This is a genomic window from Bacillus sp. FSL R5-0512 (genome assembly GCF_038593295.1).
GTDB classification, from domain to species: Bacteria; Bacillota; Bacilli; order Bacillales; family Bacillaceae; genus Bacillus; species Bacillus safensis.
Genome location: NZ_CP151982.1, coordinates 3,384,269 through 3,441,939, shown reverse-complemented (window position 1 = coordinate 3,441,939; position 57,671 = coordinate 3,384,269). Strand labels below are relative to the sequence as shown.

Below are 57,671 nucleotides of genomic sequence, written 5' to 3'. Positions count from 1 at the left end.
CAACACCGCTTGGTTTGAAGATGGTCCAAAGCCGGGAGATAAAGGAAATGCCGTCATGAATGGCCATGTAGATAATAAATGGGGGCCATCGGTTTTTTATCGATTAAAGGAGCTAAAAAAGGGAGACAAGGTGGTCGTCACGTCCTCATCAGGAAAAAAGCGAAGCTTTGAAGTCATAAAAGTAAGAAGCTATCCGCGTGAAGAGAAGCCCAATGCGTTTTTTGGATACGCCTTTACACGGAATCTCAATTTAATCACTTGTACAGGGACCTTTGATCATGCAGCAGGTACGCATGAAAAAAGATTGGTTGTCTTTACCGAGCTGATCTCTTCATAAAGAAGGCGGATACACGAAGGTGTACGCCTTTTTTTCGTGGTTTTCGCAAGTATCTTTCAAAAAGATTCATAGGACATTAGATATGGTTAGTTGTATAAATAGGGGCATTTGTCATATAAATGAGTTGGCAATTTTTATTTCTTTTCAGTAGAATATGAGTAATGAAGAGAACTGCAAGCGGATACAACCTGTCCAGACAAGGCAGATTCTCCACCCCTACATAAGGAGGCCGATCTGATGCTGAGTAAAAGACTGGCGCACATCTTAAGTCAGCTCATGGCAGCTGAGACCCCGCTCACCAGCGCTGCACTTTCTGCCAGTTTACAAGTGACAAGCCGCACCATTCGTACAGACATAAAGGAACTGAACGACCGCCTTGCCCCTTACCTAGCGGCTGTAACAGCTGTTAGAGGAGCTGGTTATGAGCTGCTGATCAACGATGAGAATGCCTTTCGCCGTTTTATGAAGGAGGAGGTCGAGCAGGAAGAGCCGCTTGCTGTGCTGCCAGAGGAGCGTGTTCGGTTTATTTTAAAAAGGCTTCTTTTGGCAGAATCCTATGTGAAGCTGGAGGATTTACAGGAGCAGCTGTTTATTAGTAAATCAACGATGAGCAACGATGTGAAATCGGTCAAACGTAAGCTGGAGCCCTTTGATCTGAAGCTGGAAGCGAAGCCTAGCAAAGGCTGCCGAATCAAGGGATCAGAGATGAAAATCCGTTATTGTATGTCAGAATATTTATTCAATGAACGTCGTTCTTATCAAACGATGCTGAACACAGCTGTTACTATTTTGCCAAAGCATGAACTCGAATTGATTCAGAAAACAATGATCAATTATATCAATGAGGAAGGTATGAATCTATCAGACATTTGCATGAATAATTTAATCGTTCATGTTGCCATTGCCTGCAAACGAATTAGACACGGAAACTATGTATCTGTTCTTCCAGAGGAAATCAGCGAAATTCCGCGGGCAAAGGAATATAAGGTCGCTAAAAAAATGGTGGAGCGTCTTGAAGGGCTGCTGGATGTCTCATTTCCACAAGAGGAAATTGTCTATATCACCATTCATTTGCTAGGAACAGCCAAAATGGTACAGTCCTTTTCCTCGAGCGGTCAAAAACAAATTGTAGATGATGACACGAGCCGGCTTGTACAGCTCATGCTGAAGGCCATTGATCAAAAACTGCAGCTTGATTTAGCCGGTGATACGGAACTAATGATTGGACTCAGTCTGCACTTAAAGCCTGCCATCAACCGATGTAAATATGGAATGAACTTAAGAAATCCGATGCTTGATGAAATAAAAGCGGGGTATCCCCTTGCTTTTGAAGCGGGGATTATCGCCAGCAGGGTCCTTGAAGAAGAGGAAGGGCTGAGTATTCATGAGAACGAAATCGGATATATGGCGCTTCACTTTGGTGCGGCTTTAGAGCGGAGGAAAATGGAGATCCCGCCGAAGCGGTGTCTTATTGTCTGTGCGTCTGGTGCAGGGAGTGCAAGGCTGCTGCAGGATCGTTTGCGGTCACAATTTGGGTCAAAGCTGACCATTTTAGGAACAGCAGAGCTATATTCGCTGCCGCATGTCTCTTTGCATGCCCTGGATTTGATTATTACAACGATCCCAATTCATATGGATTTACCGGTTCCAGTCATTCAAGTGAACACCATATTGGGAGGCGGTGATTTTTTAAAAATTGAAGAAGCTCTGACGAGTGAAACAAGGGTGACATTGGCCTCTCAATATATGAAAAAGGAATTGGTTTTTACAAAACGAGCTTTTCACACAAAGGAAGAGGTCATCACCTTTTTAACGCAAAAAGTCATCGATATGGGCTTAGCGCCAGCTGAACTCACACCATCTGTCATGGAAAGAGAAGAGGCTGCTCCAACCTCTTTCGGACATTATACAGCGATTCCGCACCCGATGACGCCGCTGACAGATGAGACGTTTTGGGCGATATGTACATTAGAAAAACCAATCATTTGGGGAGAGAAAAAAGTTCAATTTGTCTGCCTGCTTTGTGTCGAAAAAGAGAATGCCAAAGATTTAAAAGGCATGTACCGCCTGCTGGGAGAGCTTGTGCATAATGTGAAATTCATTCAGCATCTGATCGCCTGTGATACATTTGAAGACATGCTTGATATCATGTATAAAAAGGTTCCTTCGTACAAGAACTAACTGTGTGATATTAACTTTTTCCGCTTCCTAAAGGAAAAAGTATGGGTGTTTATGAAAGCGGTTTCATAATATGATGAAAGTGTAAAGAATAGCTTCACACTTTGAAAAGGGGGCGTTTACACATGAACATCTTATTGGTTTGCGCAGCAGGTATGTCCACAAGCTTACTTGTCACAAAAATGGAGAAAAGCGCACAAGAACAAGGAAAAGAATATCGTATTTGGGCAGTATCAGGAGATTCTGCGAAAAATCATATTGATCAAGCCGATGTGCTTTTATTAGGACCTCAGGTTCGATATTTATTACCACAAATGAAAAAGCTCGGAGAAGAAAAAGGAATCCCAGTAGACGTGATTAATACTGTGCATTATGGCGTTTGTAATGGCGCTGAGGTTTTAAAATCTGCTGAACAGTTAGTGAACGGATAAAGGGGGCGGAGGGGATGAATGGATTCAACCGATTTCTAGAAGAGAAGGTCATGCCGTTTGCAGGGAAGATTGCCGCTCAAAGACATTTACAAGCATTGCGTGACGGAATTGTTTTAACGATGCCTCTCATTATTGTCGGTTCACTGTTTCTCATTTTAGCCAACCTTCCGATTCCAGGATACAGCGATTTTATGGCAAGTATCTTCGGAGCAGAATGGGCCACGAAACTATCCTATCCTGTTAATGCAACCTTTGACATTATGGCACTTGTTGCGACCTTCGGGATTGCTTACAGGCTTGCTGAAAAGTATGCCGTTGATGCGCTATCATCTGGTGCGATCGCTGTTGCGGCTTTCCTTTTGGCTACACCATATCAAGTACCTTTCACACCTGAAGGCTCAACAGAAGCTATTCTAGTAGGCGGGGGAATTCCTGTCACACTGATGGGCAGTAAAGGTTTATTCGTTGCCATGATTATTGCCATGCTTTCAACCGAAATTTACCGCTTCATTGTACAGCGGAACATTGTTATCAAAATGCCTGATGGTGTACCGCCAGCAGTCAGTAAATCGTTTATTGCACTTATTCCAGGTTTTGTGGTCATCACCCTGATCTGGGTCGCTAGACTTGTGATTGAGATGACACCTTTTGAGAGTATTCATAATATCATCACGGTCTTAATTGGCACACCGCTATCGATTCTTGGTGGCAGCTTAGGCGGCAGTATTGTTGCGATGGGTGTGCAAATGCTCCTCTGGGCATGTGGTATTCACGGAGCAACCATTGTCGGCGGCGTCATGGGGCCAATTTGGCTCGGTGCAATGGATGAGAACCGTCTTGCATTCCAAGCAGGAGAAGTACTGCCGAATATTTTCACAGCGCAGTTCTTTGAAATCTTCATCAACGTCGGCGGAAGCGGCGCAACGCTTGCATTGGTGCTGACCATGATCTTACGTGCCAGAAGTAAACAAATGAAACAGCTTGGCCGCCTTGCCATTGGGCCAGCCATCTTTAACATCAACGAACCAATCATTTTTGGAATGCCGATTGTCATGAACCCAATGCTCCTCATTCCGTTTATCCTTACGCCAATCATGATGATCATCACCACATATATCGGAATGAGTACAGGGCTTGTGGCAAAACCAGCCGGGATTGCTGTCCCATGGACCATGCCGCCAATCATTTCAGGCTATCTCGCCACAGGAGGCAAAATCTCTGGTGCTGTCATGCAGCTGATTAACCTTGCGCTGTCATTTGCTCTATACTACCCATTCTTTAGAATGTGGGATAAGCAGAAATTGAAAGAAGAAAGTGAGCTAGAAACAAAAGCATCAACTGATGAAAATGTCGTCAGCATGTAATAGAGGGAACAAGGGGGATGCGGCCGATGGAAATGGAACAAATTGTGTTTCAACTCATCCTGCACGGCGGAAATGGCAGAAGCTCCGCGATGGAGGCCATTACATGTGCAAAACAAGGAAACTTTGATGAGGCGAAGCAAAAATTGCAGGACGCACAAGACGCGTTAAATGAGGCGCATCACGCACAGACAGAGCTGATCCAAGGAGAAATCAGGGGCGAAAAGACGGATATTAGTCTCTTAATGATTCATGCGCAGGATCATCTCATGAACGCAATGACCGTCAAGGAGCTCGCAGCAGAAATCATCGAGCTCCATGAAAAAATGAAGCAACTCGGAGGTGTCAATTCATGAAAGATGGAATCAAAATTGTCACAATAGGCGGTGGATCGAGCTATACACCTGAGCTCGTCGAAGGGTTTATTAAACGATATCAGGAATTGCCTGTAAAGGAATTATGGCTTGTGGATATTGAAGCGGGTCAGGAAAAGTTAAACATCGTAGGCGCTCTGGCGAAACGTATGGTTGAAAAAGCAGGTCTGCCGATTGAGGTACACCTGACTCTTGATCGCCGGGAGGCCTTGAAGGACGCAGATTTTGTGACGACACAATTTCGTGTAGGACTGCTGGAAGCACGGGCAAAGGATGAGAGAATACCGCTTAAATACGGCGTCATCGGTCAGGAAACGAACGGACCAGGCGGTTTATTTAAAGGCCTTCGGACCATCCCAGTCATTCTAGACATTGTGAAGGATATGGAAGAGCTTTGCCCAGACGCATGGCTTGTGAACTTTACAAATCCAGCCGGCATGGTCACAGAAGCTGTTTTACGCTACACGAATCTAAAAAAAGTGGTCGGTCTATGCAATGTGCCGATTGGGATCAAAATGGGGATTGCCAAAGCGCTTGATGTGGACGTTGAACGCATCGAGGTACAGTTTGCCGGTCTCAATCACATGGTCTATGGATTAGACGTATATTTAGACGGGGTCAGCATTATGGATCAAGTGCTTGATGAACTAGGAAATCCAAACAGCCAGTGGTCCATGAAAAACATTGAAGCGAAAAACTGGGAGCCTTCTTTTGTGAAAGGATTAGGGGTCATCCCATGTCCGTATCACCGCTATTACTATAAAACGAAAGATATGCTGGAAGAAGAGCAAAAGGCGGCTCAAGAGAAAGGAACACGAGCAGAGGTTGTGCAGCAGGTCGAGCAGGAATTATTTGAGCTTTATAAAGATCCTGATTTGTCGATTAAACCACCGCAGCTCGAAAAAAGAGGCGGGGCCTATTACAGCGATGCGGCCTGTAACTTAATCAGCTCTATCTATAATGATAAGCACGACATTCAACCAGTCAATACAGTGAACAGAGGGGCGATTGCCAGCATTCCGGCTGAATCAGCGGTTGAAGTAAACTGTATCATTACAAAGGACGGACCAAAACCAATCGCGATAGGTGATCTGCCTGTAGCTGTAAGAGGACTCGTTCAACAAATCAAATCATTCGAGCGTGTGGCAGCAGAAGCGGCTGTGACTGGAGATTACGAGACGGCTCTTGTGGCGATGACCATCAACCCGCTCGTCCCATCTGACGACATTGCAAAGCAAATTTTAGACGAAATGCTCGAAGCGCATCGTGAGCATTTACCGCAATTCTTCAAATCAGTCAATGCTTAACACTAACACATAATGGCCCCTTTAATGGGGTCATTTTTTTGATTGCCCCATATGGAAACTGGAGAAAGAAGTGTATGATTAGAAAAAACAGCATGTATGGCTTCAAAGAAAGGACTGTTGGAATATGGTTGCAATTGGTTTAATGTTTTACGGGTTTGTCGTACAGCCTGTCATGAGTTATGGTACAGTGATCTTGTTTTTGTATGGCCTTATTGCTTCATTTGTTGGCCTCATTCGGCATAAGGAATATGTGTGGATCTATGTTCTCCGCCTGCTCGTTTGTTTTACCATTCCTGTGACCAATCTGTTGATGTATTTTGCAACGATTGGAGGAGATGCAAGAAAATTTGATTTCCAGCCAATGCCGCTTGTTTATTATCTTGTCTTTATCCTAGAAATCATGATCATCTTTTTGCCAGAGATCTTTTTACTGATCGAAAAAAAGCGGAGCATCAAAAGGAAACAGTGGATATACGCAGGGGCGATTGTTGGGGTATCGGTCTTGTTTTGGTGCACGATTTGATGGGAAGAGACGGGTCAACTAAGTCTATTTCGCTTTTGTTTCTGTAACTTCTTTCGTCGGACCTTTACAAAAGAGATGGAAAGAGCAAGGATAGAGATTCCAAGAGCCTTAAATAAAAACCGGGTGAGGAAAGGTGAATCGTCGAAACCAGTGGCGACGATCATCGATCCGATGCAGATTCCAAAGAACGCTAGTAGATAAGTAAAAAACATACCATCACTCCCCTTTATTCATGTGTATTTACCATTATAAGGGATAAAAGAGAGGTAAATAAACAAAAAAGAACCCTTCATGATTGAAAGGTTCTTTTTATATGCTTATGCTTGCTTGACGACTGAGTCAACTTCAACTGTCCAGCCGAAGATGTCTGGCTGTGTCCCTTTTTGGATGCCAGTAATGGCTTCGTACAATTTCTTCGATACTTCGCCTGTTTGACCATTTTGGATCACATATGGCTGATCATGATAAATTAATTCCCCGACAGGAGAGATCACGGCTGCCGTTCCAGTTCCGAAAATTTCTTCAAGCTCGCCAGATTGATGTGCTTCAATTAACTCATCAATTGAAATTTTGCGCTCTGTTACTGGAATTCCCCAATGCTTTAACAGTTCAAGCACAGAGTTGCGTGTGATGCCTTCTAAAATGCTGCCGTTCAATTCAGGCGTCACGATTTCGCCATTGATTTTAAAGAAGATATTCATGCTGCCGACTTCTTCAATGTATTTTTTCTCGACCCCATCAAGCCAAAGAACCTGTGAAAATCCTTTCGTTTCAGCAACTTGCTGTGCTTTAAGGCTTGAGGCATAGTTTCCAGCTGTTTTGGCATTTCCTGTTCCACCCTTAACGGCACGGACAAACTCATTTTCAACTGCAATTTTGACCGGATGAATGCCTTCTTTATAGTATGATCCCACAGGAGATAAGATAATGAGCAGCTTATACGTGCTAGACGGTGCAACGCCTAAATACGGCTCAGTGGAAATAATGAATGGACGAATATACAAGGAAGTTCCCTCTGCATCAGGTACCCAATCCTTATCAATACGAATGAGTTCATTTAAGCCCTCTAATACTGTTTCTGTATCAATTTGCGGAATACACAGGCGGTCATTGGATCTGTTTAAGCGTTCCATGTTTTTTTCCGGACGGAATAAGAGAATTTTTTGATCCTCAGAAACATAAGCTTTCAAGCCTTCAAAAACAGATTGACCATAATGGTAGACCATCGACGCTGGGTCCATTGGAATGGCCTGATAAGGAATAATTCTTGGATCGTACCAGCCTTTATCAACTGAATAATCCATCACAAACATGTGATCTGTGAAGATTTTTCCGAATTCAAGTTGATCAGATTGAGGTTTTGGTTTTTTTGTTGAACTAAGTTCAACTCGGATGGGTTGTTTTGGCATTGTAAATCTCCTTGCTGTTTGATTATTTGAAAATTCTAATAATATGAAATAATTATGATTCTATTCTATACCTTCACAAAATATTAGCAATAGGTTTTCTGTAATTCAGACAAGAAAAATCTGTTAAAGCGCTTTCCTTCTCTCTGCTGTCAGTTTGGCTCATGTCACCCCTTTTAAAAAAGAAATAAAATCCAAATACAATATTAACTGATTAATCTGACAATTTAAAAACGAATGGTTTTCCTGTAAGATATTCTTTCAACCATACACCTTTTGACTAGTACATTGCAAGGGACATCGTCATATTTTAATCCTCTTTTTTTTAACCGATAAAGGAAGGAGAGAAGGGAAAGGAGCAAACAACAAGATGAAACGAGCGATACCAGGCATTTTACTCATTTTATTCATGACCGTCATCAGCTTTGGCTGTCAAGCGATGACAGATGAGGCTGGCGCTAAGCAAAGCACAGCCTATTACGTAGCGGTAAACGGAAGCGACAAAAACCCGGGAACAAAGCAAAAACCTTTCCGCACGCTGAAAAAAGCAGCAAGTATGGCGAAGGCTGGGGCAACCATTTACATGAGAGGCGGTACATACAAAGAAAAATTGATTGTCCGCCATTCAGGAACAAAGAAAGCACCCGTTGTCTTTCAAGCTTACGGAAAAGAAAAACCTGTGATTAGCGGGGCTTCCCTTAAAGGAAATCAAGCCGATGGAGGTCTTGTCACGATCGATCAAAAGAGCTACATCACCCTCAAAGGCCTGACTGTAGGACACCTTAAGACGAATAAAGAAGATTTGACACCAGTTGGTATTTTCATCAAAGGAAGCGGCAAAGGCGTCAAGCTGCTTAATAACCGAGTGTATGATATTCAGACGAAACATAAAAATGGAAATGCACATGGAATTGCTGTCTATGGGACAAAAGCTCCAGCAGCGATTGAAGACATTGAAATCAAAGGAAATACCGTTGAAAAATTAAAGCTAGGCTTCAGTGAAGCGCTTGTGCTAAATGGGAACGTGAAAAAGTTCCGTGTGACACATAATACGGTCCGGCACACTGATAATATTGGCATTGATTTAATTGGATTTGAGAACGTGGCCCCCTCTAAAAAGTATGATCAAGTTAGAAACGGTGTCGTCTCAAGAAACAAAGTATATGAGATTACGAGTGCAGGGAACCCAGCCTATGGCAGCGACATTTCTGCTGGCGGAATTTATGTTGATGGCGGAAAAGACATTGTGATCGATCATAACATCTCACATCACAATGACTTAGGGATTGAAGTCACAAGCGAACATAAAGGAAAAATGGCAGACCGCATCCGCATCGAACACAATCAAGTGTATTTGAACCGTTATACAGGCATTTCTATTGGCGGCTATGATAAGAAGCGTGGCGGTACAACCAATACGACGATCTCACATAATACTTTGTACAAAAATGACACAGCCGGTTTAGAAGGCGGTCAATTGCTGATGCAGTATCAAGCAGTGAACAATCGAATCACGAATAATATCATGACCGCTAGTGCCTCGCATTACTTAGTCGTGAATCTTTATCAAGTGAACCAAAAGAATACCTTCCAGAAGAACGTTTATGATGACCGCAAAGGTGCAAAAGCATCACAGTGGGTATGGCACGGGAAATGGCTGGAAGGCTACAAAACGTATCTCTCTAAAAGCGGTCAAGATAAAGGATCAGCACATCTGAACCCGCAATTTGTGAATGAGAAAAAATATGATTTCCGTCTGAAGAAATCATCACCTGCGAAGAAAATCATCGGAAGCTGATGATATTTTAGAAATTTTCAAAAAAGTCATTGACATTGATGTGACATCACATTAAAGTAAAGAAGACATTTCAACGAAAACAAATTTCATAACGGATCTCTTATCAAGAGAGGCAGAGGGACTGGCCCTATGACGCCCGGCAACCGTTTCTATTTTAGAAATTGGTGCTAATTCCTGCAAAGCTGTTACAGCTTTGACAGATAAGAGAGGAAGACTTCCCGATACATGTTTCATGCAACGGTGATCAAGCCTCTCTTTCCAAGAGAGGCTTTTTTTCGTCTCTTTTTTCAAATCAAATGCCTGTTTTACAGGCGTATTTCCACTTTTTTACCTAGTTTTCCGATGTGAAAAATCAAAACAACTTGAGGAGGAACAGCAATGAAGCGTAAGCATTTTACATCATGTCTTGTCTTATTAACGGCATTAACCATCCTATTAACAGGCTGCGGCACTGGATCAAGTGCAGGCTCAAAGGCAAATACGAAAGAAAAAGTCTCTTTTGACAATGTACCGAAGCGATTTGCAAAGGGACAGGGAGCAAAAATTAAAGTCATCCGCAAAATTGGAGGAGACGATCATACAGCTCAATTTTTAGCTGGAACCAAGGCAGAAGGTGAAGCACTCGGCTTTACGGTAGATGTCTACACCGCAAATGGAGATACAGCGAAGTTCCATGATGCCATCTCTCAGGCGCTTGAAGAAAATTATGATGGCTTTATCATCTCTCACGGGGACGACGAGGCGACAGTCGCTGATGTGAAAAAGATCACAGCGAAAGGCATTCCAGTTGTAGCATTTGATTCGAATCCTAAGCTGAAGGACATCAAAGGGGTCACAGTGACGTCTCAAGATGATGAGCAATTAGCGAAAAAATCATTAGATGCGCTCGTGTCTGATTTTAAAGGAAAAGCAAATATTGCGTACCTCTGGGTAGATGGATTCCCGCCAATGGTGAGACGAAATAAGGTCTATCAAGAAACGCTTAAACAACATTCAGGAATCAAGGAGCTTGACCGCTTTGGTATTGCCTCCTCTGATACGTCTGTTCAAACGCAAAATGCAGTAGCAGCCATGCTGAATAAGTATCCAAAGGGCAAGCTGGACGCTATTTTTGCCACATGGGATGCCTTTGCCATTGGGGCAGCAAGAGCGTTAAAGGAAGCAGGAAGAACAGAAGTGAAGATTTATGGGATTGATGTATCAAATGCGGATCTTCAAGAAATGACGGCGAAGGACAGTCCGTGGAAGTATACAGCAGCGGTTGATCCGAAGCTCATCGGCGCAGTCGACGTGAGGATTCTTGCGAAGAAAATAGCTGGTGAGAAAACACCGTCTTCCTATGACCTTGAGGCCTCTCTCATCTCGCAAAAGCAGCTTCAACAAGCAGGAAAAGCTATTAACATGGTCAATCTTGCAGACGAGGTGAAGGGATTCGGTTCATCGACTGCTTTTGAGGAAGATTGGATGAAGACCTTGAAGAAGCATTATACAAAATAAGCGACGTGCACTCTCTTTCCATAGAGGGTGTTTCGTTTTTCAGATGATATCAAGAGAAGGAGGACACCTATGACAGCGCCGCTTGTTCGTATGAAGAATATTTCAATTGAATTCCCAGGGGTCAAAGCGTTAGATCAAGTGAATTTCACATTAAAAAAAGGGACGGTCCATGCACTGATTGGAGCGAATGGAGCTGGGAAGTCAACGTTAATGAAGGTTCTTTCTGGCGCTCATTCACACTTCGACGGGACCATCTACATCAATGGCCAGGCGGCATCCATTCAAACCCCAAAGAATGCATCCTCATATGGTGTGCAGACGGTCCACCAAGAAGTGGATACGGCGCTTGTTCCCTACTTAAGTGTTGGTGAGAATATGATGATGCATGAGATTGAGAAAAAAACATTTGTCAGCTGGAAAGAGCTGCATCGCAAGGCGGCTCAGCTATTAAAAGAAATGGACATCGACATTTCCACAAAACGACTTGTCAGCGATCTGACCCTTGCCGAAAAACAGATGGTGCTCATTGCCAAGGCTGTTTCCATTAAATGCAGCATTTTAATCTTAGATGAACCAACGGCTCCGCTTAGTCATGCAGAAACAAGCAAATTATTCTCAATGATTGATCGGTTGAAACAGAATGGGACGGGGATCGTGTTTATTTCTCACCGCATGCCTGAAATTTTCACCATCTGTGATGAATTGACTGTGATGCGAAATGGAACGGATGTCGCAGCTCACCTTGTCAAAGACACAAATCCGCAGCAGGTCATTGAAGAAATGCTAGGCGCACCATTAGAGGAGCAATTCCCGTCTCGCAGGCCACTGAAAGATGCACCTATTGTGCTTGAAGTGAAAGAGCTAAACGATCAACATAAATTAAACAACATTCACTTTTATGTCAAAAAAGGAGAAATTCTTGGGATCGCAGGACTTGTCGGTGCTGGTAAAACAGAATTGTGCAAAGCCCTTTTCGGTGCCTCAGAAAAAAAGACGGGGACCGTCCAGCTCCATGGTCAAACCATTCGCATCACTTCGCCTCATCAAGCTGTGAGAGCTGGAATGGCCCTTGTGCCTGAAGAGCGGAGAAAAGAAGGGATCCTGACCGAAGAGAGCGTGGGGTGGAACTTAACGGCTGCAAGTCTTCACTCATTTTCACGGATATTCAGCTTCTTACATCGTTCGAAGGAAAAGCAGGGAGCAGACGAAATCGTCAAACGACTTGGTGTCAAAACGCCGTCGCTTGAAGCAAAGGTGAAGCACCTATCGGGTGGAAATCAGCAGAAGGTTGCTATCGGAAAATGGCTGCTGGCTGAGGCAGATGTGTATCTCTTTGATGAACCAACCAAAGGTGTAGACGTTGGAGCGAAAAAAGATATTTTCACTTTGATTGCAGAGCTTGCTGCCCGCGGAAAATCTGTGATTTATGCGTCGAGTGAGCTGTCAGAGATTGCAGGTATCGCTGACCGAGTATACGTGTTATATGATGGCAGCATTACCCGGGAAATGACCGCACCGACGACTGAAGAGGAGCTTTTATATCATTCAACAGGAGGACAATCATGAGCGAACAACAAATTCCAGCCCCTGTGCAGCAAATCAAAAAACAGCGGCCATCCTTTCATCTGTTTGATTTCTTTTATCGATATGGCACAATCTTAACCATTGTTGTGTTGATTGTAATATTTGCGGCAGCGAATCCAGCGTTTTTGCAATCAGGAAATATCATCAATATTCTACGGTCTATCTCAATTGTGACCATCATTGCGGTGGGCTTAACCATCTCATTGGCAGTAAACGGCTTTGATTTATCAGTTGGATCAGTCGCTACGCTATCAAATGCGATTGTCATTTCTATGTTCGTATGGTTCTCGCAAAACCCACTGATTGCAATCCTCTCTGCACTAGCGGCTTCTATCATTGTTGGATTGATAAATGCATGGATGATCGTCAAAATGAAAATTCCAGATATGCTCATGACATTAGCCATGATGTTTATCATTCAAGGACTGGCTCAAACGTATACGAAAGGGGCGACCATTTCTGAAAATATGGTGCTGCCCGATGGTACGTTCTCAACGGGAACGATTCCTGCCTTTTTCAGCAAAATTGGACAGGTGCCATATATCATTCTCATTATGGCTGCCATTGTACTCTTTGCGCATGTTTTCATGACCTACACAAAGCACGGCCGATTCATGTACATCATCGGTGGGAATAAGGAAGCGGCTCGATTGTCTGGCATTCATGTGAACAAATACAAAATTGCGGCCTATCTGCTTTCTGCGTTATTTGCAGCGATCGGCGGTATCGTGCTGGCATCAAGGGTGATGACAGCAGAAATTAATGCGGGTGCACCATATTTAATGGATGGAGTAGCGGCTGCTTTTATCGGCTTTTCCGTCATGGGAGCAGGTAAGCCAAACGCATTTGGCACTTTTATCGGGGCTGTACTCATTGGTATTTTACAAAATGGGCTTGTGATGATGTCTGTCCCTTATTATGCAATGGATATTGTGAAAGGTTCTGTGCTGGCCCTTGCACTGGCGCTGACATATTACAAACAACGAGGCTAACTGCGTATTTTTTAAAACCATTCGAGTCCTCTCTCCGTCTAGTAAACGGAAAGCGGTGCAGCTGCCGTTTCCCAAAAGGAGATGACAAAAAGAAAATGAATATGTCAGCAACTCATGTAGAAGATTTGAAAAATGTCATGGAAGATTGGAAAAATGAACTATTAGTATATAAATTTGCGTTAGATGAAATTGATACAAAGTTTTCAATTATCAGCCAGGAGTATAATTTAATCCATGGACACAACCCAATAGAGCATACAAAATCACGAATTAAATCCTTTGAAAGCATCGTGAATAAACTAGCAAGAAAAGGATGCGACATCACGACACAATGTGCCAAGGAGCATATCCATGATATCGCAGGTGTCCGCATCATCTGTTCTTTTATTCAAGATATCTATAACATTATGGATGTATTGAGGCAAAGAGAGGATTTAAAGATCCTTGAAGTGAAGGACTACATTCAACATCCGAAACCAAATGGCTACAGAAGCCTTCATTTAATTGTTGAGATACCTGTCTACTTAACAAATCGTGTGGAGCATGTGAAGGTTGAGATTCAGGTGCGAACCATTGCGATGGATTTTTGGGCGAGTCTAGAGCATAAAATCTATTATAAACTGCATAACGATGTTCCTCATCAGCTGACTGATGAACTGAAGGAAGCCGCAGATATTGCCCATTACTTAGATGAAAAAATGCAGAATATTAAACGAGAAATTGATTAGCACATCAAAAAGCAGCTGTTTTGATCACAGCTGCTTTTTTTCATATTAAGGGTTGGTTCCACGGTCTCTCTTTTGAATAATATCTTGAGATTGTGCAGATTGGCTGTCTTTTTGAATGGAAGTACCAACAGAAACACCTGTTATCAAGAGGGTTAAAATCGCACTTGTGATGAGCCATTTCTTCATCATACATCACTCCATTTTCTTAACAAGTTTTCAAGGACAACGCCTTGTTTTTAAAATAAGAGGATTCTTCATGAAGCCCAAGATCCGTTAAGTAAGCTGCTGCATCCTGACAAATAGCTTCAAGGTCAACAAGGAAATTCATTGTTTCTAATTGATCGCAATAAGCCTTGATTTGCTCAATCATGTTGTCTGGCTGAATCATAAGTGTTTCTAAAATGGATAATTTAAGTGAAATGTTTCGTTGTTTTAAATTTTCTGCTTTTTGAAGTGAAAGCTGTACATAATAGTGGAACAAACCTGGCTTTTTCAGCTTAAATAGTGCTTTTGTGTAGGCGTACATGGCAAGTAAATAGCCGCCTGGAGAAGAAGTTTCGAATGATTCTATCATTAAAGCCTTTTCTAGAAGCGGCACAGCTTCATTGTATTCATTTCTTAGACTTTTAATAAAGGCTGCATTGCAATAAGCATGTCCAAGTAAATCTGGATCTTCCATCTGTTCTAGTGAATGAATCACTTCTTCGAACAGCAATTCTGCCTCATCATATTTCGACTGATCCGCATAATTCAAAGCAAGCATCATTTGACAGCTGATTGATTTTTTCACATAACATGGATCTGCGTCGTAAATAGATGAAGCCATCTTTAAGTGGTGGATGGAGAGAAGCGTGGACCTAATATTATAGTAAAGACACCCTGTTTTATAATGAAATTCGGCTTTTTCAATGTCATCGTGCACGAGATCTAATTTATCCTCGGCCAATTTTAAATGGTGAAATGCCGTATCCTGATTGCCTCTGCGCATTTCATACATCCCTTTAAAGAAATAGAAATAATAGCTGAGCATATCATCCGTACGGATGGCATTTTCATCAACAAAAAGACTATGATCTAATGAAGCTGTATCTTCTATTAGATCTTTAAAACGGTACTCTAGCAGTTGATAGTAAAGTAAGACGTCTTGATTTTCTTCCATTCGATCAAACGCTTGAAGAATGTCTTCTTTTAACTGGATGGCACCTTGTATCTCTCTTTTTTTCATCATGACATACCAATCATTGAGCATATTCGCTACATCAACGGACGACAAAACACCTGCTTCTGCCAATTCTTATCCTCCTTTCTTCATCTATCAATATCCGTTCTTCTGAATCAACTTCCCATATTCCAGTATCTTCTTATATTTTAAGCTCTCTCGTGCAGTTTGTAAAACATGTTTTTTGATGTAAATTCAACCAGTAGTGAAAGAAATAGGGAGACACCGCTCTTGTGTATACGCTTACATTTTTTCGGGTAAAAAGAGGGTTTTGGGAAAAATATATTACAATATCAATATAGAGAGGAAGCAAGTTGTTGAGTTTGCTTTCGTATGCAAGGGAGAAACATCATTTATCAAGGCGCTGCCTCGTTTTTTGTGAGATTATCTCACATCATAATTGTGAATGACTCTTCTTTTAGAATAAAATGAGTTATTCGCAAAAAAGTAAAATTTAAAGAGACTATTGATCTAGAATTGTATGGATCTTTGGTATTGATAAAAAATATCACACACTATAGCTTTAGCGTGGTATAGTATTATTGTTATTGCGAATATTTAGACAAAACTGACAATGGGGGTCGTGTTTTATGAAGAAATCGATGTTATTGATCATGGGACTAATTGTTGTGCTTGTCATGGCAGCCTGTGGATCAAAATCGGACAGTGGTTCGGGAGAAGGCAAAGGCACATATAAAATCGGGATAGATACAACTTATCCGCCATTTGAATTTGAAAAGGGCGGTAAATATGAAGGGATAGACGTTGATTTAATTAATGCAATCGCGAAAGACCAAGGTTTCAAAGTGAAGCTTGAAGCCATGGACTTCTCAGGTATCATTCCAGCGATGCAGGCAGGACAGCTTGATGTTGGAATGGGCGGGATGAGTATTACAGATGAGCGTAAGAAGAAAGTAGATTTCTCAGATCCTTACTTCGACGCTGGACTGACAGTTGTTGTGAAAAAGGACAGCAGCATCAAATCTATTAATGATTTAAAGGGGAAAAAGCTAGCTGTTAAAAACGGAACGACTGGTGCAAAGTTCGCAGCTGATAACGCTGATAAATATGGGTATGAAGTCGTTCAATTTAATGACAGCCCATCTATGTTCCAGGAAGTATCAAACGGAAATGCAGATGCCTTAATTGAGGATTATCCTGTCATTACGTATGCGATCGCACAACAAGATTTAAAATTGAAAACAGTTGGAGACCGCTTGAATGGAGACCAGTATGGTATCTCTGTCATGAAGGGGAAAAACCAAGACCTATTGAAGAAGATCAATAAAGGCCTTGAGAACCTAAAGAAAAACGGTGAATATGACAAAATTATTGATAAATATTTGAAGTCATAACACAAGCGAGGCGCGCTCCGAGCGCGCTTTCTTTATGTGTCAGCCGTATGTGAATTAGGGAGGGAGAAACATGGATACTATTATTAATGCATTTCCGTATTTAATGGATGGTTTGCAAACCACTTTATATATCTTTGTTGTTGCCATCATTTTAGGGTTTATCATCGGTTTAATTGTGGCATTATTCCGTCTGTCACCATTTAAAATCTTAAATTTCATCGCACTCGTCTTTGTGAATGCCATTCGAGGCACACCATTTATCGTACAGCTATTCTTCATTTATTTTGGTTTGAATACACTTGAATTCATTTCGCTTGATCGAGTGCCCGCAGGGATTATTACAGTAGCGATTAATGCAGGGGCTTATTTCTCAGAAATTATTCGTGCAGGGATTCAGTCTATTGATAAAGGACAAACAGAAGCTGCGCGCTCTTTAGGCTTTACAGGGGGGCAAAACATGCGCTTTATCGTCCTACCGCAGGCATTCCGCCGCATGCTCCCAGCGATTACAAACCAGGCCATCATCAGCTTGAAGGATACATCTCTCTTATCTATTATCGGAATTGCCGATATTATGCAGCGAGGGCAAGTTCAAGCATCGGCTACATTTGATCCTTTGAATGTCTGGCTGATTGTCGGTGTCATTTATTTCGTGATCATTTATTTACTTTCTCTACTGGCTAGCTACGCAGAAAGGAGATTTGATATCAAATGAGTATGATTACGGTGAAAAACTTAAAGAAATCCTTTGGCGATCACGAAGTGTTAAAGGATATTAATGCAGTCATCGAGGAAAAGGAAGTCGTGTGTGTCATAGGTCCTTCTGGATCAGGGAAAAGCACGTTTCTAAGATGCCTCAATAAATTAGAAGATATCACGGCTGGAGAAGTCGTTGTCCACGGGCACACGATTACAGACCCAAAGGTGAATATCAATAAAGTAAGGCAAGAAGTAGGCATGGTGTTTCAGCACTTTAATTTATTCCCTCATAAAACCGTTTTAGAAAATATTACGATTGCACCGATAAAAGTAAAAGGCATCGAGAAGAAGGCAGCAGTCGAAAAAGCGTTAGACTTGCTTGAAAAAGTCGGCTTAAAAGACAAAGCTCAAAGCTATCCTAACCAATTATCTGGTGGACAAAAACAGCGTGTAGCCATTGCAAGAGCGTTGGCAATGGATCCGAAAGTACTATTATTCGATGAGCCGACATCAGCTCTTGATCCTGAGGTCGTAGGGGATGTATTAGCTGTAATGAAACAATTAGCTGTCGAAGGTATGACAATGATTGTGGTCACACATGAAATGGGCTTTGCAAGAGAGGTAGGAGACCGTGTCATCTTTATGGATGGCGGATATATTGTCGAGGAAGACAAACCGGAAGCTCTCTTTGGGAACCCGCAGCATGAGCGTACAAAATCATTTCTTAGTAAGGTGTTATAAAAAAGAGTAAGGGCATGGATATGCTCTTACTCTTTTCTTTATGAATAAATGGGAGAGATTTAGCGGCCCCATTTCCTAGGAAATATTAGCGCTGGAAGAATTCGATCCATTCTTGGTCTGGTCCTCTGAAAAAGAAGTAGCAATATCCATTTGGTAATGTCGTAATTTCTTCATCAATTAATTCAATTTGCAGCTTTTGAATACGATTGAATTCAGCATGAATATTGTCTGTTGTGAAAGCGAGATGATGGACCTTCCCTTCAGATGGCAGGTCACTGCTGTAGCCTTGGATGAGCTCAATTTCCGTTTCGGTTTCATCTTTAAAACCGAGAAAGGCAAGCTCAATCACTCCATTTGTATGAGTGATGCGGTCCTTTAATTTCATGCCCACCACTTTTTCATAAAAATCAATCGACTGATCAATGTTCGAAACCATAATACCTGTATGATCTAAGCGTAATGTCGTCAAACGAAGTGCCTCCTCTATGTCATGTTGATAATTTTCTCCTCATCTTATCATAATAGAAGTAACGTATACATTCATATGGTAGGATAGAGAGAGTCAATTTAGGATAAGGATGACACAAATGAAAAAAATCTCATTAAAACAAACATTTGCGGAACAAGTGAAAAAGGGATATCCGCTCATTTCCAAAGATGCAGTATCGCATGTGAACGGTGTACGGGAAGGCGAGCTCATTGAATGGGTGGATGAGCGGGGCACTTTTTTAGGAAAAGGGTATTATGGTGTACAAAATAAAGGTATCGGCTGGGTCCTAACCTTTGATGCGAACGAAAAAATAGATCAAGCTTTTTTTGTCTCTAGGCTTGAGCAGGCAGCGAAAAGCAGAGCGCATTTATTTCGTGATGCACAGACGACTGCTTTCCGTGTGTTCAACGGAGAGGGTGATGGAATTGGCGGTGTCACGATTGACCATTATGACGGATTCTACCTCATCCAATGGTATAGCGAAGGAGTCTATACATTAAAGGAATATGTATTGGCTGCACTTGAGCACGTATATCCAGACTATAAAGGCATTTATGAAAAGAAACGATTTGATACATCTGGACAGTATATAGAAGATGATGATTTTGTGAAGGGAGAGAAAGGTGAATTTCCTCTCATCGTGAAAGAAAACGGCATGAACGTGGCGGTTTACTTAAATGATGGCGCGATGACGGGTATCTTCCTTGATCAGCGTCATGTGAGAAAAGCGATCCGAGATTGTTATGCAAAAGGAAAGACTGTGCTCAATACATTTTCTTACACAGGTGCTTTCTCAGTGGCAGCTGCGCTTGGTGGAGCGAGCCGTACGACAAGTGTGGATGTTGCAAACCGCAGCTTGAAAAAAACATCTGAGCAGTTTGAAGTCAATGGTATTGATGTGGACGGGCAGGATATCAAAGTCATGGATGTCTTTAAATATTTTCCGTTTGCAGCGAAAAAAGGCTGGACCTATGATCTCGTCATCTTAGACCCGCCTTCCTTTGCACGAACGAAAAAGCACACATTCAGTGCGGCGAAGGATTATAAGAAGCTATTAAAAGAAGCCATCCAAATTACAGCTGAGAACGGCGTCATTGTGGCATCAACGAATAGCAGTGCATTTGGCATGAAGAAATTTAAAGGGTTTATTGCGCAGGCTTTTAAAGAAGCAGGGCAAACCTATCGGATACTTGAAGAATATACCCTTCCTGAGGATTTCCGTACAACGAAGAATTATCCTGAAGGGAACTATTTAAAAGTTGTCTTCATACAAGCATAAGAAAAAGCCATTTTCCAATAAGGGAAATGGCTTTTTTTATAAGGCAAACGACATAAGGATAGGCGCTGCACATAATGTAATAATGGCTGAAATAATCATCGATACACTTGAGATCGTTCCTGAGACGGAGCTCATTTCAAAAGCCTTCGATGTTCCTGCCCCGTGTGCACCCGTTCCAAGCAGGACGCCCATGGCAATGTCATTATCGATGCGGAAGTAACGGATCACCATTGGACCGATAATCGATCCAAACAGTGCGGTTAAAATGACAAACACGGCCGTAACGGACGGCATGCCGCCGATCATCTCTGACACACTCATCGCTACAGGTGTTGTGACCGATCTTGGGACAAGGCTCTCAATAAGGCCTGTGTCCAGATGAAACAACTTGGCGATAAAAGCCGTTGATAAGATCGCAATGACAGAGCCGCAAGCCACATTCAAAATAATTTCCACTGCATGCTTCTTCAGGATATGAAAATACTTATATAAAGGAATGGCAAAAGCAACAGTCGCAGGCTGCAGCATATTCGTGAGCCATTTCCCACCTTGATTGTAAGCATCGTAAGGAATGTTGACGATTAACAGCAAGACGACAAGGGCAAGCGGAGTGACAAGTAACGGTGAGACATAGACCTTCGGATGCCGTTTGTATACCGCTTTTGATCCGAGATATAAAAGAACTGTTAAAATCAGAAATAGTCCGCCAACTAACATAGCTTTTTCCGCTCCTTTCGTTTTGCAATCATTTGCGTCATGATACCAGTTGAGAGCATGACCACAAACGTACTAATTAAGACGACAAGGACAATACTTGTGCCAGATTGAGAAAGCAATTTTCCATAATCAATGACACCAACTGCTGATGGAATAAAGAAAAGCAGCAGTTCTCCGAGCAGCCATACGGCGCCAAGTTCTATCCATTTTAATTGAATGATCTTAAAATGAAGTAATAAGAAAATGACAAGAATGCCTAAGATCGTGCCCGGAATTCTCAAATGCAAAAAGGCCGCCAGCACATTCATGAATTTCGCAAAAATAAACAAGACCATAATCTGAAGGGCAGCAATCAGCGGCGTTTTGAGCAATTTCACTTTCTGTTCACTCCTTTTTCTATATAAATTGTTCAGTGTTTCACAAAAACATGACAACGTTCCAATTGATGAGCTTACTTTAAAGTGTACAGCACGTTCAGTTATAGGTAAAATACATATATCGAATAGTAATTATTCCTTTTGTCTATAGGAAGGATGAAGCATGTGGACATCAGACATTTAACATATTTCTTAGAAGTGGCAAGATTAAAGAGCTTCACGAAAGCATCGCAGTCTCTTTACGTATCGCAGCCGACCATTTCTAAGATGGTCAAAAACCTGGAGGATGAGCTGGGGGTGCAGTTGTTTTACCGAAATGGTCGGCAGGTTGAAATGACAGATGCTGGCCAAACCATGTATACACAGGCGAGTGAAATTACACAGTCATTTCAGAATTTAACGAGCGAATTAAATGATTTAATGAATGTGAAAAAAGGGCATATTCGAATCGGACTGCCGCCGATGATTGGGTCAAGTTTCTTCCCGAATGTCATGGGGGAATTCCGTCAGCAATATCCAGATGTCACATTTCAATTAGTTGAGCACGGCTCCATTAAAGTAGAGGAAGGGGTCGAGGATGGGTCGTTAGATATTGGTGTCATTGTTCTGCCTGCAAATGATAAAATTTTTCATACGTACACCATTATTAAAGAGAACATGAAGCTCGTGACGCATCCATCCCATCCGATGGCTGGTCGTGAGGAAGTACATTTAGCTGATTTAAGGGAAGAGTCTTTTATTTTCTTTAGAGAAGATTTTGTTCTGCACAGCCGGATTTTGAATGAGTGTATGAATGCGGGATTTCGGCCAAATGTCATTTATGAAACGTCTCAGTGGGATTTCATTAGTGAAATGGTAGCTGAAAACTTAGGGATTGGACTTCTGCCAGAACGAATCTGCCGTGATCTTGATCCTGAAAAGGTAAAGGTCATTTCCCTAAACCCGTCGATTCCGTGGCATTTAGGTGTCATTTGGCGAAAGGACCGCTATTTGTCGTTTGCGGCAAGAGAATGGTTAAAGCATACGAAATCCTACGTGTGGGATGCAGAGTAAAAGGGAGGACGATACGGATGAAAACAAGCTGCGCGTCTCATTTATTGGAGAAGGTTCGAGAAAAAAATCCACTCGTTCATAATATCACCAATCAAGTTGTGACGAATTTTACAGCGAATGGACTGCTTGCTTTAGGTGCTTCGCCAGTCATGGCAAACGCCAAAGAAGAAGTGGCTGAAATGGCGCAATTAGCGGATGCACTAGTGCTGAATATTGGCACATTAACTAAGGAAACGGTGGAAGCCATGATTCTCGCTGGACAAGCCGCCAATGAAAAAGGTGTACCTGTTTTGTTAGATCCTGTCGGCGTCGGTGCGACAACGCTTCGAACGAATGCTGCTCAACAGCTGTTAGAGAAAGTGAAAATCACCGTTGTCAGAGGAAATGCTGCCGAAGTGGCTCATTTACTTGGAGTGGATGGCTGGGAGTCAAAAGGCATTGATGCGAAAGCGGCGAATGGAGATGTATCGGCATTAGCCAAACAAGCGTCTATTGCACTTCAGACAATAGTGGTGATCACAGGAAAAGTCGATGTGGTGTCAGATGGAGATGAGGTGCTGTCCATTCATAATGGACATGAATGGCTCACGAAGGTGACGGGAACTGGCTGTTTGCTGACGTCTGTCATCGGAGCATTTTGTGCAGCGGGTGAACAGCCGCTTTATGCGTCGGCAGCTGCATTGATGTTTTATGGTGTCGCCGCTGAAAGGGCAGCTCTGCACGCAAAGGATAAAGGACCGGGAACCTTTCAAATGGAATTGTTAAACGCACTATCACACACAACCGGCGATGATGTGCTGACACTAGGGAAAATAGGGGGAGTTTCACATGACAAAGGCTGATCAACAGCAAATCAAACAGCAATTATCGGTTTATTTTATTATGGGCACAGCGAATACAACGAGGCAGCCGCTTGATGTTGTGAAAGTGGCCATTCAAGGCGGAATCACCATGTTTCAATTTCGTGAAAAGGGTGAAAAAGCCTTGCAAGGTGAAGAGAAGAAACAATTGGCTCGTCAAATTCAAGCGCTTTGCCAAGAAGCAAATGTTCCCTTTATTGTGAATGATGATGTACAGCTAGCGATTGATCTTGATGCAGATGGCGTTCATGTTGGACAGGAAGACACAAATGCAAAAGACGTCAGAGAAAGGATCGGGAATAAAATATTAGGCGTATCGACGCATAACCTAGATGAAGTAAAACAAGCCATGAAGGACGGAGCAGATTATGTCGGTATGGGCCCAGTCTATCCAACGGAAACGAAAAAGGATACACGCAGTGTCCAGGGTGTGTCTTTGATCACTGAAGTCCGCCGTCATGGCCTTCAAATTCCGATTGTAGGTATCGGAGGGATCACATACGACAACGCAGCACCAGTGATACAAGCTGGGGCAGATGGTATAAGCATCATTAGTGCTATTAGCGAGAGCGCCGATCCTAAAAAAGCAGCAGAAGAGCTGAAATCACTTGTTGCAGCAGAAAAAGCATCTCTTTAATCTGAAGGAGACATGGATTAAATCAATTCATGTCTTTTCTTATGCCGGGTAAATTAGACAGGAGAGAAACAATTGTGTACAATTATATAGTTCGATTATTTTCGAAATGACAGGTAATTAAAGGAGAATGAACATGGAAGTGCTAGATACGTATTTTCGTCGATACGATGAAGCGGGAAAAAGCCAGAAGCAAATGGATGATTTGCTAGCATTGTTTTCTGACGATGTCATGATTGTCTTAAATGGCGCCCAAAAGCCTGGAATCCAAGCGTTCACACAATTTTTGAATACATTTTTCCACGTACATGATGACATTAAGCATATGTGGGATGGGTGGAATAAAAGAGAAGATGGAAAGTATGAAACAAACTGGGCCGTTTGCGGAAAGCTTTCGGATGGCCGTGTCTATACAGCAGAAGGAATTGATATCGCAGAGCTGGACGACCAAGGGAAGATCGTTTATTTAGAAAACGTTCCGAAAAACCCAGAGTTATTCCAGCGCTACTAAAAAGCCGGCTTTTTATTTATCTAGAGAATATGCCTCAATGGCTTCTTGAACAGATGTTTCTTTATCAAAAATAAGGTGGCAGCTGTACACTTCACTCAAGTGCAGTGATTCTTGCTCTAAGTGATCTACAAGCTCAAAGATATCTAGGATGGCTGCTAAACTTATGTTAGTTTGTCCACCTTCTGCATTATCATAGGTTTCTTCTGGGAAGCCTTGTTTGATTATTTCCTTCACTTGACGTTGGTTTTTAGCTTTTACTAAGACAATTCGTTCTTCAAAGATTTTATCAGGTATACTGCTTGGTGATGAGATAGATTCGAATAATAATTTTGCAGAATAAATACTTTGCATATGTCATCCCACTTCTTTCGTGTCGTTTTAAATAATTTCCAGTATGTGTATAACATGATAACATAGGAATGACATCTTGCAGAGAATACATCACTATAAATAGATTCATTACGGGGAGGGATAGGAATGAAGAGTGTGGTTGATAACAGGGGGGAAGTTCATGAAATTCTGTTAATCCTCATTACATGCTGCTCTCTAATCACGTTTAGAAGGGTTGCCAGATTAGAGAAGTATAAAAATAAGTTAAAAAGCCAATTTATACCTTACTGAGATTGAATAGAAGAACACAAGAAAAGCCGGCTGAGCAGCCGGCTTTTCCTTATGAATCAGTATCCATATGCATGCCTGTATGTGCCTTTACTTGAATTTCCGTAAAGGTGTCTTCATCTGCTTTTTCAGAAGAGAATATCGTGCCTAAGTAGGCGGCAAGGAATCCGAGTGGAATCGAGATAATCCCAGGGTTCGACAGCGGGATGAGCGGCTCTCCTGTGAAGATGGCTGCTCCTGACGGGTCCCAGACGCTTGGGCTGAGCGAGACGATGACCAGTGCGCTCAGAAGGCCTGTTAAGCTTCCTGCGATGGCACCTGTAGAGTTAAATCGTTTCCAAAAAACAGTGAAGATAATCAAAGGTAAATTCGCACTTGCTGCCACTGCGAAGGCAAGAGACACAAGAAAAGCGACGTTTAAGGACTGGGCAAATAATGCGAGAATGATAGAGAGGATCGCCACGCCGATGGAAGCAAAACGTGCCGCCTTCACCTGCTCCCGCTCACTCGCTTTTCCTTTGCGGATAATCTGACTATAAAAATCATGCGCAAAGGCAGACGCGGCGGATAGGACGAGACCCGTTACCACCGCCAAAATAGTCGCAAAGGCAATAGCGGAAACAAAGGCAAATAACAAATCTCCTCCAAGAGCTTGGGCGAGCAGTGGAGCGGCCATATTTCCTGCTGCATCTGCTGCTGTGATCGCTTCTGTTCCAACAAATGCAGCAGCGCCGAAGCCAAGGAAAACCGTCATTAAATAAAAAATCCCGATGATCCAAGTAGCTGAAAGAACCGATTTTCGCGCAGAAATCGCATCCTTTACTGTATAAAAACGGATCAAAATATGTGGCAAACCTGCTGTCCCAAGCACTAAAGCAAGGTTCAAAGATAGTGTCTCTAAAGGCACATCATATTTATTTCCCGGGTGAAGAAATGCCCCACCGAGCGGGGTCGCTGTTTTCATCTGTTCAAACATCTTCAGCAGACTAAAATCAAACTTTGCAAACACAAGCAGAGAAATAATTAACGTCCCAAGCATGAGAAGCACAGCCTTTGTGATCTGTACCCAGCTAGTCGCAATCATGCCGCCAAACACGACATAAATGGTCATCAGGACACCCACGATCAGTACCGCAATCCAGTAATCAATGCCAAGAAGCAGTTTGATTAATGCACCTGCCCCAACAAGCTGTGCAATCATATAAAAAGTAGAGACTGTAATGGTATTAAAGGCGGCAACCCCTCGAATGGCAGGGCGCTTAAACCGTGCAGCGATCATATCGGCCATCGTATATTTCCCCAGATTTCGAAGCGGTTCAGCCACAACGTAAAGAACGACAAGGTACGCTACTAGAAAACCAATGCTATAGAAAAAGCCGTCAAATCCGTTTAACGCGATCATGCCAGCAATCCCTAAAAATGATGCAGCAGACATATAGTCTCCAGCAATGGCAAGGCCGTTTTGAAACCCAGTCAGACCTCCGCCTGCTGTGTAAAAATCACTCGCATTGCTAGTTTTTTTCGCAGCAAAATATGTGATGACCAATGTGAGTCCTACGATCGCTACGAACAAAATAAAAGCGGTCATGCTCATTCGTCATCACCTCTTGATTCATTTTTTAAAGCGCTTACATAATTGTCGAACTTAGCTGCTTTTTTCGCATAAAGTCCACATAAAACCCAGGTCATGACAAATTGTGTGAGGGCGAATAACCAAGCCCATGAGATCGCGCCAATTGCCGGCGTGTTCAAAAAGGTGAAGTAGGATGTAGCAACCGGAAGTGAAAAGTAAAAGAGAAAAAAGAAAATCGTCATCGGTACGATAAATCTGCGTTTTTCCTCAAGAAGTTTTCGGAAATCCTCTGAAGCGGCAACCTTCTTATAATGAACTTTTTTGTCTGCCATTGTTTCCTCCTTTGTACGAATTAGGGACAAGGTACTCCAATGCATATGAGACGATCTGGCTGTTTATGACAGTATATCATAAAAAAGGCACCCGAAAAGGGTGCTGAGCCTGATCAAAACATGACTTTATCTTGAGGTATTGTGTTAAGTCGAGAAGGGGCAAAAATTCTATTAGACGAAATAGCATCTTTGGAAGAGTGAAATCTAGAAAGGTGACTGACCGTCTTGTAGATGCAAGACGGCATTTTTTGGTAATATATAATAAAATTGTTTAGGTAATTAATGGGTTGATCCTGTTGTTGTAGGGGGAAGGCAATGGTTAAGACAATCTCAAGAAATGACCCGTGTTTCTGTGGTAGCGGGAAGAAATATAAAAAGTGTCATAGTGACATTCATCCTGAATCAAGAGCTGCTCGGCTTATCCAGACATACAGAAAGTACGAACGAAAAATAGAAGATTATCAAAAATCAACAGGTAATATTCCTCCATGTCAAAAGGGGTGTTATAACTGCTGCTATGAGGATTTTTCTATAACTGAAATTGAGAAATTGAGTTTGAATTTATTATGCGTGAGTTGAAGACTTGAAGCAAAGATCGAGTAGAAAAAATATATGATACTGTTTTAGATCAGTGTGAAACAATTAAAAATGAACGACCTGACACCTGGAGAAAATTTAGAGGTATATGTCTCGAAAGACGTTGGCACAATACTTGTTGAACAATTGAAATAGCTTTATAAAAAGGGTGTTTTGAAGTCGAGGATCAAGGAGAAAATCGTATTATGGAATATAAATTAGTGCCGGTACACGCCGATGGAACAGTCGCGTGCTGAAAGCTTAATTGAAACATACAAGGATGGTATGTTAGATAAAGATGATAAAAATTCATTCCAGAGAGGTTTTCAACTGTGCCTTATAGATTTCGGATATAAAATAATGGAAAAGTGAAATTCAACACAAGAAGCCGTAAATGGCTTCTTTTTTTATGTAAAAAGGGTTGTTTTACGAGGAGAAGAATGAGAGGGCTTACCGATCGTCTGCACGCTGCAACACTTTCTATACGCTTACCACTATTAATGCAGAACCAAAATATTTTCAGCAATTTCAAAAATTTTGTGTTGAAGTCTTATATTAAGAGTAAGCAGGCTCTTACTGGAGCCTGCTTTTTTTATTTATTGTTGCTTAACAGTAATTTTTAAGGTATTTTTACAGTATATGCTAAGTCGACAAACATAATATTTACGCCTACATCAACTTTCTTATATTTGTTTTTAACTGCCCATGCAACCGCACCAGAAGTTCCAGCAGTAATAGCCGCAGCGGCTCCGGCACCCCATGGTCCAGCAGCAGCAATTTTGCTTGTGTACCAACCGATATATCCGGCTGCAAATCCACCTGCTACTATGGCGTTCATGCTTCTAACTTTCGGTCCTAATTTGAGGTGTAGACCTACAAAACCATAAGCCTGCATGTCACCTTTTTTCTCATTCTCTTCAAAGCTAAATTCTTCTGATTTCATAGAAGTCATTAGTTGACTGTCGTGTTCTGAAATTCCCATTTCCATAAGGGTTTCTTTATCAGCTGTAAAATGAATATTTCCATCCTTATCTAATTCGAAGTAATTAGATAGTTTCTCTGCTAATTCCAATTGTTTTTTATCTACACTGACTGGAGGGGTCTCATTATTACCTTGATTGGCATGACTAATCATTGGAGAAGAGAAACCAAATGTAATAGTAAGCACACATAACATTACTAGAAATTTTTTAAACATACGTACCACTCCTATTTGTTTTTTGGGGTAACGCATACATGATATTTCCTTCTATTGGGGTGGAATACTTAGAGGTTAAGGAGAGTAATAAAATGTATTTATTCTTATTCACTTTGATTTATTGTGTAATCACACACATTTTTAATTTGTCCTATGAGTTTTCTTTTGGGGTGTATTTTATAGGTCTAGGTTTGATCAAAGGACTTTCCAGCGGGGAAATTAAAGACATCTTTAATTTCAAAAAGACAAGGGACGTGTTCAAAGAAAACAGATTTATAGATTCTTTGATGGAATTGTTTTCTTTGATAATAGTGTTTATTAATGCATACATAATTGATTATGAACCATTCTCTCCCTTTGAGTTTGTTTATACTTTTTTCTTGATTGTAATTCTATACAGATTCCTATTTTGGGGAATCATAAGAGAGTCAAAAAAATGGTTGCATAATGAGGCATAGGAGTCATGGACTTATAAGAATCACTCACTTTCTTTGATATATTTTCATGCTACCATTTATTTCTTGATAATTGGTAATGTGATGGAAATTTTCTTTTTGGGTTGCGGTGACCGCAATATAGGTTCTTTTATTTGGGAGGAGAATTTATGATGACTGTAATACCAGTATTGATGATGTTAATTGGTGCTTCCTATTTTGCTGTTTATATGATAAAACGTAAAAATAATAAAGAAAAAGAGATGGGTTATAAAGTTGTTTTTGCCGTTGTTTTCTTTTTACTGAGTGTCCCATTCATCAATATGGTCATCACTGGATAATAAAGAACAGGCTAAAGAGCCTGTTTTTTTTGTTTCTAAAAAAACATAGCGCCTATTTCAAACCACCAAGAGCGTTCATGTTCGTTTTAAGCACCTTTATTTATGCTCGGGTATTTCCATAGTGTGATGCTTCAAGAACGCTTATATGGGATTTAAATGCGTTAACTGCTGCGATAGCATCTAAAGATTGATATGTCTTGTGTCCTACTTGCTTACAAAGTGTTTGCGTCATGCCGAAAACTTTACATATGAATGGAAAAATAGGATTTTATTAGGAATTATTGTGCTAACATTTGTTAAAAATTGGTTTTCTAGGGGGGATTGTAGATGGCGTCTATACCGTCTCCAGTTGTAGCGATCAAGATAAATGAATGGTATAAGCATATAAAAAGATTCAATGTTAAAGAGGCCCATATGCTAAGGGAAGAGATTAGAAAAGATATAGATGTCATGGAAGAAGATGAACAGGCGGTTCTTTATTTTCAGCTGATGGAGTTCCGTCACCAATTGATGACAGACTATGTGCAGCCTTCTAAAGAACCACTTGAAAAATCTGATTACTTGAAAGCTGTAGAAGGACAAGGAAAGAAGATGTCAGCCATTCTTGAATACTATTTTAATTTTTTTCAAGGAATGTATGAATTCAAAAATGGTAAGTTTATTAGAGCTATTGTGTTCTATAAGCGCGCGGAAAAGCGCCTGGAGCAAGTAGGGGATGAGTTAGAAAGAGCGGAATTTTACTACAAATTATCAGAAGTGTTTTATCACATGAAACAGACACACGTGTCTATGTATTACGTTGGTCTTTCTTATGATACCTATAAGGCACATAAGAGCAATTCACTTTATATGATTCGAGAAATTAATTGTCTAACTGTTATGGCAGGTAATTTCATTGATTTTGAATGCAGAGAAAAGGCGCTTCCTCATTTATTGTCAGCTTTAGAAAGATCTAAGGCAATTTCTAATAAGCCAATGATTGTGAAGTCATTATTTAATATTGGTTGTTGTTATAAAGGATTAGGTGATTTTAATAGGGCACTAGCTTATTTTAATCAGGTTATTCTTGAAGGAGAGCCTATTCATGCTACAGAGTTGCTTTTGGTTTATTATGAATTATCTTTATTTCATTTGAGTCAAAAGGAATTTATTGAGGGAGAAAGATTTTTCAAAAGAGGCTTGGAAGAAGCGAAGAATAGAAAAAATGATCTGTTTTTATCGTTGCTGATGGTATTGGAAAATTTATTTTTAAAAACAGCAAACCTAAGTGAGGTCTTGAGCTCGTTGGAAAAATTAGAGAACGAGAGGGGTTATCCATACATAGAAGACCTAGCGCTCGAAGCGGCTCGGTACTATAATGAGAATGGGCGTATGGATGAATCTGTAAAAATGTACGAAAAAGTGATGTACGCCCGAAAACAAATCCAAAGGGGCGACTGTTCATATGAATTTTAAAACGGTTCTTACTGGTTTTTTGAGTGCTTCAGCATTGCTAGGTGTGATCTCATTATCATCTGTCGATTTTGATGTGAATTCAAGAAATGCTACTTCTCCAGAATCAACTGATCTGACAGTAAGAAATGCTACAGGCAGTAGCGTTACTACTCAAGATTTCCCTCTTATAACTTTATCTCAACATGATAACGATTTTGCTGTGAGGAATGGAACCCGTTCTAGTGTAAATCCGGATATTCGTTTTGGAACACGTGATTCTAGATTATCTACTTGATGAATCAAACAGACCTTTAGGTCTGTCAGGCTGTCGAGAAAATCTCGACAGCTTTATTTTCCCGGAAAGGTTATCGGTTCTACAAATCAGATCCGAAAGCATGTGCTCCGTGTCCTTTTCTTGAAAGCTGCACAAGATCTTAAAAGCACCAAAAGACCCATTCTCACCTAACATCATGACGTGGAAAATAAAAAAGAATGTAGAAAAACATGAGTTTCTCTACATTCTGGGCACCCGAAAAGGGTGCTTTCTATCGATAATTTGCAAGAAATGTTTGTCTCGCTTTTTCATATGTTTCCGCATCAAAATGATCTCCGCATTTATGAATACACCAAGGCTCTTCTTGTCTTGCAATCCCAACTTCATAGCCCTTCTGAGTGAATTCAAAGGACTGCGAAACATCATAAAAATGAAAGCCATCAAAGAGATCCTCACGCCACTTCACATCATACTGCGTCGCCATGAAAAGACCATCAATGGCCGCAGCTTTGATATAATCTTGCGCTTCGGGCTGCTGACGGCCTCTTTCAAACGAAAGCAGCTGATAGGTGTCGTGACGATATTCAATGACTTTTCCCCTGCAATCAGAACTCTCCCACCAAATTCCATTGTCAGGCACGCATTCTGCTCCAATCACTCCAACCATGCCAAGTGATGGATTTTGTAAAAAAAGCGGGATGAGTTCAAGCAGCATATGCTGTTTGACAATCAGGGTATCCTGATGAAGATAAATTTTAAACTGAGCTGGATGAGTGATGGCTTCATTGTATGCAGAGGTCATACTTGATGCCTGTCTGATGGGTAAGACCTCCACATGGTATCCATGAGGAGCCGGAAGTGAAGCGAGCTGCCGGAAGCAAGCTTGAAACATCGATTCATCATTCACACATAAAACAAACAGAATCGTCGGATTACTCATGAAATGGAACCGCCTCGACCACATATTGATAGGCTGTAGCAGACTCGTGGAAATCAGAACGAATGCCGTGTTTCATGAGTAATTCATGTAGATCATTCAACACGCTTGCATAGGAAGGATGCTGTACGCGAATGGCCTCGAATTCGCGAATGCGAAAACCCGCTGAATGAAAGAGTGCATGTATTTCGTGAAGGGTGAAGAAACGTAAATGTGTTTGATCCATTAACCCTGCATCTGTATAAGTAAATCTGCCGGCTAGTAATTCTAAAACCGTTGAAATGTGGCCGATATTTGGAATAGATGACAGGATGGCACCCTCTTTTTTAAGGAAGGGTTTCACCTTTTTTAAAACGGCCCAAGGGTCCAATAAATGCTCGAGGACGTCTCCGAAAATCATGCAGTCAAATTGTTCATGTTGATAAGGGAGAGCCAGCTGTTCAATATTTCCGCAGAGAACATGATCCAGCTCTTGTTCCGCCTCTTTTGCTGCATCTTCAAATGACTCAATGCCATAAATGGTCCGGCCCTTTTGTTTCAGGACTTTTCCAAGCTTGCCTGTGCCGCATCCGATATCCAACAAAGACGTCCATTCCGCGCGGATACGGCTGACGATGACCGGGTTTACCCCATGATAATACTGATCCTTTTTTTGGTGATAATACGAAAGGGAATCTGAACTCACGCTCTACCCACCTTTCTGCTTTCTCGTTGTTTTCATGCTTAATATATGGGTGGACAGCTTGGTTTTATAACGAGAGAAGGACAATTTTCATGAATGGCGGCTAAAAAGGGATCATATAAAGAACAGGAAACGGACTGTCCTCCTAATATAGAAAGACAGAACCCCATTGAGTGGAAGGGATTGGTATGGAGAGGTGTTCAATTATTGTAGCGTATCGTCATGAAAGGATTTTCAAAAGGTCAATTGACAGGTCAGAACTTATAGCCAAAGCAGTCTGAAAGACAAAGGATAACGGCGTTGATTTACGGTTTGTTTATCATCTTCTGATCACCGTTGGATGTTAAAAAAGCTTGTATTTCTTCGATGCCTAGTCCAATTTTTTTCGCTTCCTGAATCAAATAAACCCACTCTTCGTCAACTCTTCTTTTCACTTGCGTATCCATAATATCCTCCAGTTCAATAAGACATATTCACTGCAACCAATGACTTGAACAAACCGTCTAGTAACTGTACGTGTGGTTGAAAACAGCGCAAAATAAATTTTGTCGAAAAATGATGACATTTAACCTATTTTGTAAAATCTATCACTACCACGTCCCTAAAAAAATGACTAAAAAACCCATAAATATTGAAATCTTACTTCTAATAATAAACAATTGTAAAGTCAGTTGAAAGATTATAAATTAAAATAATGATAAAGACCTAAAACATTTGACTCATATAAACCGATTGCGTTGACATTTGCCATCGAGTAGAACAAATTTCATCTTTTCCGGACATACATATTGTTCGTTTGGGAAGTTCTTCTCAAGATGGTATTCTAAAAGAAACAGAAACCACCAAGAAGGAATGAAGAAAGACATGTATAGCCTTTTTCAAAAGTATCAAGAAGTTGTCATGTATCTTGTGATGGGTGTGTGTACAACCATTGTCAATATCGTCAGCTTCTATTTATTCGTTGAGATGTTTTCCATGGATTACAAAACAGCTACGGTTGTTTCATGGGTATTTGCTGTTCTCTTTGCTTATATCACCAATAAGAAGTATGTCTTCAAGCAAAAGGCTCGTGACACAAAAAGCCTCATGCGTGAGCTTTCTTCATTTTTTAGTGTCCGTCTCATGTCTCTAGGTGTAGATCTGGGGCTGATGATTTTATTTGTGAGCCAAATGGCGCTCAATGAAACCGTCGCAAAAATTCTCGTCAACTTTGTGATTGTGGTGGTCAATTATGTCGCCAGTAAGTGGTTCGTCTTCAAGAAAACAAAAGAAGATGCGATTTAACACATAAAAAAGATAGGTGATGTGAAATGAGCAGCAGGCCAGACGACTTATATGATGCCATATATCAACAAACAGAAAAGCAGCATGAACAAGTGCTGAGGCTAGTCAAAGAAATGACCGCACATCCAGAAGCGTTTTCGGAACAAGAAAAGGAAAAGATCAACCGAATGGACATTGCGCTTCAAACGGCAACGGACATTTTAGAAAACTTAATGACCACTGATACGCAAATGACGATTGTTTTAAAACAAGGAAGAATTCATGTTGATCTGTCAAAAGCGTAAAAGAAGCAGCCAATGATGAAGCGGCTGCTTTTTATTATGCATCGCTTGTTTCCCGCAGTTGCTTTGGAGACATGCCGATTTTCTTTCGAAAGACTTTATTCAAGTAATTCGCATTTCGGTAGCCGCACTGTATGGCGATTTCTTCAATTGAGTATTTCGTTGTTTTTAATAATGTTTCCGCCTTCTCTAACCGGATATTGGTTAAGTAGTGAATAGGTGTGAAGCCAGTGGCCTTTTTGAATTCTCTCGTAAAATGACTTTTGGATAAACGTGCCGCAGCTGCCATATCGTCTGGGCCAATTTCCTCGTGAAAATGATGGCTGGCAAACAAGGCCGCTTGGACGATGGGCTCAGGCCATTTCTCCATTTGTCCCTCAAGCTTTGGCAAATATGAATACAGTTCCATGACAAATTGATAAGCAAGGCTAGACCCCTCAAATGGATTGGTAATCCGTCTTTCACTGGCTTCATCATAAATTTTCTTCAGCAGGCGGATCGGTTTGGAATGAGGATGAAAACGCATGACCTGCTTTCCTTGATCTATAAATTGGTCAAAGCAAAGATCACAGGCTTCCCCATAAAGCGTCAAATAGAGAAATTCCCAATGCTCACTGTCCTCTGGAAAATAATATTGATAGGCACTTGGACTTTTCACAAGAAAGGCCTGCCCTGGCAAGACTTTGAACCGCTTCTGTCCGATTTCAATCATGCCGTGTCCAGACAGTGTGAGCTGAAAGATGCACTTGCCCTGATCCTTCCGCTCCACGCCATTCCAGCTGTATAACGAAGATGATTGAACCTCCCAGCCAACAGACCATATTTGTGCCGGCAATGTAACATCAGAATGGTGAAAACGAAATGCAAATGCTTCCTTCTTCAAATTGGAAAACCTCCTTCACAGCAAAAAACAACCTTTTTCTATTTTGAATCATGTTACACCTCATATCACATCGTACCATTCACAGCAAAAAAAGGGTATTTTTTAACGATTTTTTTACCATTGAACTTACGCAGTTCAGGCAACTAAAATAAGAGTATCAGAAGAGAAAAGGGGAATGGATATGATCGATATGTTACGCACAGCATTTCACCAGCAATTTGGGGATAGAGAAGAAGAACTTCGCTATTTTTTTGCCCCGGGAAGAGTGAACTTGATTGGTGAACATACAGATTACAATGGAGGTCATGTATTCCCTTGTGCGCTCACTCTCGGTACATATGCAGCATGTGCAAAGCGGACAGATGGCCGCGTGAGAATGTATTCCTTGAACTTTGATGGCGATGGTGTGAAAGAATTCGACCTTTTTGAAATCGCTTACTTAGAATCGGATGGCTGGGCGAATTATCCGAAGGGCGTGTTCCATCAGTTTATTGAAGCAGGGATGAAGATAGAGGAAGGCTTTGACATTGTATACGGCGGCAATATTCCCAATGGCGCAGGCCTGTCTTCCTCTGCCTCCATCGAGCTTGTCACCGCCGTCTGCATCAATGAATGGCATTCATTCGGCGTTTCAAATGCCCGTCTTGCCCTCCTTTCGCAGCGTGCAGAAAATGAATTTATTGGCGTCAATTGCGGCATCATGGATCAGTTTTCAATTGCTCTTGGAAAAGAAGATCACGCCATTTTGCTTAATTGCGATACCCTTGATTTTCAATACAGTCCGTTTCGGCAAGAGGGGCTGGCGCTTGTCATTGCCAATACAAACAAAAAGCGGACACTGGCAGATTCCAAATACAATGAACGCAGGTCAGAGTGTCAATCAGCTTTAAACGATTTACGAGAAGAAATCGGCCTTGCCCACTTATGTGAGCTCACGGCAGATGAATTTGCCGAACATGCCCATTTGATTCAGGATGAAACATGCCGCAAACGTGCAAGACACGTGGTGACAGAAAACGAGCGGACCATAAAAGCAGTCAAATTTCTGAAAGATGATAAAATGGAAGAAATAGGTGCGCTTATGAAGGCTTCTCATCTCTCTTTAAAGAATGATTATGAAGTGACTGGATTTGAACTGGATACTCTGGCAGAAGCCGCTTGGCTCCATCCTGGAACAATTGGCTCCCGTATGACGGGCGCGGGTTTTGGTGGCTGCACGATCAGTATTGTGAAAGAAAAGCAGCTGGCATCGTTTATAGAAGAAACGGGAGCGATTTATCAAGAGAAGACGGGCATTCAAGCCTCTTTTTACACAGCTGGAATTGGAGGCGGCGCAAGAGAACTCAAGAAGGAGGAAGTGTAATGACAATTTTAGTGTGCGGGGGAGCAGGGTACATTGGCAGTCATGCGGTAGCGGCTCTTTTAGCGAAAGGTGAACAAGTGGTGGTAGTGGATAATTTGCAGACAGGGCACAAAGAAGCCGTTTTGGAGGGAGCTGTTTTAGAAGAGGGAGATTTACGAGATCAAGATTTTTTAAGACAGGTTTTCAAAACGCATCAAATAGAAGCGGTGATGCACTTTGCCGCAGATTCACTTGTCGGCGAGAGTGTAACAGACCCGCTAAAGTACTATGACAACAACGTTGGAGGAGCAATAGCCTTACTTCAGGTGATGAATGAATTTGATGTGAAACACATCGTTTTCTCTTCAACCGCTGCCACATATGGTGAACCAAAGCGAGTGCCGATCGTTGAAACGGATGAGACGAATCCAACCAATCCTTATGGAGAAACGAAACTAGCGATTGAAAAAATGCTGAAGTGGTCTGAGCAGGCATATGGAATGAAATACGTTGTGCTTCGCTACTTTAATGTAGCTGGCGCTCATACAGAAGGACTTGTCGGAGAGGATCATCAGCCTGAGACACATCTCATTCCGATTATTCTGCAAGTGGCTTTAGGAAAACGAGATCAGATCATGATTTACGGTGATGATTATGAGACAGAGGATGGCACGTGTATTAGGGATTACATTCATGTCATGGATTTAGTAGACGCGCACATCTTAGCTGTTGATCGTCTGCGTGCTGGAAAAGGAAGTGCAACATACAACTTAGGGAATGGCACTGGTTTCTCCGTGAAGCAGGTAGTAGATGCTGTTAGAAACGTTACGGGGCATGCGATCCCAGCACAGGTCGCTGACAGACGCGCGGGAGATCCAGCAAAGCTGATTGCTTCTTCTGAAAAAGCGCTGCAAGAATTAGGGTGGACACCTCAATATGCTGACCTTCACACCATCATTCAAAGTGCGTGGGATTGGTTTCAGAAGCATCCAGACGGCTACCAAAGTAAATAACGCATAACAGGCAGGCAAGAGAGGGGACAGAGAGAATGGCGGTTGATATTTTTGAAAAACTGGAACAGCTGATTCAATACGGGATCAATCAAGAGATGATCACACGACTAGATATGGATTATACGAGAAATCGGCTGCTTGAGGTGCTTGGGCTGGATGAAGCTGAGCCAAGGACAGTCTCAGGGGAGGCGGAGCTTGAAGACATCTTAATGCCGATGCTGGATTGGGCAGTTGAGACTGGCCTTATCCCTGAGGGGACGGATACGTATCGCGATTTACTAGATGCGAAAATCATGGGATGCTTGGTGGCGCCTCCAAGTGTCATCTACGCAAAGTTTGAAGAGAAGCGCCAGCATGAAGGGCCAGAGGTTGCTACAAGCTGGTTCTATGAAATGCAGCAGCACGCACACTATATTCATACAGGCAGAATCGCCAAAAATGTGCAGTGGTTTACACCAACAGATGATGGCGTGCTGGAGATCACAATCAATCTATCAAAGCCGGAAAAGGACCCAAAAGCAATCGCTGAAGCCAAAAAGCTTAGTCAAAAACAATATCCTCTTTGTCTCCTTTGTAAAGAAAACGTTGGGTTTGGGGGGCGCATCAACCATCCAGCGAGACAGAATCACCGGATCATTCCTGTGACACTCACAGATGAATCTTGGTTTCTACAATTTTCACCTTATGTGTATTACAACGAGCACTGCATTGTGTTCAAAGGCGAACATGAGCCGATGAGCATCACCAAAAAGACCTTTGAACGATTGCTTTCTTTCATATATATATACCCGCACTATTTCATCGGATCGAACGCCGACCTTCCGATTGTCGGGGGCAGTATATTAAGTCATGACCATTTTCAGGGCGGTGCGCATGAATTTCCGATGGCGAAAGCGGAGGTGGAAGAGGTCTTTTCTCTGAATGCCTTTCCGAATGTGAGGGCTGGCATTGTGAAATGGCCGATGTCTGTCATCCGCCTTCGAAGCAGCGACCGGCAGAAGCTTGCAGACGCAGCAGACTTTATCTTAAACGAGTGGAAAATGTATTCAGATGAAGAAGTGGAGCTGCTAGCTCATACAGGAGAGACGCCGCATAATACCATTACACCAATTGCACGCCGCCATGGAGATGACTATGAATTAGATCTAGTGCTGCGCAATAATCGTACAAACAAGCGGCACCCGGATGGAATTTTCCACCCGCACGAAGAAGTCCATCATATTAAAAAAGAGAATATCGGATTAATTGAAGTGATGGGTCTTGCAGTTCTTCCTGGTAGATTAGCAGAGGAATTAAGTCAATTAAAAGAAGCGCTGTTATCCAAAAACCCCCTTGAAGAAATCAAAGCCCTCCCTGCTATCACGAAACACGAAACATGGGCAAAGCGTCTGCTTGAAGAGAATACCTTTACAGAGGACAATACAGAAGCTATTTTACAAAAAGAAGTCGGTATGATTTTTTCTCGTATTCTCTCACAGGCGGGTGTGTTTAAAAGAACCGAGCAAGGGAAAACAGCTTTTAAACGTTTCATTCATACACTCATATAGGCAGGTGATTAGATGATTGAACAAGTAAGAACATTAATGGAAGAAAAACAGCTCGACGGTGTCTTGATTCAAAAGCGTAATAACTTCTCCTGGCTGACAGGAGGGAGAAGAAATCACATCGTGTTAAATACACCAGAGGGCGTGTGCAAGCTGCTTGTGTTAAAAGACGACATCGTCCTCATAGTGAATCAAATGGAAGAAAAGCGGATCATTGAAGAAGAGATGGCGTATATCGATCACCCCTTTCAAGTGGTGACGATGGATTGGTTTGAGGATGATACGGCACACATTCAAACACTCACAAAAGACAAACGGATCGGGTCAGACATTCAAATGGATGGATTCGAATGGATCGAGCCGGATTTGTCGCAAGTTCGATCCATTCTTTCTGCATCACAGCTCCGCCAATATGAAACGCTTTGTCATGAAACAGCGGTCATTGTAGAGAGTGTTTGTAAAGAAATCGTTCCAGGACAGACGGAGTACGAAATCGCTTCGCTTGCGGCTCAAAAAGCGATCGCGCAGGGAATGACGATTGAAGTGCTGCTTGTAGCAACAGATGACCGGATTCATCAATACCGTCATCCAATTCCGACAGAGAAAAAACTTCAAAAGCATGCGCTTGTTGTTCTTTGCGCTGAACGGCATGGACTCGTGGCGAATGTCACAAGGTCTGTTTACTTCGGTCAGCTTCCAAAGGAGCTTGAAGAGAACAAAGAGCGGCTTGCAAGAATTGACACGGTCATGAATGCTGCCACGCGCCCTGGTAAGACATTGGGAGATGTATTGAAAGCAGGTATTGCTCAGTATGAAAAAGAGGGCTTCCCTGATAGCTGGAAAAAGCTTCATCAAGGGGGAAAAACGGGCTTTGTATCTAGAGAAATCATTGCAGTTCCCTCATCGAAGGAAGAAATTCAGCTGCATCAAGTCTTTACTTGGAATCCTTCATTGCCTGGATTGAAATCAGAGGATACGATGGTCGTAGAGAAAGAGGGGAACCGCTTTTTAACCTATACAGGCAAGTGGACATACATTGATGTTGAACATGAAGGGGACATCTATAGACGCCCTGATATTTTAGTGAGAGAGGAATAACTGCAGAATGCCGGCGCTGAGCCGGTTTTTTGCTGGAAGTCATTTAGCGGGATTCCACATATTCATCATAATTGCCAATTCTTAACGCGCATAGTCAGAGGATCGATACTTTCTTTTCTTGTTAACTTGCGTTAAAATAAGTAAGGTTTTTGTTAAATGTGGGGATACCTATTTTGAAATTGTTTACCTAGATAAAATTTCATTAAGTTAAATTGAAATTTGACCAAACTTTTTTATTGTGGTAAACCTAAATTTGACAAAGTTCTTGATTGTTTGTCCTTTGCCTTCAACTCTCAACTTTTCAAAATCCTAGAAATTTATTGTGTGTGCAATAATATAAATTTATGTCGAATTTATGACATTTTAAAAGAAATCTGTTGAAAAATAAATGAACTTTTGAAAAAAGGGAAGCTAACTCTAACAGATTTTGATAGCATTACAAAGGGAAGAAAAGTTTTCGAAGGCAGATGGCTTTTCACAATTATTCAGCAATTTATACATTATTTAAGGAAGGATGGTGATCTTCTTGTTCAGAGCCATTAAACCTATGCTTTTATTAGCGATGCTCGTGAGTGTTTTTGTATTAGGAGGTTGCAGCAATATCGCTGTTTTAGATCCTAAAGGACCAGTCGCAGCACAACAAAAAGACTTAATCCTTTTATCTATCGGATTCATGCTCTTTATCGTTGGTGCGGTATTTGTACTGTTTACCATCATTTTGGTTAAATACCGTGAGCGTAAGGACGTTGGAAACGCCTCTTATAACCCAGAAATACACGGGAATACGCTTCTAGAAGTTGTCTGGACAGTGATCCCAATATTAATCGTTGCTGCTCTTTCGATTCCAACTGTAAAAACAATTTACTCTTTGGAAGAGGCACCTCAAGCAACAAGCCATAAAGATCCACTTGTCGTTTATGCGACAGCTGTTGATTGGAAATGGATCTTTAGCTATCCAGAGGAAAATATTGAGACAGTGAACTACTTAAACATTCCAAAAGATCAGCCGGTTTTATTCAAAATCACTTCCGCTGATACAATGGCATCACTATGGATTCCTCAGCTAGGCGGGGAGAAGTATGCGATGGCTGGAATGGAAATGGAACAATATCTTCAAGCTGATGAAGTAGGCACATACCAAGGAAGAAACGCCAACTTCACAGGCGAGGGCTTTGCTCAGCAAAAATTCAAAGTCAATGCGATGACGCAGTCTGACTATGATAAATGGGTAAACAAAACGAAGAAAGAAGCACCAAAGTTAACGAAGAAAACGTATGACTACTTGATGCTTCCTGATGCTGCAGATGTGCAGACATTCTCATCAACACATTTATCCTTTGCAAAGCATGGAGAGGATTCTGAATATGCACTCCAAGCACGCAAACGTTTAGGTTATCAAGCAGTTTCTCCGCATTCCAAGACAGATCCTTTCGAGAATGTGAAGAACTATAAAAGAAAACTAGATAATGAATAAACTGACTAAGGAAAGGAGGAGGCCGTTATGCATTTAAAATGGGATGAGTTTTTTGTAACTGGAGACCCATTAATTCTTGGTGCGCAAATTTCTATCGCTCTTACCTCCATTGCCATCGTGTTTGTTTTAACCTACTTTAAAAAGTGGAAATGGCTCTGGAAAGAATGGCTGACATCAGTTGATCATAAAAAGCTTGGAATCATGTATATCCTTGCTGCTGTGATTATGTTCTTCCGCGGTGGGGTAGACGGACTGATGATGCGCGCGCAGCTGGCGCTTCCTAATAATACGTTTTTAGATTCAAACCACTATAATGAAATCTTTACAACGCATGGTACGATCATGATTCTATTCATGGCGATGCCATTTTTAATTGGTTTAATCAACGTCGTTGTTCCTCTTCAAATTGGTGCACGTGACGTTGCATTCCCTTATCTGAACAACCTTAGCTTCTGGACATTCATGGTCGGAGCAATGCTGTTCAACATTTCCTTCGTTATTGGAGGATCACCAAGTGCAGGCTGGACGAGTTACATGCCGCTCGCCGGAAATGATTTCTCACCAGGACCTGGACAGAACTACTACTTGCTCGGGCTCCAAATTGCAGGTATTGGTACACTTATGACAGGTATTAACTTCATGGTGACCATCTTAAAAATGCGTACAAAAGGTATGACACTAATGCGTATGCCAATGTTTACATGGACAACATTGATTACGTCTGTCATCATCGTGTTTGCATTCCCTGTACTAACAGTTGCTTTAGCACTTATGACATTTGATCGTTTATTCGGTTCTGCATTCTTTACACTCGAAGCAGGCGGTATGCCGATGCTTTGGGCGAACCTATTCTGGATTTGGGGACATCCTGAGGTATATATTGTTATCCTGCCGGCTTTCGGTATTTTCTCAGAAATTTTTGCGACGTTCTCAAGAAAGCAGTTGTTTGGTTACAAAGCGATGGTTGTATCAATTGTGGCAATCTCTGTTCTTAGTTTCCTTGTGTGGGTTCACCACTTCTTTACAATGGGGAACAGTGCAGCGGTTAACTCATTCTTCTCGATTACAACAATGGCGATTTCTGTACCAACAGGTGTGAAAATCTTTAACTGGCTCTTTACGATGTATCGAGGCCGTATCAGCTTTACATCACCAATGCTTTGGGCACTTGGTTTCATCCCGAACTTCGTAATCGGTGGTGTAACTGGGGTTATGCTTGCGATGGCAGCTGCGGATTACCAGTACCATAACACGTACTTCCTTGTATCCCACTTCCACTATGTATTAATCGCAGGTACTGTATTTGCTTGTTTTGCTGGTCTTGTTTTCTGGTATCCAAAAATGTTTGGTTACAAGTTAAACGAAAGAATCGGCAAATGGTTCTTCTGGGTATTCATGATCGGATTTAACATCTGTTTCTTCCCGCAGTACTTCCTAGGACTGCAAGGAATGCCAAGACGTATTTATACGTATGGACCAGAAGATGGCTGGACTGCACTCAACTTTATTTCAACAATTGGTGCATTTATGATGGGTATCGGATTCATCATCCTTTGCTACAACATTTACTACAGCTGGAGACATTCAAAACGTGAAGTGTCTGGAGACAGCTGGGGAGAAGGACGTACACTTGACTGGGCGACATCTTCTGCAATTCCGCCGCATTATAACTTTGCAGCACTTCCAGAAGTGACAACACCAGATGCATTCCATCATTGGAAGCAAAACAATGTAGACGTTCATCCTGAAAAAGAATTCAAGAAAATTCACATGCCGCACAATTCAGGCAGACCGCTGATCATGTCTGCATTCTTTGGACTTGGTGCATTCGGTCTTGTATTTGAATGGTACTGGATTGGCGTTATTGGCTTAATCGGTGTATTCGCAACGATGATTTTACGTTCATTCGAATATGACGATGGCTACTATATTCCTGTTGAAGAAGTCATTGAAACAGAGAAAAAGAATAAGGAGGCGCAGAAGTAATGGGACATAATGATAGCAGCTATGCAAATGCACCGCTTGAATATCGCTCTGAAACCGGACGTTTAAACATCCTTGGTTTCTGGATATTCCTTGGCGCGGAAATCGTGTTATTCTCAACACTTTTTGCGACCTACTTTGTTCTACATGGCAGAACAGCTGGCGGCGTTTTACCAGCTGAGCTGTTTGATATGAAGCTTGTATTGATCATGACATTCCTGCTATTGGTTAGTTCATTTACATGTGGGATTGCTGTTCATGAAATGCGCCGTGGAAGTACAAAAGGGGTTGTCATCTGGACGATTCTCACACTGCTTCTAGGTGCAGGCTTCGTTGGATTCGAGATTTTTGAGTTCTTCCATTATGTACATGAGGGTGCGAGCATCCATACAAGTGCGTACTGGTCTGCATTCTTTGTACTCTTAGGAACTCACGGACTACACGTATCGATCGGTATCTTCTGGATTACCGGAATCTTGTTCCAAATTAAAAAACGTGGATTAACTCCACAAACAGCAGCTAAGATTTTCATCTCAAGTCTATACTGGCATTTCCTTGATGTTGTATGGATTTTCATCTTCACAGCTGTTTACTTGATCGGATTAGGGGGGCTTTTGTGATATGGCTGGAAAAACACATTCCTCAGCAGAGCACGAACACTTCCCTTGGAAACACGTAGTTGGCTTCATCCTGTCCATTGTGCTGACAATCTTAGCATTCTGGATTGCGATTGGAGCTGAAATTGGCAGTTCCGCAAAACTATGGATTATCTTTGGTTTTGCGTTCATTCAAGCATTCTTGCAGCTGTTCATGTTTATGCACATGACAGAGAGCGAGAACGGAACTGTTCAAGTCGGAAATACTTTGTTTGGTCTGTTCTGTGCGATTATCTTCGTCATCGGATCTGTTTGGATCTTTGCGGCTCACTACAGCCACGGAGAGAACAGTAAAGACGGTTATTCACCGTCTGCGCCAAAGCAGTCTGAGCATTCAGAGAAATAATAAAAAAACCACTCATCTCTTGAAGATGAGTGGTTTTTATCATGATGGTGATAACGCTTCCAATAGTTGGCGATATCTATCTGCTGCTGAATCTTTTGCGAATGAATGGAAGTCCGTAGATGAGGAACGCTGCAATGTGAGCCAAAATCACGTTAATGGCAAAGAATGCGATCATGAAGGTATGTCCTGCTGGAGATAAACTGCTTGTCATGTAAAGACCAAAGAAAATCCACATAATCATAATGGGTGGAATAGATGCTAATGCAATCTTTCTGTTTTCCAGCCATAAAAACAGGGGTGTAGCCGTTGCTATACATAGGTACGCAAAGAACATATCCATCGTATCCAACTCCTTTGTAAGTTGATGTTCAAATCAAATGAGAGGTCAGGATGCAATTGTGTCTGTTTTTAGGAGATATTGTGAACATTTTGTTACAAGTATTATACCACAATTGACTTTGAAGTAAACGTAATAATTGGAAAATGGGCCTTATTCCATACAAAATGGTTTTATTCCTCAGTGCAGCTTATCTCATCTGATGTTTACTTGTCATATCGCCACATAGGTCATTGAATTTTCCCCTTAAAATCTGTAAAATAAACTTTTTAAAGGACTTGAGATCGATTGAATGAAAAGTGTATAGAGGGATTTTTTCCTATTGTTAGGATGAAAAGTATTTCATTTTTTGAAAATTGAATGGAACCTTTCGGATGTATCTTCCGTCATATTTAGGGTGAGTTGATTTTGTGAAAATTTCAATCTAATATAAATAAGGGCTTTTATGTTTTGTAATAAGGGTGGTTAGTTCATGAACAAGCAGAATACATCTCCTTACTATCAAGGAGATTTGATTTTTATATTTTTAGCCTTCTTTGCCATCAGTGTCATTGCGATTTATGCTGCGGGTCAATTTGGGCAGTACGGATCTAATGCATGGACCAGACAGATTATTTACTACATGGTCGGAGTTATATGTATTGTTGCCATAAATTACTTTGATTTGGAGCAATTAGAGAAGCTAAGTCTCTATATTTTTATAGGCGGCATACTGCTGTTACTTTTTCTGAAGGTTGCTCCTGCACAAATCGGAGGTCATGATTTTGCTCCAATCAAAAATGGTGCAAAAAGCTGGTTTGTGTTACCTGGAATAGGGACATTTCAGCCTTCAGAGTTCATGAAAATTGGTTTGATTATGATGCTTGCATCTGTCATTGGAAAGTCTACACCTAGAGGAAAGCGGACATTAGAGGATGATATTTTCCTTCTATTAAAAATTGCCGGGGTGGCAGCTGTACCAGTTGGACTGATCTTCTTGCAGGATGCAGGGACTGCGGCTGTTTGTATGTTTATTGTTGTGGTGATGGTATTTTTATCAGGGATCAATTGGAAACTGATCTCTCTCATCGGTTCAGTGGTTGTGCTTTTAGTTGCTTCTGTTTTAGCTGTGATTATCTTATTCCCTGATTTTGCGAAAACAATCGGCATTCAACAGTACCAAATTAACCGGATTACCGCTTGGCTGCCTGATAGCTCTACGTCAGCCAACCAAGCGCAGACGCAGGATGCATCTGGATCTGATAAATATCAAGTGGAGCAGGCGATTATGGCCATTGGTGCAGGGCAGATTTTTGGGAATGGCATTAAAAATTTAAAGGTCTATGTCCCAGAAGCACAAACGGATATGATTTTCTCCATTATAGGAGAAGCCTTTGGCTTTATCGGCTGTGCGTTTGTTGTGATCATGTTCTTCTTCTTGATTTACCGGCTTGTCGTACTGATTGACCGTATCCATCCTTATAGCCGATTTGCGTCATTCTTCTGCGTAGGATATACAGCATTGATTGTAATCCATACGTTCCAGAACATTGGCATGAACATAGGCGTGATGCCTGTAACAGGGATTCCACTCTTATTTATCAGTTTTGGAGGAAGCTCTGTCTTGTCCGTTCTCATTGGATTCGGGATCGCCTATAACGCAAGCGTTCAATTAACGAAATATCAAAGTTATTTATTTAAATAAAACGGGTAAGGGCAGTCTAAGTATAGGCTGTCTTTTTTTTATGCGAGTTTTCATTTTTGAAAAGCCCTATGTCTTTGCCTTATGATAGAAGAAGTGAAGGAGGTCTTCGAATTGAACAAAACGATAGAAACCATATTAAATCATCGATCCATCCGTTCGTTTACAGACGAGCGTTTGACAGAAGAAGAGGTGCTGACACTGATCAAAAGTGCACAGGCTGCTTCGACATCAAGCTATGTACAGGCGTATAGTATTATTGGGGTGACAGATCAGGAGAAGAAGGCCAAGCTTGCTGAACTGGCTGGGAATCAGCCTTACGTTGAGAAGAATGGGCATTTCTTTGTCTTCTGTGCAGACTTGAAACGCCATGATCATATTGCAAAAAGAGCAGGGAAGAATCATCAGGAGGCGTTTGAGAACACGGAAGCCTTTCTCATTAGCGTCATCGATGCGGCATTGGCTGCACAAAATGTCAGTGTTGCTGCAGAATCAAAGGGACTTGGGATCTGCTATATTGGCGGACTGCGTAATCAGCTGAGAGAAGTCTCTGAAGTGCTTGAAACGCCATCTTATGTGCTGCCGTTATTCGGTCTGGCTGTTGGTCATCCAGCTAACCAGTCGTCTCAAAAGGAACGGCTGCCAGTTGAACTCATCTATCATGAAAATTCATATCAGCAAGATGAAGCGCATGTCGATCGTTATTTAAAAGAATACGATGATCGTATTTCGGCATACTATGAAGAACGAACAAACGGTGAGAGAAAAGATACTTGGTCTGAGCAGATGCTGCGGGGCTTTAGTCAGCCAAAGCGTGCCTTCCTTGGAGAATTTGTGAAAGAGAAGGGCTTTAATCGGAAATAAATAAGACATCCCCCTTTCCATTTAAGAGAGGGGGATTTCTGTAAGAGGTGCAGCATAATGAAATTAAGTATACTGGATCAATCTCCTTTGATTGGAGGCGCAACACCTGCTGAAGCACTGAAGCAGACGGTTGAACTGGCGAAGCAGGCGAAAAAGTGGGGCTATCACCGTTTTTGGGTATCAGAGCATCATTTTTCAAACCGGCTTGCAGGATCGAGTCCAAAGGTGCTCCTCGGGCATTTATCAGCTGTTACGTCGCACATCCGCATTGGCTCAGGCGGCGTTATGCTTCCCCACTACAGTGCCTATAAAGTAGCAGAGAACTTCAGGGTTCTCGAAGCGCTGGCTCCCGGCAGAATCGATCTTGGAATTGGACGTGCCCCTGGTGGTATGCCCATTTCCTCCATTGCCCTTCATCATGGTGAGCGAAAGCGTCTAGGCGATCAGTATCCTGAGCAGGTAGAGGAATTGAAGGTCTATTTACATGATCTAGCGGATGAATTTTACCCGCTGCCTCATTTGACTGCTTCTCCGAAGGTAGAGACCGCGCCAGAAGTATGGATGCTCGGTTCCTCTGGCGGGAGTGCAAGGCTTGCGGCGAAAGCAGGTGCAGGCTACACGTTTGCTCTTTTTATTAATGGTGAAGGCGGAGAAGACTCTGTGGAGCAATATATCAACCGATTTGAACCTTCAGTATTCGGTGAAAAGCCGCGTGTCAGTCTGGCAGTCTTTGTTTTATGTGCCGAAACAGAGGAGCAGGCAGAAAAACTGGCTGTCAGCTTAGATTTATCTTTACTTGCCAATGAACAAGGGCTGAATCTTGAAGGCTTTCCTTCATATGAAGAGGCACAGTCGTATTCCTACAGTCCATATGAACAAAAACGAGTGGCTGCTAATCGTCAAAGGATGGTCGTTGGAACGCCAGCATCTGTGAAAGAGCAGCTGACCGCACTCGCGAAGGCTTATCGAACAGATGAATTGATCGCTGTGACCATCACACATCACATGCAAGACCGGCTCACATCGTATCGTTTATTAAAAGAAGCCTTTGATGCATAACGTATGTATATTTATCGCCTGCGGAGCCAGTACAAGGGGAAAAGGAACATCATGGTGAGGAAGAAGGCGGCTGACACGAGCAGGCTGAGCGGGTAGATACAGGAAGTATAAACAGACAGCTCGCATGCTTGATGAAAAGGACGAGGCTGCTTCGTATGTAAAAAGGTTAGAAAATAAACCAAGGTGATCGTCAGGAAAAAAGCAGTAAAAAAAGAAACGATCCATAGCAATATCAACATCAGTCTCTCTTTCCTCCATATATGATCGAAAAGCCTTGATGAGCTTATCCACTCATACAAGGCTTTTCTTGTGATTCACATTTATTCAGGGTAAATTTCGAAAGCTTCCTTCGTTTGTACGGTATCTGATTTTCCTTTCAAGCTTGCATACGCAAGCATTGTATACTCACCAGCTTCAAGCTTCTGGCCTTGATTGATTGTGCCATTCCACTTTACGCGGTATTCTCCTTTATCAACATGTTGATAAACACCAGCTTCACCTAAATACTCTCCATCGGTCGAGTAGACAAGGAATGCAAGGTTCTCAGCACCGCCAGGCAGGTAGCTGCTAATGACATAGCTTCCAGCACGATTGTCCGGCTCTACGGAAACAGAAGTGACGCGCGGATAATCAGGCTCTTTCACAATCAATAGAGTAGGGATTTCTGTGATCTTTCTGCCATTTTCGCGAAGGGTTATGCTGCCTTGGTACGTCCCTTTTTTGGTTTTTCCGTAATTCACCTGTACTGCGGAAGTAAAGGATCCAGTGGAATTCCCTTTGACGGTGATTTTTTTCGTTCCGTTTGTACTAATGCCGCTGCCATTGAATTTGTAATCAATGGTATACGTTTTCGGTGCTTTTGAAAGGTTTTCTACCTTAAATTTTTTCGTTTTGATTTGAACGCCTTTTTCCTTTAAGAAAGTGCCGTAAGAATAGCTCGCATCAGAAACGATAGAAGACGCCTGAAGTGATTCCATGATTCGAACGCTGCCTGTTCCTTGTGTGTTATGAGGGAATGGGCTGCCATTTGCGTCAAACAGTTTTTCTGCTGTATTCATCAGCAATGCTTTGATTTGTTCAGTTGAGTACGATGGTTTTGCTTGTTTGATGATCGCTGCAACTCCTGCCACATGTGGAGATGCCATACTTGTTCCTTGCTTAGAGCCATATCCGTAAGGCTGAGAAGGATCATGCGTTGGGATCGTACTCACAATGCTGACGCCAGGTGCTGATAGATCAGGCTTAATCATCCACGTATCCACAACCGGTCCGCGGGATGAGAAGTCAGCGACTTGCTCACTAAGTTCCTTGACAAATTGAATGGAGAAAGCCGTTGTATCGTTTCCAGCCTCAATGGCTTTAATAAGCGCTGTTCCTTCAGCTTTTGACAGCTTAATCGTAGGAAGTGCGAGTCCTGGTACGTCGACTGGGATTTCTCCATCGGTATTGTTATACATCACAACGCCGATTGCACCAGCGGCTTTTGCATTGTCGACTTTATCCACAAAAGCAATGGCACCACGTTCAATTACGGCCACCTTTCCTTTCACATCGATGTCTTCAAACGCCTTTTCGTCACCGATTCCTGCTTGGACGAGTGTGACTTGTTTTTGGTCAAGCGCTTTTAAATCACTCTCTTGGTAGTAGCCCATGACTTTTGCAGTAGAATAGTTCGGGAATTTCACATTGTAAAGGCTGTACGGAAGCTGAGTTGCTCCGACAGAAATGGCCTCTCTTGACGTGCCGGGAGAACCGACTGTCCAGCTGTTCGGACCGCTGTTTCCATTCGAAGTCACAGCGACAACGCCTTCAGACATGGCCCAATCAAGTGCAATGCTCGTTGCATAATCAGGGTTATTGACACTGTTTCCAAGAGAGAGGTTCATGACATCTGCTCCGTCAGTAACAGCCCGGTCGATGCCTGCAAGAACGTTCTCAGTTGTTCCAGATCCACCTGGTCCAAGTACACGGTATGCAAGAAGCGTGGCATCCTTTGCGACCCCTTTAATTTGTCCATTTGCCGCAATCGTTCCTGCCACGTGTGTGCCGTGATCTGTGGATTCGCCTCTAGGATCTCCTTTAGGTGTCTCTTGCGGAGAATAATCATTATCAACAAAATCATAGCCTTTGTATAAACCGAAGTTTCCTTTTAAATCAGGGTGGGTATAGTCTACTCCAGTATCAATGACTGCGACTTTGACCCCTTTTCCAGAATAGCCGGCATCCCATGCTTTTGGTGCACCGATAAATGGAGCGCTTTTATCCATAAGCGGGGAGACATCTTCGTTTGGAAGCTGGATGCTTTCCTTTTTCACTTCATCGGTTTTATATGTAACATCCGGATAAACGGCTTTTACTCCATCCACTGCGAGCAGCTTCGGGATTTCGTTTGCAGGAAGTTTCATAGAGAAACCAGAGAAAACTTTTTCATATTCTTGACGAACACTCGCTTTATCTACCTCTTTGAGTGCTGCGTTCTTTACTTTTGTTCGAGATTTTTTGAGGGAGGCCTTTGTTTGTGATTCGCCTTCTTGCTCGGCTTCAACTAAGGATTTTTCCTTTAATTCAACAATGACAGTGGTTTGTTTTTTCGAGTTGACATTGATTTCACCGAAGATTTCTGCTTTTTCTAGTTCCATCTTTTTGTTAGATGGAGCAGCAGCAGCCTGTTGACCGGTAAAGAATGTGGATAAAATAAAAATAGTGGAGAACAATAGAACAGAAGAACGAGATATTACCTTTTTCATTTATTTTCCCCTTTCTATAGCTGTGTTTTTAGGGAGATAGCCTTTCTTTTTGTGGATAAATAGGAAAGATTCACTGCCCGTTATTAAGTATTCAATACGTTGAAAACAATTCCTTTACTAAAATGGTCTTATTTTACATAGTTATAAAGAACTATTTTGTTTATAAAGTCGCACTTATTCACAAATGTCTGTTGATAACTCAATTATTCAGATACATATATGGAAAATAAAAAATTTACATACACAAAATCTAGTAAGAGGGTGTTGATATGTGGATAAACCCTGTTGATAAGGTGTGCTTATCTTTGGGATAGCGTGTGCATAAAATTTTCATTGAAACATCCAGGCACATGATGATCTTCTGCACTTTTCAACAAAACTTCTGAAAACTAGTTGGTTTTTTCACCCAGATTGTGACAAACCTCTCTTTTTTCTCGGGATATGATAGGAGCAGTTGTTTTGCTAGAGCTGCTAGATTCTAAGAAAAGCGGAGGGATGTTCAGTGAAGAAATTAAAAAGCTGGTTGAGCGTATGGTTTGGTTTCATGATGAATGTGCTTGTGAACCCTGGTGTGATGATGAAACAGCAAGGGTTTCAGGCGGCCGCGGCGGATGCTGGATTCTTTGAAGTAGTGAAAGAGAGAGAGCTGGAGAAACTGGCAGAAGAACATAAGAAGAAACGCAGGATAGAGAAGCGGTTTACTCAAAGTCTGATGATGCTTGAAGAGAAGACGATGCGAGAGGCGCGTGCTGGTCCGCTCTTACCTTTACAGAAAAAGTGAAACAGGGTAAAATCCCACATAAGAAATGTTATCTGCTGGGAGAGGATACCCCTTGAAGATATATAAAATATTGAATAACAACGCAGTGATTGTGAAGGAGGGCGATCAGGAGAAAATTGTGATGGGACCCGGAATTGCTTTTCAGAAGGGGAAAAATGACGTCGTTCCTCTTCAAAAAATAGAGAAAATCTTTGTTGTGCGTGAAGAAAATGAGAAATTCAAACAAATTCTTGCCACATTGCCAGAAGCGCATATTGAGGTGGCAGAGCATATCATCAGTTATGCAGAGGGTAAACTCATGATGCCGCTCAGTGATCACATTCACATATCACTGACTGATCATTTGTCCTTCGCCATTGAACGCCTTCAAAAAGGCATTGTGTTATATAATAAATTGCTTGGTGAGATCAAAGTCTTATATAAGCAGGAATATGAGATTGGAAAGTATGCCATTCGTTATGTAAAGGAGCGGCTTGGGGTTGAACTGCCGGACGATGAGGCAGGATATGTGGCACTTCATATTCATACGGCCAAAATGAATACGGAGTCCATGAAAAAGACCGTGAAATATACAACGATGATTAAAGAAATGATCGAGCATATTGAAAGATATTTTCAGCATTCAATTGATGAGGATAGTATTTCCTATCAGCGGCTTGTGACACATTTGAGGTATGCATTAGGCAGGTTGGAATCAAATGAGGCATTTCAAATCATGGACGAAGACATGCTGATTTTTATCCAAACAAAGTATGATACGGCGTACCGGTGTGCACTTGGACTTGCTGATTTGTTAAAAGATGAATATGGACTTCATCTCCCTGAATCGGAGATCGGCTACATCACGCTGCATGTCCAGCGTCTGCAGGAAGCCGAATTGGTTTAAAATGATGTGCCTGCATGCAGGCTTTTTTTTATGCACACTACTCTTATTAGTGTATATGGGTCATTGGATTTGAAAAAAGAGGTTGACGCATGTCACAGTCTTATACTATGATGAAAGCGTAATCAAAATTTGATACTGCGGGATTGTGACTGTCAGGCAGGCAAGACCTAAAATTTGCGTAACGAGGGGACGTGTATGTCCTTTACTCGTTGGTGAATTTTAGGTCTTTTTTGCTTTAAAAAAGGAGGAAACTTCATGGATTATCAAAAAACAGCCAAAGAATTAACAAAACTGTTAGGCGGCAAAGAAAATGTCATCAGTGCTACGCATTGTGCAACAAGACTCAGATTGGTGGTGAAAAATGAGGATTTGATTGACAAAGAGGCCATTGAAGAACTTGAAGGTGTAAAAGGGGCTTTCTCAAGTTCAGGACAATTTCAAGTCATTTTTGGAACGGGATCTGTCAACAAAGTATATGAACCATTTGCTCGTGAGACTGGTCTTGAGACTGGCGACGAGAAACAAAAGCCTGTCAGCCATGATGAAGCAGTGAAACAAAAAATGAATCCACTTGCGCGTTTTGCAAAGACGTTATCGAATATTTTTGTACCAATCATTCCAGCAATTGTGGCAAGCGGTTTGTTAATGGGTCTCTTAGGTATGATGAAAGCCTTCAAATGGGCTGATCCAAGCTCTGCGATCTTCCAAATGCTTGATATGTTCTCAAGTGCAGCCTTTATCATTTTGCCGATTTTAATTGGGGTCAGTGCAGCGAAAGAGTTTGGCGGAAATCCGTATTTAGGGGCTGTCATTGGGGGAATTATGATTCACCCGAATCTGCTTAATCCGTGGGGATTGACGGAAGCAAAACCTGAATATATGCATTTATTCAATATTGATATTGCTCTTCTTGGTTACCAAGGGACGGTTATTCCAGTGTTATTGACCGTATATATCATGTGCCTTGTTGAGAAGAATTTAAGAAAAGTCGTTCCGAACAGTATTGATTTACTTGTGACCCCATTTGTGACGGTGATTGTCACTGGATTTGTGACATTTATTGCAGTTGGACCGCTTGGAAGAATGCTTGGTACAGGCATTTCGAATGCACTGACATTTATTTATGACCATGCAGGGTTCTTAGCAGGACTCATTTTCGGCGGTGCTTACTCTTTGATTGTGCTCACAGGGGTTCACCATAGCTTCCATGCGATTGAGGCAGGGTTGCTGAATGATATTGGGCGTAACTATTTGCTGCCAATCTGGGCAATGTCCAATGTCGCGCAAGGCGGGGCAGGATTGGCTGTTTTTTTCTTAGCCAAGCGTGCAAAAACAAAAGAAATTGCCCTTCCTGCTGCCTTCTCTGCTTTTTTAGGAATTACTGAGCCTGTTATATTCGGTGTAAACCTCCGCTATCGTCAACCATTTATTGCGGCGATGATTGGAGGAGCATTGGGCGGGGCATTTGTAGTTTTCACGAAGGTAGCAGCCAATGCTTATGGTTTAACAGGCATTCCGATGATTGCGATTGCAGCACCATTCGGTGTTCAGAATGTGGTCAATTATGTGATTGGTATGTTAATCGCTGTTGCTGTTTCATTTATTCTCACTATCATTTTTAAAATAAAAGAAGTCGAAAAATAATCAAGGAGTGGTCACAGTCATGACAACTACTGACGCAGCACTTCGTCAAAAGATAGCAGACCGTATTCGAAACTATGAGCATTTGGTCAAAAAGGATGTGTACCGGCAGCATTTTCATTTGATGCCGCCAGTCGGTCTTTTAAATGATCCGAATGGGCTGATTCAGTGGAAAGGAATTTACCACGTCTTTTATCAGTGGCAGCCATTCAAAACGGGGCATGGTGCAAAATTCTGGGGGCATTATACATCGACAGATCTAGTCAATTGGCAGCACGAAGAAGCCGCTCTTGCCCCAAGTGATTGGTTTGATCAAAACGGCTGTTATTCTGGCAGTGCATTTATAGACGATGGACAGATGCATGTGATGTACACTGGAAACGTTCGGGATGAACAAGGGAACCGTGAGACGTATCAATGTTTAGCTGTTTCGGAAGATGGTATTCACTTTCAGAAAAAAGGTGTCGTGGCAACACTGCCGGAAGGGTTCACTGCTCATTTTCGAGATCCAAAGGTATGGAAGCGAAATGGGCAGTGGTACATGGTCCTTGGTGCACAAAGCTTAGACCTGAAGGGACACCTTGTCTTATTTACCTCTGATACGTTAGATAATTGGACGTTTCAAGGCACGATTGCAGGCAGCGGAAAGAATGGTTTAGACAATTTCGGCTATATGTGGGAATGTCCAGACCTGTTTGAATTAGACGGCCGGGATGTATTGATTGTGTCACCGCAAGGGCTAGAGCCGGATGGCTTAAAATATCACAACACACATCAATCAGGCTATTTTGTTGGCACATTGGATGATCATTCCTATCAATATACACACGGAGCGTTTGAGGAGCTGGACCGCGGCTTTGACTTCTATGCGCAGCAAACCTTTCTAGACGAATCAGGCAGACGACTTTTAATCGGGTGGATGGGGGTGCCTGATCAAGGAGAAGAACATCATCCGACCATTTCTTATCAATGGATACACTGCCTCACGATCCCGAGAGAGCTCCGTTTAGATGAGGACGGACATCTGATTCAAAAACCAGTAAGTGAACTTCAATCCATGCGGACCAATGAACAAGAGCATGTTTTTCATATTAAACGTTCTGTTCATTCCATCCCTGTAGAGGATATTACGAGCGCAGAGGTATTCATTGATCAAATTGACACACAAAAAGGGTTTGAATGCTGTATCCGTGCAGCAGCACGCATCATCTATGATAAAGAGGAAGGGAAGCTGACATTAGAGCGGGATCGATTTGAAGATCGATCAAAGGAAGTTCGTGAAGTAGTCATAGAGGAATTACACGACCTTCATATCTTTATCGACTCATCGTCAATTGAGATTTTTGTAAACGGAGGCCGAGAAGTTTTTACTGCACGTTACTTTCCTTCCCCGGGAAATAAATCGATCTCCATCAGTGGCAGAAATGAAACAAAGCTGAAACTGAAGACATGGCATTTACAAAGAGAAGCAGATCAATGATCTGCTTTTTCTAGTGAGATCAGCCTGTATCTTAGAGCCTATAGCGTGTATATACAAGGTTGGCCTAAAGCGGTTTGATGACGTTTTACATATATGATAACAGGTGGAATTATGGTATCATTTTAAAATATATACAGCTGAGGCTGACGTTTATCCAAATGCGGTAGGACAAAAAAGGGGTTGTTTACTTGAATTCAAAACAGCAGCCGACGACTAGAAAACGCTTGGAGACAATGGCAGATCATGTTGAAGATAAACGTGAAGAATATAAAGAATTGCTCATTCAAGTTCAATCTATTCTCGGTGAACCTTCTTTAGAGCAGGAAGAAGTGAAAGAGAAGCTGTCAGATACGTATAAACAAATGAAAGAATATGCTTTATTTGTTGAATCCATTGAAGCCTTTATTCGAAAAATGGCGAAAGAGTCCGATCAGCAAAAATAGGCGTTCATGTATGGATAAAAGAGTGTACTCGGAAGCGGGTACGCTTTTTTTATTCAATAAGATGATTCAGAAATTTAAATGAAAGCGTTGACATTTGTGTTGTCATGATCAATAATAAATAAAAATTTCATCTGAGCATGTACAGGAGGAACGATATGAACCATACAACCAAGAAATGCCTGATCACCTTTATTATTGTCCTGTTTTCTATGAGTTTTCTTTTTCCTTCCGTTTCTTCTGCCCGAAATCATACGTCATCTGCTGCGTCAATTGCTTCAGTCCCGTCTGGTCAATATTATCGTTCACAAGAGGTAGCTCTGCATTCTCACGTTCAAAAAGCTTCTCTTTATTACACAACAGATGGCAGCCAGCCGACAACTCAAAGTCAGTTATACAAAAAGCCCATTCATATCGAAACTGATACGACTTTAAAAGTAAGCGTTTACAAAAATAGGCATCGACTTGCTACATCTACGTACAATTATCGTTTTGTCACACGAGAGGATATCGCATCATCCTTTTTATCTTTTGAATATCAAGGAATGCCTTATCGGTTGTACATTCCGAAAAATCATAAGAGGGGTAAAGCCTATCCTTTAGTCCTCTTCTTACATGGAGGCGGGGAGAGGGGAACAGACAATCAAAAGCAGTTACTTGCGAATGATGGTGCAGTTTTATGGGCTTCTCCTGAAGTTCAAAAGAAACATCCTTCGTATGTACTTGCACCTCAGGCGCGAAATGCTGTCGATGGAGGCTTTGCATTAACAAGAAATGTGCAAAATGAAATTGATCTGACGAATGTGTTTCAATTTTCACCAGATTTACACAAAGCTTATGATGTCCTTCAGCATGTGTTAACTTCTTATCAGATTGATCAGAAAAGAATTTATGCGACGGGTTTATCACAAGGTGGATTTGGCACGTACCAGTTGAACATCACATATCCTCGTTTGTTTGCAGCGATGATTCCTATTGCTGGGGGTGCAGATCCGAGCAAG

Annotated in this window: 58 protein-coding genes and 1 riboswitch (2 of these 59 running past the window's edge); of the genes, 42 read left to right on the top strand and 16 right to left on the bottom strand. The window is 41.9% G+C overall.

The features are described 5' to 3' along the window. The 7 genes from NSQ25_RS17745 to NSQ25_RS17715 form a co-directional block, all read left to right on the top strand. On the top strand, positions 1–337 hold the 3' portion of the coding sequence (locus tag NSQ25_RS17745) for a class F sortase (RefSeq protein ID WP_041118214.1). Its footprint begins 278 nt before the window's first position; 337 of the gene's 615 nt are visible here — the last part of the coding sequence; the start codon falls outside the window, past its left edge; the stop codon is at positions 335–337. 237 nt (positions 338–574) lie between these two features. Further along, positions 575–2,518 carry a BglG family transcription antiterminator gene (locus NSQ25_RS17740; protein WP_081125055.1) on the top strand — a complete coding sequence of 648 codons (1,944 nt, stop codon included), beginning with the start codon at positions 575–577 and terminating at the stop codon, positions 2,516–2,518. Positions 2,519–2,640: 122 nt separating this feature from the next. Next, complete coding sequence (locus NSQ25_RS17735; RefSeq protein WP_024423869.1) at positions 2,641–2,946, top strand: PTS sugar transporter subunit IIB; 306 nt, start codon at positions 2,641–2,643, stop codon at positions 2,944–2,946. A gap of 14 nt (positions 2,947–2,960) precedes the next feature. Beyond that, positions 2,961–4,310: a PTS cellobiose transporter subunit IIC gene (celB, locus tag NSQ25_RS17730; protein ID WP_024423868.1), complete on the top strand. Its 1,350-nt coding sequence runs from the start codon at positions 2,961–2,963 to the stop codon at positions 4,308–4,310. Positions 4,311–4,336: 26 nt separating this feature from the next. Continuing rightward, positions 4,337–4,663: a PTS lactose/cellobiose transporter subunit IIA gene (locus NSQ25_RS17725; RefSeq protein ID WP_024427495.1), complete on the top strand. Its 327-nt coding sequence runs from the start codon at positions 4,337–4,339 to the stop codon at positions 4,661–4,663. Then, positions 4,660–5,988 (top strand): 6-phospho-beta-glucosidase, encoded by a 1,329-nt coding sequence (locus NSQ25_RS17720; protein ID WP_326135922.1) that lies wholly within the window; start codon positions 4,660–4,662, stop codon positions 5,986–5,988. Before NSQ25_RS17725 ends, NSQ25_RS17720 begins: the two co-directional genes overlap by 4 nt. A 124-nt stretch (positions 5,989–6,112) precedes the next feature. Continuing rightward, positions 6,113–6,511: a hypothetical protein gene (locus NSQ25_RS17715; RefSeq protein ID WP_034281330.1), complete on the top strand. Its 399-nt coding sequence runs from the start codon at positions 6,113–6,115 to the stop codon at positions 6,509–6,511. A 317-nt stretch (positions 6,512–6,828) separates the two neighbouring features. Here the strand turns inward: NSQ25_RS17715 and NSQ25_RS17710 are convergent, their stop codons facing one another. After that, a complete protein-coding gene (locus NSQ25_RS17710) occupies positions 6,829–7,920 on the bottom strand; it encodes a branched-chain amino acid aminotransferase (RefSeq protein WP_024426445.1) in 1,092 nt (363 codons plus the stop codon). Positions 7,921–8,287: 367 nt separating this feature from the next. Between NSQ25_RS17710 and NSQ25_RS17705 the strand changes: the two genes are divergently transcribed. From NSQ25_RS17705 to NSQ25_RS17685, 5 genes are all read left to right on the top strand, one after another. Next, positions 8,288–9,715 (top strand): right-handed parallel beta-helix repeat-containing protein, encoded by a 1,428-nt coding sequence (locus NSQ25_RS17705; RefSeq protein WP_326135921.1) that lies wholly within the window; start codon positions 8,288–8,290, stop codon positions 9,713–9,715. A 97-nt stretch (positions 9,716–9,812) separates the two neighbouring features. Further along, a riboswitch (SAM riboswitch) is annotated at positions 9,813–9,922 on the top strand. Between the two features lie 171 nt (positions 9,923–10,093). Further along, a complete protein-coding gene (locus NSQ25_RS17700) occupies positions 10,094–11,212 on the top strand; it encodes a sugar ABC transporter substrate-binding protein (protein ID WP_217008661.1) in 1,119 nt (372 codons plus the stop codon). A gap of 69 nt (positions 11,213–11,281) precedes the next feature. Continuing rightward, complete coding sequence (locus NSQ25_RS17695) at positions 11,282–12,778, top strand: sugar ABC transporter ATP-binding protein (RefSeq protein ID WP_326135920.1); 1,497 nt, start codon at positions 11,282–11,284, stop codon at positions 12,776–12,778. Then, a complete protein-coding gene (locus NSQ25_RS17690) occupies positions 12,775–13,788 on the top strand; it encodes an ABC transporter permease (protein ID WP_034281325.1) in 1,014 nt (337 codons plus the stop codon). The genes NSQ25_RS17695 and NSQ25_RS17690 overlap by 4 nt, the downstream gene beginning before the upstream one ends. Before the next feature lie 95 nt (positions 13,789–13,883). Next, on the top strand, positions 13,884–14,516 hold the full coding sequence (locus NSQ25_RS17685; RefSeq protein ID WP_326135919.1) for a GTP pyrophosphokinase family protein: 633 nt from the start codon (positions 13,884–13,886) through the stop codon (positions 14,514–14,516). Between the two features lie 45 nt (positions 14,517–14,561). On the opposite strand, the gene NSQ25_RS17680 is transcribed toward NSQ25_RS17685, so the two are convergent. Both NSQ25_RS17680 and NSQ25_RS17675 read right to left on the bottom strand, forming a co-directional pair. Continuing rightward, on the bottom strand, positions 14,562–14,702 hold the full coding sequence (locus NSQ25_RS17680) for a hypothetical protein (RefSeq protein WP_162860197.1): 141 nt from the start codon (positions 14,700–14,702) through the stop codon (positions 14,562–14,564). Positions 14,703–14,721: 19 nt separating this feature from the next. Then, positions 14,722–15,807: a Rap family tetratricopeptide repeat protein gene (locus tag NSQ25_RS17675; protein ID WP_034281323.1), complete on the bottom strand. Its 1,086-nt coding sequence runs from the start codon at positions 15,805–15,807 to the stop codon at positions 14,722–14,724. 518 nt (positions 15,808–16,325) lie between these two features. On the opposite strand from NSQ25_RS17675, the gene NSQ25_RS17670 reads away from it, so the two are divergent. The 3 genes from NSQ25_RS17670 (at position 16,326) to NSQ25_RS17660 (ending at position 18,530) form a co-directional block, all read left to right on the top strand. After that, complete coding sequence (locus tag NSQ25_RS17670; protein WP_061110243.1) at positions 16,326–17,090, top strand: transporter substrate-binding domain-containing protein; 765 nt, start codon at positions 16,326–16,328, stop codon at positions 17,088–17,090. A 70-nt stretch (positions 17,091–17,160) separates the two neighbouring features. Next, positions 17,161–17,805: an amino acid ABC transporter permease gene (locus tag NSQ25_RS17665; protein ID WP_024423856.1), complete on the top strand. Its 645-nt coding sequence runs from the start codon at positions 17,161–17,163 to the stop codon at positions 17,803–17,805. Beyond that, a complete protein-coding gene (locus tag NSQ25_RS17660; protein ID WP_034281322.1) occupies positions 17,802–18,530 on the top strand; it encodes an amino acid ABC transporter ATP-binding protein in 729 nt (242 codons plus the stop codon). The genes NSQ25_RS17665 and NSQ25_RS17660 overlap by 4 nt, the downstream gene beginning before the upstream one ends. 85 nt (positions 18,531–18,615) lie before the next feature. Here NSQ25_RS17660 and NSQ25_RS17655 read toward each other — a convergent pair whose 3' ends face one another. Beyond that, the gene (locus NSQ25_RS17655) at positions 18,616–18,999 is read right to left on the bottom strand and encodes a VOC family protein (protein ID WP_024423854.1); all 384 of its coding nucleotides are present in this window, start codon (positions 18,997–18,999) and stop codon (positions 18,616–18,618) included. 118 nt (positions 19,000–19,117) lie between these two features. On the opposite strand from NSQ25_RS17655, the gene NSQ25_RS17650 reads away from it, so the two are divergent. Then, on the top strand, positions 19,118–20,299 hold the full coding sequence (locus NSQ25_RS17650; RefSeq protein WP_326135918.1) for a class I SAM-dependent rRNA methyltransferase: 1,182 nt from the start codon (positions 19,118–19,120) through the stop codon (positions 20,297–20,299). A gap of 36 nt (positions 20,300–20,335) precedes the next feature. On the opposite strand, the gene NSQ25_RS17645 is transcribed toward NSQ25_RS17650, so the two are convergent. Next, positions 20,336–21,016, bottom strand: a complete 681-nt coding sequence (locus tag NSQ25_RS17645; protein ID WP_212051310.1) for a CidB/LrgB family autolysis modulator — start codon at positions 21,014–21,016, stop codon at positions 20,336–20,338. Further along, complete coding sequence (locus NSQ25_RS17640; protein WP_080701177.1) at positions 21,010–21,393, bottom strand: CidA/LrgA family holin-like protein; 384 nt, start codon at positions 21,391–21,393, stop codon at positions 21,010–21,012. Before NSQ25_RS17640 ends, NSQ25_RS17645 begins: the two co-directional genes overlap by 7 nt. A 165-nt stretch (positions 21,394–21,558) precedes the next feature. Between NSQ25_RS17640 and NSQ25_RS17635 the strand changes: the two genes are divergently transcribed. The 4 genes from NSQ25_RS17635 to NSQ25_RS17620 all read left to right on the top strand — a co-directional run bounded on the left by NSQ25_RS17635 (position 21,559) and on the right by NSQ25_RS17620 (position 24,451). Further along, complete coding sequence (locus tag NSQ25_RS17635; RefSeq protein WP_039182411.1) at positions 21,559–22,446, top strand: LysR family transcriptional regulator; 888 nt, start codon at positions 21,559–21,561, stop codon at positions 22,444–22,446. 17 nt (positions 22,447–22,463) lie between these two features. Next, positions 22,464–23,288 (top strand): hydroxyethylthiazole kinase, encoded by an 825-nt coding sequence (gene thiM, locus NSQ25_RS17630; RefSeq protein WP_326135917.1) that lies wholly within the window; start codon positions 22,464–22,466, stop codon positions 23,286–23,288. Further along, on the top strand, positions 23,275–23,943 hold the full coding sequence (gene thiE / locus NSQ25_RS17625; RefSeq protein ID WP_326135916.1) for a thiamine phosphate synthase: 669 nt from the start codon (positions 23,275–23,277) through the stop codon (positions 23,941–23,943). The genes thiM and thiE overlap by 14 nt, the downstream gene beginning before the upstream one ends. 133 nt (positions 23,944–24,076) lie before the next feature. Beyond that, the gene (locus NSQ25_RS17620; RefSeq protein WP_111926935.1) at positions 24,077–24,451 is read left to right on the top strand and encodes a nuclear transport factor 2 family protein; all 375 of its coding nucleotides are present in this window, start codon (positions 24,077–24,079) and stop codon (positions 24,449–24,451) included. A gap of 12 nt (positions 24,452–24,463) precedes the next feature. Here the strand turns inward: NSQ25_RS17620 and NSQ25_RS17615 are convergent, their stop codons facing one another. From NSQ25_RS17615 to NSQ25_RS17600, 4 genes are all read right to left on the bottom strand, one after another. Beyond that, the gene (locus NSQ25_RS17615) at positions 24,464–24,802 is read right to left on the bottom strand and encodes a DUF4288 domain-containing protein (protein WP_326135915.1); all 339 of its coding nucleotides are present in this window, start codon (positions 24,800–24,802) and stop codon (positions 24,464–24,466) included. Between the two features lie 319 nt (positions 24,803–25,121). Next, positions 25,122–26,663 (bottom strand): cation acetate symporter, encoded by a 1,542-nt coding sequence (locus NSQ25_RS17610; RefSeq protein ID WP_046312821.1) that lies wholly within the window; start codon positions 26,661–26,663, stop codon positions 25,122–25,124. Further along, positions 26,660–26,974, bottom strand: a complete 315-nt coding sequence (locus tag NSQ25_RS17605; protein ID WP_034281315.1) for a DUF485 domain-containing protein — start codon at positions 26,972–26,974, stop codon at positions 26,660–26,662. Before NSQ25_RS17605 ends, NSQ25_RS17610 begins: the two co-directional genes overlap by 4 nt. 1,195 nt (positions 26,975–28,169) lie before the next feature. Further along, positions 28,170–28,748, bottom strand: coding sequence for a hypothetical protein (locus tag NSQ25_RS17600; RefSeq protein ID WP_139142194.1), 579 nt, complete (start codon positions 28,746–28,748; stop codon positions 28,170–28,172). Positions 28,749–29,352: 604 nt separating this feature from the next. On the opposite strand from NSQ25_RS17600, the gene NSQ25_RS17595 reads away from it, so the two are divergent. From NSQ25_RS17595 to NSQ25_RS17585, 3 genes are all read left to right on the top strand, one after another. Beyond that, positions 29,353–29,523: a hypothetical protein gene (locus tag NSQ25_RS17595; protein WP_186365578.1), complete on the top strand. Its 171-nt coding sequence runs from the start codon at positions 29,353–29,355 to the stop codon at positions 29,521–29,523. Between the two features lie 327 nt (positions 29,524–29,850). Next, the gene (locus NSQ25_RS17590; protein ID WP_326135914.1) at positions 29,851–30,978 is read left to right on the top strand and encodes a Rap family tetratricopeptide repeat protein; all 1,128 of its coding nucleotides are present in this window, start codon (positions 29,851–29,853) and stop codon (positions 30,976–30,978) included. Beyond that, entirely contained in the window at positions 30,968–31,252 is a 285-nt protein-coding gene (locus NSQ25_RS17585) for a hypothetical protein (protein WP_041115399.1), read from the top strand. The genes NSQ25_RS17590 and NSQ25_RS17585 overlap by 11 nt, the downstream gene beginning before the upstream one ends. Positions 31,253–31,502: 250 nt before the next feature. Here the strand turns inward: NSQ25_RS17585 and NSQ25_RS17580 are convergent, their stop codons facing one another. The 3 genes from NSQ25_RS17580 to NSQ25_RS17570 all read right to left on the bottom strand — a co-directional run bounded on the left by NSQ25_RS17580 (position 31,503) and on the right by NSQ25_RS17570 (position 33,296). Continuing rightward, positions 31,503–32,171, bottom strand: a complete 669-nt coding sequence (locus NSQ25_RS17580; RefSeq protein WP_326135219.1) for a glycosyltransferase family protein — start codon at positions 32,169–32,171, stop codon at positions 31,503–31,505. Next, complete coding sequence (locus tag NSQ25_RS17575; protein ID WP_326135220.1) at positions 32,164–32,853, bottom strand: class I SAM-dependent methyltransferase; 690 nt, start codon at positions 32,851–32,853, stop codon at positions 32,164–32,166. The genes NSQ25_RS17580 and NSQ25_RS17575 overlap by 8 nt, the downstream gene beginning before the upstream one ends. A 302-nt stretch (positions 32,854–33,155) precedes the next feature. Next, the gene (locus tag NSQ25_RS17570) at positions 33,156–33,296 is read right to left on the bottom strand and encodes an anti-repressor SinI family protein (protein WP_008345506.1); all 141 of its coding nucleotides are present in this window, start codon (positions 33,294–33,296) and stop codon (positions 33,156–33,158) included. 454 nt (positions 33,297–33,750) lie between these two features. Here NSQ25_RS17570 and NSQ25_RS17565 point away from each other — a divergent pair, with 454 nt between their 5' ends. Then, entirely contained in the window at positions 33,751–34,134 is a 384-nt protein-coding gene (locus tag NSQ25_RS17565) for a GtrA family protein (RefSeq protein ID WP_012011676.1), read from the top strand. Positions 34,135–34,160: 26 nt separating this feature from the next. Then, positions 34,161–34,418, top strand: a complete 258-nt coding sequence (locus tag NSQ25_RS17560; RefSeq protein WP_326135913.1) for a hypothetical protein — start codon at positions 34,161–34,163, stop codon at positions 34,416–34,418. Between the two features lie 34 nt (positions 34,419–34,452). On the opposite strand, the gene NSQ25_RS17555 is transcribed toward NSQ25_RS17560, so the two are convergent. Then, the gene (locus tag NSQ25_RS17555; protein ID WP_024423841.1) at positions 34,453–35,298 is read right to left on the bottom strand and encodes an AraC family transcriptional regulator; all 846 of its coding nucleotides are present in this window, start codon (positions 35,296–35,298) and stop codon (positions 34,453–34,455) included. Positions 35,299–35,473: 175 nt separating this feature from the next. Here NSQ25_RS17555 and NSQ25_RS17550 point away from each other — a divergent pair, with 175 nt between their 5' ends. The 8 genes from NSQ25_RS17550 to qoxD all read left to right on the top strand — a co-directional run bounded on the left by NSQ25_RS17550 (position 35,474) and on the right by qoxD (position 44,754). After that, the gene (locus NSQ25_RS17550) at positions 35,474–36,661 is read left to right on the top strand and encodes a galactokinase (RefSeq protein WP_326135912.1); all 1,188 of its coding nucleotides are present in this window, start codon (positions 35,474–35,476) and stop codon (positions 36,659–36,661) included. Beyond that, positions 36,661–37,653, top strand: coding sequence for a UDP-glucose 4-epimerase GalE (galE, locus tag NSQ25_RS17545; protein ID WP_041115409.1), 993 nt, complete (start codon positions 36,661–36,663; stop codon positions 37,651–37,653). The genes NSQ25_RS17550 and galE overlap by 1 nt, the downstream gene beginning before the upstream one ends. 35 nt (positions 37,654–37,688) lie before the next feature. After that, positions 37,689–39,200, top strand: a complete 1,512-nt coding sequence (gene galT, locus NSQ25_RS17540) for a UDP-glucose--hexose-1-phosphate uridylyltransferase (protein WP_326135911.1) — start codon at positions 37,689–37,691, stop codon at positions 39,198–39,200. Positions 39,201–39,212: 12 nt separating this feature from the next. After that, the gene (locus NSQ25_RS17535; protein WP_065214922.1) at positions 39,213–40,295 is read left to right on the top strand and encodes an aminopeptidase P family N-terminal domain-containing protein; all 1,083 of its coding nucleotides are present in this window, start codon (positions 39,213–39,215) and stop codon (positions 40,293–40,295) included. A gap of 517 nt (positions 40,296–40,812) precedes the next feature. Beyond that, entirely contained in the window at positions 40,813–41,769 is a 957-nt protein-coding gene (qoxA, locus tag NSQ25_RS17530) for a cytochrome aa3 quinol oxidase subunit II (RefSeq protein ID WP_098677198.1), read from the top strand. Between the two features lie 27 nt (positions 41,770–41,796). Continuing rightward, positions 41,797–43,755 carry a cytochrome aa3 quinol oxidase subunit I gene (qoxB, locus tag NSQ25_RS17525; protein ID WP_024423835.1) on the top strand — a complete coding sequence of 653 codons (1,959 nt, stop codon included), beginning with the start codon at positions 41,797–41,799 and terminating at the stop codon, positions 43,753–43,755. After that, complete coding sequence (qoxC, locus tag NSQ25_RS17520) at positions 43,755–44,372, top strand: cytochrome aa3 quinol oxidase subunit III (RefSeq protein WP_039182371.1); 618 nt, start codon at positions 43,755–43,757, stop codon at positions 44,370–44,372. Before qoxB ends, qoxC begins: the two co-directional genes overlap by 1 nt. Position 44,373: 1 nt before the next feature. Continuing rightward, entirely contained in the window at positions 44,374–44,754 is a 381-nt protein-coding gene (qoxD, locus tag NSQ25_RS17515; RefSeq protein WP_007497818.1) for a cytochrome aa3 quinol oxidase subunit IV, read from the top strand. A 76-nt stretch (positions 44,755–44,830) separates the two neighbouring features. Here qoxD and NSQ25_RS17510 read toward each other — a convergent pair whose 3' ends face one another. Next, positions 44,831–45,094, bottom strand: coding sequence for a spore morphogenesis/germination protein YwcE (locus NSQ25_RS17510; RefSeq protein ID WP_008345491.1), 264 nt, complete (start codon positions 45,092–45,094; stop codon positions 44,831–44,833). A 469-nt stretch (positions 45,095–45,563) separates the two neighbouring features. On the opposite strand from NSQ25_RS17510, the gene NSQ25_RS17505 reads away from it, so the two are divergent. The 3 genes from NSQ25_RS17505 (at position 45,564) to NSQ25_RS17495 (ending at position 48,695) form a co-directional block, all read left to right on the top strand. Next, complete coding sequence (locus NSQ25_RS17505) at positions 45,564–46,775, top strand: FtsW/RodA/SpoVE family cell cycle protein (protein WP_034281302.1); 1,212 nt, start codon at positions 45,564–45,566, stop codon at positions 46,773–46,775. Positions 46,776–46,886: 111 nt separating this feature from the next. Next, the gene (nfsA, locus tag NSQ25_RS17500; RefSeq protein WP_217008669.1) at positions 46,887–47,636 is read left to right on the top strand and encodes an oxygen-insensitive NADPH nitroreductase; all 750 of its coding nucleotides are present in this window, start codon (positions 46,887–46,889) and stop codon (positions 47,634–47,636) included. A gap of 57 nt (positions 47,637–47,693) precedes the next feature. Beyond that, a complete protein-coding gene (locus tag NSQ25_RS17495; RefSeq protein WP_326135910.1) occupies positions 47,694–48,695 on the top strand; it encodes an LLM class flavin-dependent oxidoreductase in 1,002 nt (333 codons plus the stop codon). A 320-nt stretch (positions 48,696–49,015) separates the two neighbouring features. Here NSQ25_RS17495 and NSQ25_RS17490 read toward each other — a convergent pair whose 3' ends face one another. Next, positions 49,016–51,442, bottom strand: a complete 2,427-nt coding sequence (locus NSQ25_RS17490; protein WP_217008670.1) for a S8 family serine peptidase — start codon at positions 51,440–51,442, stop codon at positions 49,016–49,018. Between the two features lie 502 nt (positions 51,443–51,944). On the opposite strand from NSQ25_RS17490, the gene NSQ25_RS17485 reads away from it, so the two are divergent. The 6 genes from NSQ25_RS17485 to NSQ25_RS17460 all read left to right on the top strand — a co-directional run. Beyond that, positions 51,945–52,223, top strand: a complete 279-nt coding sequence (locus NSQ25_RS17485) for a hypothetical protein (RefSeq protein ID WP_034281298.1) — start codon at positions 51,945–51,947, stop codon at positions 52,221–52,223. Positions 52,224–52,275: 52 nt separating this feature from the next. Next, entirely contained in the window at positions 52,276–53,109 is an 834-nt protein-coding gene (locus tag NSQ25_RS17480) for a PRD domain-containing protein (protein WP_034281297.1), read from the top strand. 255 nt (positions 53,110–53,364) lie between these two features. Beyond that, positions 53,365–54,753, top strand: coding sequence for a sucrose-specific PTS transporter subunit IIBC (locus tag NSQ25_RS17475; protein WP_034281296.1), 1,389 nt, complete (start codon positions 53,365–53,367; stop codon positions 54,751–54,753). A gap of 19 nt (positions 54,754–54,772) precedes the next feature. Further along, positions 54,773–56,230: a sucrose-6-phosphate hydrolase gene (locus tag NSQ25_RS17470; protein ID WP_046312845.1), complete on the top strand. Its 1,458-nt coding sequence runs from the start codon at positions 54,773–54,775 to the stop codon at positions 56,228–56,230. A 188-nt stretch (positions 56,231–56,418) separates the two neighbouring features. Continuing rightward, on the top strand, positions 56,419–56,673 hold the full coding sequence (locus NSQ25_RS17465; RefSeq protein ID WP_024423823.1) for a hypothetical protein: 255 nt from the start codon (positions 56,419–56,421) through the stop codon (positions 56,671–56,673). 155 nt (positions 56,674–56,828) lie between these two features. Continuing rightward, on the top strand, positions 56,829–57,671 hold the 5' portion of the coding sequence (locus NSQ25_RS17460) for a chitobiase/beta-hexosaminidase C-terminal domain-containing protein (RefSeq protein WP_326135909.1). It continues 231 nt past the right edge of the window; 843 of the gene's 1,074 nt are visible here — the first part of the coding sequence; it begins with the start codon at positions 56,829–56,831; its stop codon lies off the right edge, out of view.

What these genes read in the sequence shown, in the direction of transcription:
- NSQ25_RS17580 (WP_326135219.1), bottom strand. Translation starts at nt 32,171, where the DNA reads ATGAGTAATCCGACGATTCTGTTTGTTTTATGTGTGAATGATGAATCG.
- NSQ25_RS17570 (WP_008345506.1), bottom strand. Translation starts at nt 33,296, where the DNA reads ATGGATACGCAAGTGAAAAGAAGAGTTGACGAAGAGTGGGTTTATTTG.
- NSQ25_RS17695 (WP_326135920.1), top strand. Translation starts at nt 11,282, where the DNA reads ATGACAGCGCCGCTTGTTCGTATGAAGAATATTTCAATTGAATTCCCA.
- NSQ25_RS17595 (WP_186365578.1), top strand. Translation starts at nt 29,353, where the DNA reads ATGATGACTGTAATACCAGTATTGATGATGTTAATTGGTGCTTCCTAT.
- thiM (WP_326135917.1), top strand. Translation starts at nt 22,464, where the DNA reads ATGAAAACAAGCTGCGCGTCTCATTTATTGGAGAAGGTTCGAGAAAAA.
- NSQ25_RS17660 (WP_034281322.1), top strand. Translation starts at nt 17,802, where the DNA reads ATGAGTATGATTACGGTGAAAAACTTAAAGAAATCCTTTGGCGATCAC.
- NSQ25_RS17665 (WP_024423856.1), top strand. Translation starts at nt 17,161, where the DNA reads ATGGATACTATTATTAATGCATTTCCGTATTTAATGGATGGTTTGCAA.
- NSQ25_RS17680 (WP_162860197.1), bottom strand. Translation starts at nt 14,702, where the DNA reads ATGAAGAAATGGCTCATCACAAGTGCGATTTTAACCCTCTTGATAACA.
- NSQ25_RS17740 (WP_081125055.1), top strand. Translation starts at nt 575, where the DNA reads ATGCTGAGTAAAAGACTGGCGCACATCTTAAGTCAGCTCATGGCAGCT.
- NSQ25_RS17600 (WP_139142194.1), bottom strand. Translation starts at nt 28,748, where the DNA reads ATGTTTAAAAAATTTCTAGTAATGTTATGTGTGCTTACTATTACATTT.
- qoxB (WP_024423835.1), top strand. Translation starts at nt 41,797, where the DNA reads ATGCATTTAAAATGGGATGAGTTTTTTGTAACTGGAGACCCATTAATT.
- NSQ25_RS17615 (WP_326135915.1), bottom strand. Translation starts at nt 24,802, where the DNA reads ATGCAAAGTATTTATTCTGCAAAATTATTATTCGAATCTATCTCATCA.
- NSQ25_RS17735 (WP_024423869.1), top strand. Translation starts at nt 2,641, where the DNA reads ATGAACATCTTATTGGTTTGCGCAGCAGGTATGTCCACAAGCTTACTT.
- NSQ25_RS17645 (WP_212051310.1), bottom strand. Translation starts at nt 21,016, where the DNA reads ATGTTAGTTGGCGGACTATTTCTGATTTTAACAGTTCTTTTATATCTC.
- qoxC (WP_039182371.1), top strand. Translation starts at nt 43,755, where the DNA reads ATGGGACATAATGATAGCAGCTATGCAAATGCACCGCTTGAATATCGC.
- NSQ25_RS17725 (WP_024427495.1), top strand. Translation starts at nt 4,337, where the DNA reads ATGGAAATGGAACAAATTGTGTTTCAACTCATCCTGCACGGCGGAAAT.
- NSQ25_RS17710 (WP_024426445.1), bottom strand. Translation starts at nt 7,920, where the DNA reads ATGCCAAAACAACCCATCCGAGTTGAACTTAGTTCAACAAAAAAACCA.
- NSQ25_RS17565 (WP_012011676.1), top strand. Translation starts at nt 33,751, where the DNA reads ATGTATCTTGTGATGGGTGTGTGTACAACCATTGTCAATATCGTCAGC.
- NSQ25_RS17610 (WP_046312821.1), bottom strand. Translation starts at nt 26,663, where the DNA reads ATGAGCATGACCGCTTTTATTTTGTTCGTAGCGATCGTAGGACTCACA.
- NSQ25_RS17685 (WP_326135919.1), top strand. Translation starts at nt 13,884, where the DNA reads ATGAATATGTCAGCAACTCATGTAGAAGATTTGAAAAATGTCATGGAA.
- NSQ25_RS17650 (WP_326135918.1), top strand. Translation starts at nt 19,118, where the DNA reads ATGAAAAAAATCTCATTAAAACAAACATTTGCGGAACAAGTGAAAAAG.
- NSQ25_RS17605 (WP_034281315.1), bottom strand. Translation starts at nt 26,974, where the DNA reads ATGGCAGACAAAAAAGTTCATTATAAGAAGGTTGCCGCTTCAGAGGAT.
- galE (WP_041115409.1), top strand. Translation starts at nt 36,661, where the DNA reads ATGACAATTTTAGTGTGCGGGGGAGCAGGGTACATTGGCAGTCATGCG.
- NSQ25_RS17720 (WP_326135922.1), top strand. Translation starts at nt 4,660, where the DNA reads ATGAAAGATGGAATCAAAATTGTCACAATAGGCGGTGGATCGAGCTAT.
- qoxD (WP_007497818.1), top strand. Translation starts at nt 44,374, where the DNA reads ATGGCTGGAAAAACACATTCCTCAGCAGAGCACGAACACTTCCCTTGG.
- NSQ25_RS17705 (WP_326135921.1), top strand. Translation starts at nt 8,288, where the DNA reads ATGAAACGAGCGATACCAGGCATTTTACTCATTTTATTCATGACCGTC.
- galT (WP_326135911.1), top strand. Translation starts at nt 37,689, where the DNA reads ATGGCGGTTGATATTTTTGAAAAACTGGAACAGCTGATTCAATACGGG.
- NSQ25_RS17715 (WP_034281330.1), top strand. Translation starts at nt 6,113, where the DNA reads ATGGTTGCAATTGGTTTAATGTTTTACGGGTTTGTCGTACAGCCTGTC.
- NSQ25_RS17550 (WP_326135912.1), top strand. Translation starts at nt 35,474, where the DNA reads ATGGATATGATCGATATGTTACGCACAGCATTTCACCAGCAATTTGGG.
- NSQ25_RS17490 (WP_217008670.1), bottom strand. Translation starts at nt 51,442, where the DNA reads ATGAAAAAGGTAATATCTCGTTCTTCTGTTCTATTGTTCTCCACTATT.
- NSQ25_RS17505 (WP_034281302.1), top strand. Translation starts at nt 45,564, where the DNA reads ATGAACAAGCAGAATACATCTCCTTACTATCAAGGAGATTTGATTTTT.
- NSQ25_RS17510 (WP_008345491.1), bottom strand. Translation starts at nt 45,094, where the DNA reads ATGGATATGTTCTTTGCGTACCTATGTATAGCAACGGCTACACCCCTG.
- NSQ25_RS17690 (WP_034281325.1), top strand. Translation starts at nt 12,775, where the DNA reads ATGAGCGAACAACAAATTCCAGCCCCTGTGCAGCAAATCAAAAAACAG.
- NSQ25_RS17560 (WP_326135913.1), top strand. Translation starts at nt 34,161, where the DNA reads ATGAGCAGCAGGCCAGACGACTTATATGATGCCATATATCAACAAACA.
- celB (WP_024423868.1), top strand. Translation starts at nt 2,961, where the DNA reads ATGAATGGATTCAACCGATTTCTAGAAGAGAAGGTCATGCCGTTTGCA.
- NSQ25_RS17620 (WP_111926935.1), top strand. Translation starts at nt 24,077, where the DNA reads ATGGAAGTGCTAGATACGTATTTTCGTCGATACGATGAAGCGGGAAAA.
- NSQ25_RS17590 (WP_326135914.1), top strand. Translation starts at nt 29,851, where the DNA reads ATGGCGTCTATACCGTCTCCAGTTGTAGCGATCAAGATAAATGAATGG.
- NSQ25_RS17475 (WP_034281296.1), top strand. Translation starts at nt 53,365, where the DNA reads ATGGATTATCAAAAAACAGCCAAAGAATTAACAAAACTGTTAGGCGGC.
- thiE (WP_326135916.1), top strand. Translation starts at nt 23,275, where the DNA reads ATGACAAAGGCTGATCAACAGCAAATCAAACAGCAATTATCGGTTTAT.
- NSQ25_RS17670 (WP_061110243.1), top strand. Translation starts at nt 16,326, where the DNA reads ATGAAGAAATCGATGTTATTGATCATGGGACTAATTGTTGTGCTTGTC.
- NSQ25_RS17535 (WP_065214922.1), top strand. Translation starts at nt 39,213, where the DNA reads ATGATTGAACAAGTAAGAACATTAATGGAAGAAAAACAGCTCGACGGT.
- NSQ25_RS17470 (WP_046312845.1), top strand. Translation starts at nt 54,773, where the DNA reads ATGACAACTACTGACGCAGCACTTCGTCAAAAGATAGCAGACCGTATT.
- NSQ25_RS17495 (WP_326135910.1), top strand. Translation starts at nt 47,694, where the DNA reads ATGAAATTAAGTATACTGGATCAATCTCCTTTGATTGGAGGCGCAACA.
- NSQ25_RS17700 (WP_217008661.1), top strand. Translation starts at nt 10,094, where the DNA reads ATGAAGCGTAAGCATTTTACATCATGTCTTGTCTTATTAACGGCATTA.
- NSQ25_RS17585 (WP_041115399.1), top strand. Translation starts at nt 30,968, where the DNA reads ATGAATTTTAAAACGGTTCTTACTGGTTTTTTGAGTGCTTCAGCATTG.